Here is a 43,363-nt window from a genome sequence, read left to right on the forward strand (position 1 = left end):
CGCGCTGGTGGCGGTCAGGCCGCAATTTGCGGGCGTTGCCGATTATGATTTGCAGGCACGCAGCGTATTGTTCGAACTGATCGGCGCATTGGTGCTGATCGTCGGCAAATCGCTGTCGGAAATCGCCGCGTTCACCTCCTCACCTGCCGGGGTCGCAGCGGGAATCACGTGGGACGATCTTGTCGCGCGGATGGCCGACCGCCGCGTCACCCTGAAAGACCACGACGCGACTGTGAACGAGATGCTCCGCCTTGCCGTGAGCAGCCGCCTGACTCGAACGGTGCGCAACGACTGCCAGTGGCGCGGCGTCGATCTCAAGGCGGGGGACCGCGTTGTCGTGTTGATGGACCCCGCATCGCGTGATCCTGCGGCCTTTGCCGAACCCGGTCGCTTCAAGCCCGATCCGGCGCGGCCCTATATTACCTCCGGCCCGCTGCAGGGGCCGCATGTCTGCTATGGCCGGGGCATCGCCTGGACAATCATGCGCGAGGCGATCGCCGCCACGCAGGGCCGGATCGCTCCCGCGCAAGACACCACGATTGCCGTGTTTGCCGGCCTCCCCGACGACTTGCCGTTTGTTGCCTGCCGCCCATAGCGAACAACCCCACAGCCAAAGGACCGGAAGCGTGAGCCTTTCGCAGGACTTCATCACCATCGCCATCCCCTTCGGTGACAAGTCCGAATGGTGTGACACGCGCGATGTGGAGCGCGAAATCGCCGAGCTGGGCAACCCGGCGGGCGCGCAGATAAAAGCGGCGCTGCTGGCAACCGGGGTCGTCCACTTCGCCAGCATCCACGCGGTTGCGCCCGAACAGCCGGGCAGCCCTGCACATCTGCTGATCGAAGCAACGGTCGACGGCGATCCCGATGCCGCGATTGAACTGATCGCACACCATGCTGGCTCGGCATTGCTGCCGGTGCTGCGGCTGACCAGCGGGATCGACAAGGAAGCCGCCGTGCTGCCGCTGCTCAAGAAGCATAGCCACGGCATCAGCCAATCGCCGCTGCGCTGGCCGGGCAAGCTGCTGGGCCTGCCGTTCAACGGGCTTCCGGGGCTGGGCGTCAAGGCCATCGACCAGAACCGCCACATCGTGGAAAGGGCGCGTGAAATCATTGGCCACGCGCGCGAACGCTCATCAATGCAAGGCCCACAGACGCTGCTGAAAGCGGTGGCCGATGGCTTGCGGGCCGAGCTTGCGGCCTTGCCCGACAAGCAACCGCCCGCCCTCGCCTTTTGCGACACCAGCGACGCGCCTTGGCTTGAATTCGCGCGGACGCGCTGGACGCTTGGCTGGCTTGGCCGCGCGCTGTGGGGTGCGCGTGCGCTGTGGTTGCCGCTGCTGGTGCTGCCCTATCTGCTGTCCTTCGGCATCCTTTTGCTGGTGGGAGAAAGCGCTGTCTCGGCACTGGTCGGGGCCGTTGTCCCGATGGTGCTATTCACGTCCGCGATCTTGGCGGTGATCGCGCTGCTGCTCCGTCGTGACGAGAAAGCCAACACCCCGATAGACCGGACGCCCGCAGCCGCAGCCCTAGGCGCGATGATGGCCAAGGAAAACGCGCCGGGCGTGGTGCAGAACCACATGGTCAGCATCACTCGCCTGCGCCCTGCGATGATCCGCAAGCTGTCGCTGCCGCTGGCCTTCATTGCAGTGGCAACGATGGCGCGGATCGGCGTGATGCGGCGCGGCTTCCTCGCCACCATCGGCACGATCCACGCGGCGCGCTGGGTGGTGCTGCCGGGCACGCGGCAACTGGTGTTCCTTTCCAACTACGACGGCAGCTGGGAAAGCTACCTTGAAGATTTCATCACCAAGGCTTCGGAAGGCGTCACTGCCGCGTGGAGCAGTTCCGAGGGCTTTCCGTCCACCCGCCTGCTGTTCTTCGGCGGCGCGGCCGATGGTGACAGGATGAAGCGTTTTGCGCGCGGGTCGATGCAGCCCACGCCCTGCTGGTTCTCTGCCCACCCCGATCTTTCGACCACTGCCATGCGCAAGCACGCGCTGATCGTCAGCGGCCTTCTCCACCGTGACCGGTTGGAGAACTGCCCTTCCGAAGCCGAGGCTTGGCTCGACCTGTTCGGATCAATCCCCCGCCCCACCTATGGGCTGCAATACGAGGAAATCCAGACGCTGATGTTCGGCGGGCTGCGCCGCCATCCGCACAGCATGGTCGTAGGCCTGAACTTTGGCGCGCCTCGCCCCGCACAGGGCGCTCACCCCCACACCCACGTCCAGACATGGCTTGCCAGCCTCATCGCGCGCGATGGCGTGGCCTTTGGCGACAAGCCACCAGAGAACCTTGTCTGCAACATCGCCTTTTCCGCGTCGGGCCTGCGCCTGCTGGGGTTGGACGAGGAACTGGCGCTCGAAGGCGATGGCACCGATCAGGGCTTCCCCGCCGCCTTCGCGCTCGGCATGACGCACCTCAGCCGCAAACGCGCCTTGGCAGATCCCGCCACGCTCGACTGGGCCGATGACCAGACCCACGCCGCGCTGCTGCTTTATGCCCGCGACGAAAGCGTGGCGGCAAACTTCGCACAGATCATCGCGGAAGCCGAAAGCCACGGCCTGTCGGTCACCACCAAAATCCGCACCGGCATCAATTCCTTCGATGTCGACAAATTCCGCGAGGCCTGGAACGCCAACGACGACAGCCTGTCTGCCCCTGCCGCCACCCGCGCCTTTGCGCACGCGCAGGCCGATACCAGCGACGAGCTTTCAACCGAACCTTTCGGCTTTGTCGATGGCGTGTCGCAGCCGCTGGTCGCCGGTTTCCCGGGGCGGCACGGCGCGCCTGATCCTGTCCACGGCGTGCAACCGGGCGAATTCATCCTCGGCTATACCGACAATCGCGGCTACTTTCCGCCCTCTCCGCTGGTGGAGCGCACAAACCTTGCCCCCGGCCTCAAACGCCGCCTCCTGCCCGCCCCGCCGCAAGGCCAGCCGCTTGAATTTCCGGACTTTTCGCAAGGCGACGTCGCTGCCCGCGATTTCGGCCGCAACGGCAGTTACCTGGTCATCCGCCAGCTGGAACAAGACGTCGAGGGCTTCTGCCAACAGCTCGACACGGCAACCGCACACGTGTGCAGCCAGAACGACGTCATCAACCCGCACGACGGCAATCCGCACCGCACCAGCGAATGGATTGCCGCCAAAATGCTGGGCCGCTGGCGTGATGGCTCGGCGCTGATCGACCATCCTTTCACGCCATCGTTCCGCAGCGGATCAGATGCAGTGCGCCGCAACGTGTTCCTCTACAAGGACTCCGACGCGCAGGGCCTGCGCTGCCCGTTCGGCTCGCACATCCGGCGCAGCTTCCCGCGTGACAGCTTGGCCCAGACCGATCCGGCAGAGCTGTCCGTGACCAACCGCCACCGCCTGCTGCGGCGCGGCCGCCCGTATCTTGACGAAAAGGGCGAGTCGGCGATGGGCACGCTGTTCATGTGCTTCAACGCCGATCTTGAACGGCAGTTCGAATTTGTGCAGCAAACGTGGATCGGATCACCGACCTTCCACGGGCTTGAGCAAGAGCCTGATCCCTTTGGCATGCACAACAGTGACACGCCCGCCGCGCTCAAGGCGCGCTTCACCATCCACGGTCGCAACGCACCGCTCGAACTGGCTGACCTGCAAAGCCACATCACGCTGCGCGGCGGCGGATACTTCTTCCTGCCCGGCCGCCACGCCCTGTGGTTTCTGGCCGGCAGCGCGCTGGAAGACACGCCCGATGGGCCTGGCCTTGCCCTCAGCGCGCGCTGAGGAGGGTCAGCCCTGCATCAGCGCCTTGCCACAACTGGCAGTGAGCGCGGCAAGCGTGTCTTCCGGCGGGATACCCGTAGCGAGCGCTGCAATTTCAGCAAGCGTGCGGGTGCCGTCGGCTGCCATCAGCAGCGCGCGCAGCTCGGGCTGCTCAACCTTGAGCACGCCGTGATCAAGCGTGCAAAGCGTTGTCTCACCCAACGTGAGCATCCCGCGCACCAACGCGCCCGAACACGGTTTGTCGCCCGGTTTGGCAGGGAACGGTGCCGGGCCGGGATGCAGGTTCACGTACCATTCGGTGTAGAGCTGCAAGATCACGCGCAGCAGCGTGGGATCATCGGTCACCGTGTTGAGCGGCACGCGATGCGGGTACATCGCGGCAACGCGCGCCAGTGCATCGGCCAGCGCATCGTCAGCAATTGAAATCACGTCTTCGCCGTGCAGGAAAGTCCCGTCCGCCTGACGCCTTACCCGCGTTGACATCCACGTATCCGCAATCCGCATGGCATCAACCACGCGATCGGGTTCCTGCTTCACAAACAGGCTTTGCCGGAAATACCGCAGCGAGGCGTAATCGTCGCGCGATGCGGCCATCAGCACCGCAGCTTCGGGATCTTCGGGGAGGTCGGCACCTTCGGGCAAAAAGCCATCCATCTGGCGGTTTCGCCCGGCGTCGGTCAAAAACACCAGACCGTTGGCATGGGCCTCGGCCGCCACATCAAGCAGGCGCTGCGGATAGAAGCACGGGCCAAGTTCGTCGTGGAACAGTACGGCATCAGGGCGAAGCAGCATGTTTGCGGCTTGCAGGCGCAAAGTCCGCGCCAGCGGTTCATCCCCGTCACGCGGGAGCGCATAATCTTCAAGGAAGTCGCGCACCGCAGCAATCCGCTGTTCCGGGTCATCGATCTCGCCAATCGCATCAAGCAGCATTTCCCGCATGATCATGCGCACGTGGCCGCCGGGCATGGCATTATAACTGATGAACGCTACCCCCCGGTCCGACAGCACGTGCGCGGCCAGCCGCATGGTTGCCGCACGCACGTGTTCCGGCACCCATGCATAAACACCGTGGGCAATCACGTAGTCGAACGATCCCGCCGGATAGCGATGGTGCGCTTCGCAGATGTCCTCCACCGCCAGTGTCACGTTGCCAAGGCCCGAGGCGGCAGCAATCTCCTGCCCGCGCGCAATGGCGTTGGCCGACAGATCGAAACCGTGCGCATCGCAGCCGGGCCACATCGCTGCCATCGCAATCAGGTTGACGCAGTTGCCTCCGCCGATCTCCAGAATGCGCGATTCCTCCGGCGGCACAGGATCAAGCCCGGCGAGCCGTGCCAGCACCGCCAGCCGTTCCGGGTTGGTCTGGGCGAAAATGGTGGTCGGATAGGCGACGCGATCATAAGGGGTGGTCAAGCGCACATCCTGTTCTGGCACGAAAATGGAACCCTTGGGGCGGCGTTGATCTTGCGCGGTCCGCCGATGAGTGTTCAAGTGCGAATTTGATGCAAATGCTGTGAATTTGCGCACATGAAGCCGAACAATTGCGCGGCAAGGATGGTTCGCGGGGATCGGACCTTTCGCCGTAGGGATGGGGCAGCTGTTGAAACTGATCGAGATCAGACGCAGTAGCGGCATTCTGCTGATCGCACGCAGGGGCACGTTCCCTGCGGTCATGCTCAAGGCGAGCGACGATCAACGCCGCGATTCCACCATCCGCACGCTGGCGCAGGATAAGCCCGCGATCATGCAGTTGCGGGCGCAATGGCAGAATGTGTTCCCTGCGCGCGCTCCGGAATCCTTCACACCGATCGAACTGGTGCGCACGGTGCAGCGCGAGCTTGGCGCGAGGTCGGTCGAAGCCGTGCTGCTGCGCACGCCGAAGATGCCGCTCAGCCCGGCCGATCTTGCCAATATCACCAGCGGCGCAGTCAACGTCGGCACGAACCAGCGCCGCCTGTTGATTGCGCGCAAAGGCGGGCTGCCAGCGGAAGTCCTGCCCTATTTCAGCCCGGCTGAAGCGGTCGCAGTGCTGAATCAGTTGCGCGACAACGATGAGACGGCGCGGCAGATCGACCGGCAGGCCGGCAGGCTTTACCCCGATGGCAAGGCCAAGCTGCAGGGCGCAAACCTGCGCCGGTTCCTTTCCCAGCAGATTAGCTTGGGCGCGATGGATGCAGCCGTCGTCACGCAGGCAGCAACCGCTGCCACACTTGCTGCCCGCCCGGATGCCGAAACGCCCGTGGGCAAGATGGGATCGCTCGACCGGATCGGGGAAGCACTGAAGCGTAGCACGCCCTATGCGGTCAAGGCGGGCGGCGATGCCATAAAAAGCGCTGTCGATGCATTTCTGCAGCCCGAAAGCATCGCCATCATGATCGCCATTGCCGCCGGGGTGGCGTTGGCCAACACCAACCCGCTAACCGGCGCGGCGGTCAACACCACGCTGGTCCTGCTGGCGTGGGCCAATGGCGGGTTGAAAGCCGTGCAAGGCATTGCCGCGTTCGTGCTGGCCACAGTTCAGGCACAAGGCGCCCGGACCGAGGCAGAACTGGAAGCCGCCGCAAAAGCCTATGGCGAAGCGCTGGGCGCGATGGGACCAGACCTGATCATGGCCATCGTTGGAAGGTTCGTACCAAGGAAGGGTGGGGGAGGAAGTCGCGGCACGACTTCTGTCACCAACACCAATGCTCCACGCTCCAGCCCGACACCGACTCCTCGCCGTCAGCAGCCGTCGTCATCCAAAGCCCCTTCACCTCAACCGACACCGCCAAAGCAAAGCACCAAATCTGGTCAAAGCATTGCGCTTGGCAGTAAGGAAGCTGTGGCTTCGAAGAGGGTCTATGCGGAATCCTTCAACAGCAAGGAACCGTTGGTGATCGGTCGGCTGGAAGACACCAAGGCCGGTTCTGAACTGGGCATGCGCCGACTGAATGATCCTGATTGGACCATCAACGTCAACGATGCATGGGTTCAGGGCGGAATTGATGCCAAAAAGCCGTTTTATCTTGGCTCCAACCCGACCATAAACAATCTTCGGTCTGGCAACCCCCTCTATCCCAAGACTGTCTTCATGCGTGAATTGCAGCAACTGAAGGCGGCCGGTTACACCCGTCAGGGTGACTACATGATACCGCCACAATGACAGACGACATGGAAGCCGACAGTATGTTCTCCGAAGCCATCAAGGACGTAGAAAAGCTGAGTGTCCGGTTTCGCCCGGACCCTCAAAAGCTGGTGGAATTGTCCGCTCGGTTGGTCACAGAGTATGAACGGCTCACTTCCGAGCAACGGACAGCTCTTGAAGCGTCCCACGTCTGCAAGGGGCTTTGGAAAAAGCTCCTGCCGATGAGCGCTTATTTGGCTGAAATTGCGGTCGAAACCGACAACAAGGATTTGATACGCTTGGCAATTATGCTGCATGTCATCGAAGATTTTGACTACGATTATCGGGAAAATTTCCGATACCTAGTCTTGATAGACTATGCCGCACGGCAAATTGAGGTCAGCTTCAAAGCTGTTGTCGATACAACCAAACAAGTGGCCTCTGCGCGTGCATGGATGCAACTGACAGGATTTGCAGATCGCGATCCTGAACTAAACAAACTTTCGTCCTTTCAGATCAAGGCAACGCAATCGGCCAAAGGCTTTCGCTTCGAGCCTGCCTGATGCTCGGATTTGGGTAGAGAGATTTGCTTTTTTGACGATGCCTAAAGCACCTGCTTTCACATGACAGAAGCAGCGCGGATCTGGATTTCCCTTGATCCGCACTACTTCTTCCAGATGGATTTTCGCCAGAGCCGCGAGTTCACCCAAACCGATACCCGAACCCGTCGCCCTCAACCGTCACATCAATCGCCTTCACCTCTTCCCCGTTCATCTGCCGGTTGAGCAGTTCAATCGACAGGTCAGGCAGCATCGTGTTGGTCAGGATCGCGTCGATCAGGCGGCCACCGCTGGCCACTTCGTTACAGCGCGAGACGATCAACTCGACCACCTCCTGGCTATAGTTGAACGCGATGCCGTGGCTGTCGGCGATGCGTTTGACGATGCGGTTCAGCTGGATGCGCACGATGCCTTGCAGCATCGTCGGGCTGAGCGGGTAATAGGGCAGCACGATCAGGCGGCCCAGCAGCGCGGGCGGGAAGACCTTGAGCAGTTCGGGGCGCAGCGCGGTTGCCAGCGCTTCCGGCTCGGGCTTCATCTCCTCGTCCTCGCTCATCGTGGTGATGAGGTCGGTGCCGACGTTGCTGGTCAGCAGGATCAGCGTGTTCTTGAAATCGATGTAGCGGCCTTCGGCATCGTTCATGAAGCCCTTGTCGAACACCTGGAAAAACATCTCGTGGACATCGGGGTGGGCTTTCTCAACCTCGTCGAGCAACACCACCGAATAGGGACGACGGCGAACCGCCTCGGTAAGAACACCGCCCTGCCCGTAACCAACATAGCCTGCGGGCGCACCCTTGAGCGTCGAGACGGTGTGCGCTTCCTGAAACTCGCTCATGTTGATAACGATCAGGCTGTCGTCGCCACTGAACAGCAGTTCCGAAAGCACCATCGCCGTCTCGGTCTTGCCCACGCCCGAAGGCCCGCACAGCATGAATACGCCCACCGGCTTGTTGGGATTGTCGAGCTTGGCGCGGCTGGTCTGGATGCGCTTGGCGATGGAATCCATCGCATGGTCCTGCCCGATGACCCGCTTCTTTAGCTGGTCAGAAATGGTCAGCACGCTTTCGATTTCGTTCTTGACCATGCGTCCCATCGGGATGCCGGTCCAGTCCCCGACAACTGCCGCAATCGCGTCCTGATCGACCACACCGAACACCATCGGATTATCGCCGTGTGCCTCGGCCATCGTGGCCAGCGCCGTTTTGAGCGCGTCCTTGAGCGCGTCCTCGCCCTCAACCGGCGCGTCGCCCGCCGCCTTGCGCGCTTCAGTCAACGCATCGCGCGCGGCAACCACCCCGGTCAGAGCATCCTTCTCGCGCTCCCACTTGGCGTTGACCCCCTCAAGCGCGGTGGTGGCTTCGGCAATCGCCTCCTCCAGCTTGGGCAGACGTTCGCCGCTGGTGTACTGGCCGCCCGCTTCCCGCAGCGCGATTTCGCGTTCCACTTCAAGCAGTTCCAGCCGCCGCTTGCGGTCCTCGACTTGTGCAGGCGTGGAATGCTGTGAAACCGCCACACGCGCGCAAGCGGTATCGAGCAGGCTGACCGCCTTGTCCGGCAACTGCCGCGCCGGAACATAGCGCTGCGAAAGCTTGACCGCCGCCTCAACCGCTTCGTCCAGCACGACGACGTTGTGGTGCTTTTCCATCATCGGCGCGACCGAGCGGATCATCGCCACAGCCTTGTCCGTCTCAGGCTCGGCCACGTCCACCGTCTGAAACCGCCGGGTCAGCGCCGGATCTTTCTCGAAGTACTGGCGGTATTCGGCATAGGTAGTCGCCGCAATGGTCCGCAGGTTCCCGCGCGCCAGTGCAGGCTTGAGCAGATTGGCGGCATCGCCGGTTCCGGCCTGTCCGCCTGCACCGATCAGGGTGTGCGCTTCGTCGATGAACAGCACGATGGGGGTAGGGCTGGCCTCAACCTCGTCGATAACCTGGCGCAGGCGCTTTTCGAATTCGCCTTTCATGCTCGCGCCGGCCTGCATCAAGCCTATGTCGAGGCTACGGAGTGTAACGCCCTGAAGCGAGGGCGGCACGTCGCCATCGACAATGCGCTTGGCGAAGCCTTCGACGACGGCGGTCTTGCCCACGCCCGCCTCGCCCACAAGGATCGGGTTGTTCTGGCGGCGGCGCAGGAGGATGTCGACGCACTGGCGGATCTCGCTGTCACGCCCAACGATGCGGTCGATCTTGCCGTCGCGGGCCTGCTGGGTCAGGTCGACCGAAAACTTGATCAGCGCCTCGCCATCGGCGACCGGGCCGGGACCGGCCTCACCGCCAGCGCCGCCTGCTGCCACAGCACCTTCCGTTTGGGTCGATTCGCTACTGGCTGCACAAATTTGCTCGAACTGGTCGCCCAGTCGCTCAGCATGAACCTTGCGGAATTCCGAACTGATCGCGAACAGCACGTTCTTCAGCTTGTCGTCCGCCAACATGCCAAGCAGCAGGTGTCCCGTACGCACCCGACCGGCTCCAAATCGCAGTGAAGCGCAGACCCAGCCTTCCTGGATCGCTTCGCCGATCTGCGGCGAAATCGCCGAGATTGAGCTGGCCCCGCGCGGCAGGGCATCCAGTGCAGCCACTATGTCGCGCTGCAGCACTTCTTCCGACAGGCCAAAGGCTGCGCGGATCGCAGCAATGTCGTTTTGCGGGTTTTGCAGCAGAACGTGCATCCAGTGAACCAGTTGCAACTCTGGATTCCCGCGGAGCTTGCAGAAAGTGATGGCCGTTTCCGCTACGGCCTTGCGCGCGGTCGAATTCAAACGCCCGAACAGGGCTTCGAAGGTAATCCCGGTCATATTGAGGGCTTCCTTTTTCTCAAGCTTGTCTTGCGAAGATGTGCGTCAGCCCGGATCGGGCCGGTGGAAAACGTTTGAACAGCCGCCACTTCGGAGCCGGTGGCCGATCCGAGTTTGCGGCGGCGTCGCGCGATGGCGGCGATGGCCGAGCCACGCGGTTTCACCCAGCCCGACCAGCCAAGCCGGGTCTTGCCATCAAGCCGCGCGGGCGGCGCGTGTTCGTCGGCCAGTTCGACGCAGAGATCCCATTCAAGATGCGTGGGCTTGAATGCCTCAATGGCTTCGGCGGCCACGGCAAAGCGGGTGCCGCCGGGCATGAGCGAGAGGTAATCAGCGTGGTTTTGCGCGCGCACGATCACGCGAAACGCATCGGACGCGCTGTAGATGCGCCCACCCAGCACCGTATCCTGCCCCAGCGTGGCGTAACTGCGACCAAGCCGCGTGCAATCCTCACGTTCAAGATCCCGCCAGCGCGGCACAAATTCAACGACTTGTGCGGGCTGGCGGAGCAAATGACTGAGTGCGTCCTCAATCGCCACGGCGCTGCGCGGCCCGGCAAAGACCGCTGCGTAGTGAAGCCGCGCGCGCGCGTGGAACGAGTTGCCCCTTCCCGGTTCAGCGTCTGCCCCTTCGCACGCACCGGACAGCGCGCCGAGCCATTCCGCAAAGCGGTCATCCGCCGGACGATCTGCCTGCGCTGCGGGCTGCGATTCTGCCCAAGCGCGGTAGAAAAGTTGCAGCATCCGCCCGGAAATGGTGTTCAGCCAATCGAGAAACGGCTGCTGCTTGGCGTAACGCCGCTCATAAACCGCGAATTCGGTAAGGTGTATGGGCATCGGACCCATTGGTCCCAGCAATCCCAGCCATTCGCCATACAGGCGCGGGCGACCGTGGCGGAATTCCAGTTGCGCCAGCGTGCGCGGGGCAAAGCCGAGCGATGGCTCCTGCGCAAGATCGACGATGGATTGATCCGGACGCCGCGCCGCACCGATGCGCGGCTTGTCTGCCGCCCTCGCCTCTGCCCGACGCAGCACGGCAAACAGCCCGCTACGCTGCAGTTCGGCGATCTCCGCCGACCAGTCGATCAGATCGTGTGTTTGCGTCCGATCCGGGGGGGCCATGACATTATCGTTCCTTCGCCCGGGGTGCGGACGATTGTTTCGGTGAAGCTGTTGACGGAGGTGAAATCGGCCAAGAACCGCTCCACCACCGATGAGAAAAGAAACAGGCGTGAATTTTCGAATGAGGCGTCATCAAGCGTGAGCGTGATGCGACTGCCGCGCGCTACGGCCATCGCCCCACGCCCCGGTACGCGCCGCACGACCGGACGGGAATTGACCGACACGATCCCGTCGATCTGCCGCCGCAGCGCAGCATTATCGCGCGGGCCGTACAGCGCCAAATGATCGCGCAGCATCGCCGGATCGCTGCCATCTTCGGGGACAAGCGTGGCGTAATTGGGCGTCAGGTGGGCGATGATCCGCCAAGCCGCATCATCAAGCCCCAGCGGCGCGCGCGGACGGCTTGGGCTGCGCAGCACGCTGACCGCACGGACCGGGCCACCCGGTGGCACAAAATGTTCGCTGCCCCTGAAGGTCAGCTTCGATGGAAGTTCACGGTTGGTGACCAGCGCCCTTACCGCAAGCTCCTTGATATCGCCCAAGCGTTCAGGGTTGCCCGCCGATGTCAGCGAAATCCAGGTTTCCGTGCCGGTATAATCATCGCGGCGCAACCGGCGCTGTTCACGCGTCGACAACCGGCGAAGCTTCAGGCGGGGGACGAAGAACAGTGCATCGCGCCAATCGTACAGCAGAGCGCCCAATGCATAGAGCGGCGCAACGGGCCGCGCTTCAGTCGCCTCGCGCATGTGTGCCGACACATCGAGAATCCGCCAGACTTCGAAATCAATCGGCCGCGTGCGGTCTGGCATGAGCTGAAATTCGTGGCCTGCCGGATCAACCTGCACGCGGCCCAACTGCTTTTCGAACAAATTGATCGCAGGCGTGGCGAAGAGGCGGAAATTTGAGGGCGACAACACACCCGCCAGCGCCGGGGCATTGCGGTTGAACAGCAGGACCACGTCCACCGCACCGCCGCCTGCAGCCGCGAAAGCCTTGTCGAGGCCTTTGAGCACCGTGAAGAGAAAGCGTTCAGGGCAGGCAAAGTATTCCGTCAGCAGGCGGTAGCCTCGGAACGAGCGTTCCTCTGCGGGAAGCAGTGCCTCGTCCTTTTCAAATCCGGCCTGTTCGGGCAACGGCAGCTTGACTGGCGTGGCGGATGCCGACTTGGCTGGCTTGGCCAGCACGGCCACGCATTCGCCAATGATCTGGCGGTAGAGTTCACCGGGGATTGTTTCCGAGCCATCAAGATAGACCGGCAGGTCGGTGATGCCGAGCTTTTCCAGCGGAATCGCACCTACGCCTTCGAAGCGCAGGCGCAAACCCGCTTCGGCGTGCGTTCCGGCGCTGGCTGCAAAACTGGCGACTGCGGTCCGCGAGCCGAGATATTCGACTTCACTGATCCGCAGCGGATAAAGCGTAACCTGATGCCCGGTGCGGAAGGTTACCGGGCTGGCACCTTGCTCGTCGGTCATCGCCATAAGTTCAGTCTGGCGCGGAACCGCGTACCCTTCGGCCAGCAAAGGATCGCCCTCCTTTGGTTCAAACCCAGCCACACAGATTGACGGAACCGGCGCGAGGTAGTGCGGCTGGACGGCCGCCAGCAGATGCTGCGTAAACTCTGGATACTGGTCCGAAATCTTGAGTTGGACGCGCGCCGACAGATAAGCAACACCTTCAAGCAGGCGCTCTACATAAGGGTCTGGATCATTCGGCGTCTTGAGACCGAGGCGCGAGGCGACAGTTTCGTGCTCTTCGCCGAATTCGCGCGCTGATTCACGCAAATAGGTCAGTTCTTCGTTGTAGAAGCGGAGCAGGCGGGGGTCCATCGCGCTATTCCCGCACCGTTACCGCAGAGGAATCGGCCTCCACATCGGTGCGCAGCTTGATCGGAATGGCCCGCACGGCCGAGCGCACATCGGCCTCTATGACGAACGTCAGCGAGTTTTCGCGCTCGACCTTGTCGGACAGTTCGACGTGAAGCGATGCGGGATCGATGCGCGGTTCGAACGCCTGAACCGCATCACGAATTTCACGCGCGCGGCGCAACACAGCGCGGCTGTTCAGCGATTTTCCGGCAAGATCCGATACGCCATAGTTCAGCACGCTCGTGCGCACTTGCGGGTAGTTATCAAGATCCACGCTCGATTCGAGATTGGTCGTGTTGAGCAACCATGCGAGTTCGCGCCGAACCGTGGCTCTGAGTGCAGATTCGTTGAAGCGTTCAATTGCGGGCACCGAGAGGAAACGCAGCGATTCCCGGCGTTCCTCTGCCTGCTCTATTTCCCCGCCACGCATGCCCCCGATGTCGTTTCCCGCCACGAGCTTATCAAAAAGCGTGGGATTGAGGACCGGTTGAGAAGGACTGCGCGCCATCAATCGAAGGTTAGCTTGCGCAGATCAAGCAGCGCAGCATCGCCGCCACCAGAAAGGCTTAACAGCCGCTGGCCAAGGCCTGCTTCCAGCGTGGCGTCGCCAGCACCTTGTTCTACCCAGTCAGTCTGCCGACCAAGGCGGATCGCAGCAGATCCGCTGGCTTCGCTGCCCGGATAACGCGCAGGCAAGAACGCGGCGATCGACTGCCCGGATTTGAGCGCCAGTTGCACCGGATACCAGACGGTATCGCGCAAGTCCTGCGGCCCATCCGACGTGATCGAAACCACCGCATCGAAGGGAACGAGACCGTAGCGTCCGGCGACGATAGCTTCAAAGGAAGGGCCAAAACGCATGTCGGCATCGGCAAGCCAATCAAACGATTGGGCCGCAGCGCTGGCCGTTTCGAGCGTACCTGGCGTGTCGGGCGCTTGACCGAAAGCGGTATCGCGCACGGCATCGGCTTCGGCAAAATGGCTTTTCGCAGCAAGCGAAATTGCCTGCGCAACACCTTCAATCCATCCACCCATGCCGACGAGAACCGGCATATCAGCCTTGCCCGTGAACACTTCGGCACGCAGCAGTTCCGCATCGATGGCCTGATTGTAGGTCGCTGCCAGCATCTGTGCGTTATCGGCTACCTGGGCAAGCGCCTGCAACTGCTTGCGGGCCTTTTCCCACTCGCCGGTAACGCACAGCAACTGAAACAAGAACATGCGGGCCTTGTCATCACCTGGCTTCGTCCGAACAATGTCGACGAGCGCGGCGCGCGCGCCATCGAGATCGCCTTCACGCAGAAGTGCGTCCGGATTTGCCATGATGACCGCCCCCAGTCCGTATCAAGTGTGCCCGGCACAAGGCCGGGCGATGGATCATACTGCCTTGTTGGCCTTGAGATCCCAGCCGAACTTGGCAACGCCGCCAAGGCCGCCCTTCTCGGTCTGCTCCTTGTAGTCGAACTTGATTTCGGCAAAGTTCAGCGAAACCGATTCCATCGGATTGCCGCCATCTGCGCCAGTGTTCATGATGCTCGACACCAGAATGTTCTTCAGGGTGATCTTGTAGAATTCTTCCTGGGTGCCGCCTGCCTTGCGAACAGTCAGCACACCGTCGCCGATGTGATCGCCCTTGGCGCAGGCCTGCATCAGCGAAGGCGTGGAAAGATCGCAGCGCTTCTGGATGGTCAGGTCGTTGAACGATACCTTGCCCGCACCGCCGCCGCCACCGGTTGCCCAGTCGCCGCCATTCTGCAGACCCCACGAGAAGTTATCGATATCGATCTCTTCCTTGTGCTTGGAGTCCTTCGATTCGCCCTTGATGTTCGTCAGCTTGAGAAAGATGTCTGCTGCCACGTTCCGTCTCCTATAAACTCGATCAACTGGTTGCGATCCCGAACGACGTTCAGCCTATGAGACTGTCTGGCCCAACAGGATGTTCCCCTGTTTTGGACTGGGCGTTGTTCTTCTTCTCGCCCTTGACCAGATATACCCGAAGCCCGGCGCTTCATGTGATCAAATGCACTAGCCGCCTGAATTCGGAAGTTTTGATACCATGCTCAGCGACACGTCCATACCCTCAAGCTGGTAGTGTGGAATGAACAGGAACTTGCCTTTGTAATATCCGGGATTTGATTCATCCGGGACGACTTCGATGCGCGCATCTTTCAGTGGGAGCCGCGCCTTCGTTTCCTCGGTCGAACTGTCAGGCTGCCCATCTATGTAGTTGGAAATCCAGCGCTGCAGGTCCTGCTCGATCTGCCGGTCATTGCGGGTGCCGCCGATCCAGTCGCGCACCATGCACTTCAGATAGTGGGCAAAACGGCAGCTGGAGAAGATATAAGGCAGACGCGCCGAAAGATTGGCCGATGCTGTTGCTGCCGGATCATCGTAAACCGCCGGATTGTTCAGCGTCTGCGCACCGATGAAGGTTGCCTGATCGGTGCCCTTGCGGTGGACCAGCGCCATCAGCCCAGCCTTGGAAAGTTCAGCCTCACGACGGTCGGAAATGGCGATTTCGGTCGGGCAGGTCATATCGACGCCGCCATCGTCGGTCGGGAAGGTTGCCACCGGCAGGCCCTCGATCGTGCCGCCGCTTTCCACGCCGCGAATCCGGCTGCACCAGCCCCACGTGCTGAACGCCTCGGTAATGCGCGTACCCATTGCATACGCCGCATTGACCCACGAATACTTGTCGTGATCGCCGCCGGTATCTTCTTCGAACGCAAATTCCTCAACCGGTTCGGACTTTGCACCATAGACCGGGCGTCCGAGGAAGCGGGGCATGGCAAGGCACAGGTAACGGCTGTCCGGGCTATCGCGGAAGGTGCGCCACGCGGCATAGTCCGTTGCTTCGAATTGCTTGGCAAGATCGCGGGGGTTGGACAGCTCGGTCCAGCTTTGCATGCCCATCAGCCCGGGAGCAGCGCCGGCAATGAACGGCGCGTGGGCTGCTGCGCCGATCTTGGCGAGGCCCTTCATGACTTCGAGATCAGGCCCCGAATGATCGAACGCATAGTCGCAAACGAAAGCACCGTAGGGCTGGCCGCCAAGCTGGCCGAATTCTGCTTCGTAGACCTTCTTGAACAGCGGGCTTTGATCCCACGCAGCATCGCGATACTGCCGGAACATCTTGCGGCATTCGTCCTTGCCGACGTTGAGCACGCGGATTTTGAGATCCTTGCCCGTTGACGTGTTCATTACCTGATAGCTCAGGCCGCGCCAGGCGCTTTCGAGAGCTTGGTATTCGGGGTTGTGGATGATCAGGTTGACCTGTTCGGTCAGCTTGCGATCAAGCGCAGCGCGCAGCGCATCCATCGTGCTGAACACATCATCGCCGATGATGGCTGTATCTGCCAGCGCCTGCTGGGCCAGAGTGGAAACCGCTTGTTCAATGCGGTTCGCCCGGGCATCGTCGCTCGGCTTGAATTCCTTGCGCAGCAGTGCCGCAAAATCATCCGGAGCGAACTCGGTTTCCGTTGCCGCTGCGCCGCCCTGTACCTGTTCCGTCGCCATCTCAAGCCATCCTGTGTGCCTGCCACGACAATGCCGTGGTCGGAAAATCCATCAACCGATCGCTGCCGCTTGCGGCACGGCGATCAGGCTTCGCTCGCGTCTGCCGGGCCTTTGCCTGCCGCTGACATCGCTTTCATCAGCGTAGGGTCTTTCAGCAGCTGGTCGAGCAGATCCTGCGCGCCATCTTTGCCGTCCATGTACAGCATGAGGTCGTTCAGCTGCTCGCGCGCTTCCAGCAGTTGCGCCAGAGCCGGGACCGCCTTTGCCACTGCGCCAGGCGAGAAATCGTCCATTGTCTTGAACGTGAGATCGACGCCCAGCTTACCTTCGCCGGTGAGCGTGTTTTCAACGTTGAAAGCGGCGCGCGGCGCAATTGCCGCCATGCGCTGGTCGAAGTTGTCCATGTCGAATTCAAGGAAGTCGCGATCATTCAGCGACTTCTTTTCGACGAGACTCTTGCCCGAAAGGTCCGACATGACGCCCATGACGAAAGGCAGTTCAACCTTTTGCTTGGAGCCGAAAGTCTCGACCTCATATTCGATGTGAACACGAGGCGCCCTGTTTTCCTTGATAAACCGCTGACCGCTCTTCGCCATGTTCGCCTCCATTGCCGACAGGGTAGCCCCCCGACACATTGCCTACCGTAATCCTGCACCCTCTTGCCGCACCAAGTCGGTGCCGCAAATCACCATTCCGAAGACGCCTGGGATTCCCCCCATGAGGCTTCGGCGCTTGATGTTTCTGCCGATACGGGCACCGCCCGCCGCGACTGGAGAACGCGTGAAGCCTCTTCGAGACCGCCGGGCGCAAGGTCTTCCAGTACGGTCATGAAATCAAGGCCTGTCCATTCGCGCGCGCGTTTCAGAAGCAACGGCACGGGGCTGCCCGGCTCCATTGCGTGGAAATAGGCACAAATGGCATCAAGCGCGCGCAGCACATCATCGCGATTGCGGATGCTGCCTGAAAACGCGGCTCCGGCAGGGGTGGCCACGAATGCCGTTGCATTACCACCGTCAAGATCGCCAGTGTCCGATGAATTTTCGCCGCCGCTTTCGTCAACGATCTTTGCCTGCCCCGGCAGGACCGCCGAGAGGGCATTGCGGAAACGATCAAGCTTTTCATATGTTGGCTTGAAATTGGTCGCCGTATCGCCATCAGCGTTCGTGGTCAGAACGCCATCAATGCGGCGAAAAGCAGTGCGCAAGGCATCGAAGCGTTCAACACACGCTGTGATCTCGTCCGAGTCGGTTGCCTCAATCGTCGCACGAAACGGACCATAGCCTTCGGCAGATGTGCCTTGATCGGCAAATCGCTCGATATCGTCGCAGGAAAACCGGCCGAAACGTGCGTGCTCAATCAGGGGAACACGCCCGAGCGGACCAAGAAAATCGCTGATCCGGGTTAGTGATTCGCAAGGTGCCTTGCGACCGATGAACCCGTACTCATCAAGTTGGGGGTGGAGGTCGGCCCAACGCTCTTCCAGCATCGCAGCCAGCCACTCCGCCGCCTCGACCAGAAGATCGAATCGGCGCGCGAAAGTGGCAGCGCGCATCAGGTATACCGGGAGCCAGATATCGCGGGTTTGCGCGCCCTGCGTAACGATCTGATCGATGACCTTGCGCCAATCGATGTCCGATTCGCCGCCGTCTTCGCTGACCGGCCTTTCGAACACACCTTCGATCTCCATACGGACACCGTCGTACGAAAGGTCCGGACCCGATGGCGCCTCTTCAGAAAGAGGCGCGATCAGGGCCGCGATATCAAGAGTCATTCGGCCTGCCCCCCCGGCAACCCGCTGTGATCAATCGATCTTTACGATCTCGACACGGCGGTTTGCGGCAGCCTTGGCGCTGAGTCCGGCAACAGGCTTTTCAAAGCCATAGCCTTCAGGCTGAAGGCGTGCACGTTCAACGCCGCTTTCGACCAGAAACTGGACGAGAGCCTCGGCGCGACGCTTGGACAGTTCAAGGTTGTATTCACGGCCGCCGACCGAATCCGTGTGGCCGCCAACGATAAAGCGCTTGCCCGCTGCGGACGGCGCTTTCAACGCGTTAGCCAGGATCTGGGCCTGTCCACGGCTACCCGCAGCAATCGCAGCAGAGCCGGACGCGAAGTTGATCGACAGGGTCGATCGACCGGGCTGAGCCTGAGCCGACGACGCAGCGATTCGCGGCTTCGGCGCTGCAACGGCTGCAACACGCGCCTTGGGCGCAGAATAGCCAGGAGCAGGCGGAACCACCTTTTTCTTGGCACCCTGCGGAATGTCGAAGCGAAGCGCACGGTCCGGACCGCGATCACGCGTTGCCAGTTCTTGCGCGTTTTCTTCGCAATCTCCGGTCAGTTCGCAAACGATCTGCTGTTCAGACTTCACCGCGACAGGGCCTGCCTGTGCAGTGGCGATGGTGGGGATCGTGATAAGGATTCCCGAAGCGATCATCTTGAATACCATAGCGCACCTCTTTCCTGCGGGCCAAATGCCCACCCCGGAATTGTCCGGGCATTGTTTTCGCGACGCCTGTGGTTAATATTTTCCGCTATTCTTACAGGTCATCAACTGGCGTCGCAAACGATTCCTGCCATCTGCAAGTGTCTCGCATCCAATTCCGACCTATCAGTGCCGCTTCGGGACAATCGGTCGGTCAAAGGTTGCATTCAGCCACATGCGCGATGTTGCTACCGCATCTTGCGGAATAGGAGCTTCATAACATCACGCCATTCTGGTAGCGGTGACGTCTGTCACAGACGAAATGGCAAACAACAAGCACACGGGTTGCATCGGTTCGGCATGAATGCCGAGACGTCCTGCAAGGGGAACTGACTTGGCTGACAGCCCGATGCGGCAGACCGCCCTTGCCCTCCGGCTTGGAAACGGCGCCGAACAACTCAAACTTGTGCGCCTCGATGCTTTCGAGGCGCTGAGCCAGAACTTCGCGATAACGCTCGAGGTCTTGTCGCTTGATGAGATCGAGCTGCTACCCAATCTTGGCAAACCGGCCGCGATTGAAAGCAAGCTTGACGGGCAATTGCTGCGCCATTTTCACGGCATCGTCGTCGATGCGGAATATGTCGAGGAGATCAATGGCGCAGGGTTCGTCTATCGCCTTATTCTGGCTCCTGCGGCGCAATTGCACGATCAGGGCAGTAACTATCGAATTTTTCAGACCAAACCGGTCATCGAGATCATCAAGTCGGTCCTCGGCGAATGTGGCTTGGCTTTCGAAATCAAGGCCTCGGGCGGGACGCGGCAATTGGCGTACTGCGTCCAGTACGGCGAGAGTGATTTTGATTTCGTCTCGCGGTTGATGGAAGAAGAAGGCCTTTACTACTACTACCAGCATAGCGCCTCGGCACATACGATGGTTGTGTGTGACAAGCCCGGCTGCCACGTGCCGATGCCTGCCGGAGCGATGACATACAATCCGCTGTCCGATTCGGCTGCGATGGCCGATTCGACAAGCCGTGGCGGCGCGACGGGTCTGTTCGTCCAGACATGGCACGAACGCGCATCGACCGGTGGCGAAGCACGCGTCACCATGCGCGATTACGATTTCAAGCAGCCATCACGCCCCCGACAGGCCGAGGCAACCGACAAGGGTGCGCACCCGCTCGACGAGATCGAGGTCTACAACTGGCCCGGCCGATACTACCAGGAGCCGGCCGGCCAAACGCTCAGTACCATCGTCCTTGAAAGCCGCCGTGCTCAGCGCCTGCGCTATGAAGGGACCAGTACCTTTGCCGGTATCGAAACCGGATACCACCTGCAGTTGAAAGGCCATACGATTGACCGCTTCAACCGCAAATACCTGATCGTGCGCTGCCGAACGACGCTGGCCCCCGAACAGTACCGGTCTGGAGGCAACTCGGGCCAGACGTTTGTCGAGTTCACCACGATCCCGCATGACGTGAATTTCCGTGCCCCGATGACCACGCCGCGCCCCTCTGCACGCGGGCCTGAAACGGCAGTGGTAACCGGTCCGAAGGGTGAGGAAATTCACGTAGACGAATTTGGCCGGATCAAGGTTCAGTTCCACTGGGACCGCGAAGGCAAGCTGGACGACAAGTCAAGCTGCTGGATACGCGTTTCGCAAACCGGCGGACTTGGCAACAACATCATCCCGCGCATCGGGCACGAGGTGCTGGTCGATTTCATCAACGGCAATCCTGATCGGCCAATCGTGGTCGGCCGCGTGTTCAATGCCAGCCACATGCCGGTCTATGCGCTGCCCGAACACAAGACCAAGGCCCTGTGGCGCACCAAAACGTACAAACGCACCACCGGTGATCCCTTGTCCGAAGCCGAAGCACTGGACACCGGGGCACCGGGCGCAAACGAACTGCGGTTCGAAGATGCAACCGGCAAGGAAGAAGTTTTCCTCCATGCCGAGCGCGACATGAACACGCGCGTGCGCCACAATGAAACGCACAAGGTGGGCCGAGATGTGGAAATCAGCGTCGGCAAGAACCGCAAGGAGCGGGTGGGCAAGAACGAGGAAATCCTGATCGAGGGCGAGCGCAAGGAAGAAGTCAAGGGCACCGAAACCGTCACCGTCCACAAAGACCGCAAGGTTGAGATCAAGTCCAACGACACGCTCGACGTAACCAAGAAAATCAAGATTTCCGCTGGCGATTCCATCGAGATCACAGCCAATAGCAAGATCACACTGTCTTGCGGCGGCAGCACGATTACGCTTGACCCAACATCGATCAAGATTTCGACCACCACCCTGAAGATGGAAGGTATGGCCACGGCCAAGTTGTCCTCCGTCATGACCAACGTCGAGGCATCTGGATTGCTGACGGCGAAGGGTTCATTGGTGAAGATCAACTGAGGCCGATGTGATGGGCGACTGGAAGCTATCCACCTGGACCGACGCTGCGCAGCTTGCCGCAAGTGTAAATCCGCGCGACGTGCCCGATGATGCACGCGGCATCGCTCCATCTGTCTGGTTCACGCAACTGCGCGAAACGGGTAAGGCAGCTTATGCAGTGAATTTTCTTGCACATGCCATGCCGCGTTACGAATGCGTGGTCTGGGCGGTGCGCGCGCTGATAGAGATGGGTCTCAACCGTGCGGACCCCGCCATCGTTGCCGCGTTGCGCTGGATCGACAACCCTTCAGACAAGCTTCGCCGAGCGGCCGCCGAACTGGGCGACACGCTGGACGACGAAAGCCCGCAAGCGTTGCTGTGCAAGGCGATCTTCCTGTCCGGCGGGTCGATCTCTGAAGAAGACCTGCCCGCGATCCAGCCGCCGCCCGATGTTTGCGCCAAACTGGCCGCAGCGGCGGTGCTGACAGCAGCGTTTACCGGCAAGACGCCCACTGAGGCGATTGCTACCAGCCTGCGGCTTGGAGAAGCCGTGCTGGCAGGCGCGTGATCTTAACGCACTGGGTCGATCCGACATCATTTGTTCGCCAGTGCGGTGCATGATGACATTTCAACACCGAGAAGCTAATTCAGCCGCGTGCCATTAACTCTATCCATCCGCAATGCCGACCGGCTTGACAACGGTTCACCACTTTCGCTGGTGCTCGACCGCCGTGGTGCGTTGATTGGTCGCGCCGCAACCTCTGACTGGTGCCTGCCCGATCCTTCGCTGCATATCTCGTCGCGCCATTGCGAAGTGCGCTTCTCAGGCACTGGATATGAACTGATAGACCATAGCACCAATGGCACGTTCGTGGATGGACAGCAGGCAAGGCTGGCTGGGCCGCACCCGATTTCTCAGGGCGACGTCTACCGCATAGGTCCGTTCGAGGTCGTCGCGGCGCTCGACGATGCAGCAGCGGCGCAAGCAGCAGAGCGCAACAGCAATCCGGCCCCCGCCAATTGGAAGGGCTGGACCGGCAGCGGCGATTCATCCGCACCGCCCGCGCAACAATCGAGCTGGGACGCGCGCCCGGCAGGTTCGGCGATTTCCGGCACGGGTCCGATGTCACAAAGCTGGGCCGCGCCGCCTACAGCTGCAACTGGTGCGTCAGATACCACATCGTCGGGCGGCTGGGGCGCGCCTCCACCATCCGCTGATACTGCTGCACCAGCGGCGTCTCAGGGGTCCGGGCCGGCGCCCGGCTGGAGCAGTTCCACGCCGCCAGTGGCAGAAACCCCGTCTGCAAGATGGGGTTTGGCGGCCAATTCGCCAACACCTCCCGCTTCTTCAAGCTGGGGCGCGCCAACACCGCCCTCCGACGCGACACCCTCGCCAGCGCCGGGCTGGGGCGTGCCCACCCCCGCACCGCTTAAACCCGCGTCGGAATGGTCGAGCGCGGCCACGCCACCGCCGCCACCTGCTGCCGACGACATGTGGGGCAAATTCGCGCAGTCCAACGTGGTTGACTGGGCGCGTGGCGGCTTTGGTGCAGGCGCACCGCCGCCTCCGGTGTTCTCGCCGCCCCCGCCACCAGCACCGACATCGACACCCCCAACAGCCGCACCGGTCGCACAGCATGCTGTTGCCGCGCCGACGCCCGCCCCCATCGCGCCCACGCAAGGCGGGGGGCTTGCCGCACTCACCCAGTCGGCCGGCATCAACCCTGAGCGAATGCTGGCAGGCGAGGCGCAGACGCTTGGCATGGCCGGCAATCTGCTGCGCCGCCTTGTGGCTGGCATGGTGGTGATGCTCGAAGCGCGCGCAAGGGCCAAAAGCCAACTGGGCGCGCAAGGGACGAGCCTGGAATTTGACGGTAACAACCCGCTCAAATTCGCGCGCACACCTGAACAGGCGCTCGAACAGCTGCTGAACGCGCCGCAGCGCGGGTTCATGGACAGCGAACGTGCGGTTGAAGACGCGTTCAAGGATCTTCAGGCGCACCAGATGGCCACCTTGAAGGCCATGCAAGGTGCCTTGCGGGCCACGCTGGACCGGTTCAGCCCGCGTGCGATCCGGGCTCGCGCCGAACAGGGCGGGTTCCTCACGCGGATATTGCCGGGCGCCAAGGACGCAGCGCTATGGGCCGCCTACGAACGCGAATTCAGCGGCGTGGCGCAGGGTTCGGACGAAGCGTTCATGGAAATGTTCGCCAAGGAATTCCGCCGCGCCTACGAGGAAATCGCCAGCAAACGCTGAGCGCGGTCAGTCCGGCCGTTCGTTGACAGTCTTGTACCAGACAGTATCGGCCTGCCAGCCCTTCGACCGAGCCTCCGCAAGGAAACGCTGCGCCCAATCGCCACTCCGCGAACCGGTGGAACCGTTGAGCAAGCTTTGGTCAAACGGCCCGTTGCCATACAACAAAAATACCCCCGTCCACCCCGGATGCGTCGTAGTCAGAGGATAGCGATACGTGTCGGACGAGACTTTAACCGCCTCCAGTGCACTTCGATCCAAGCGTGGTTCAAATGTCATCTGGCCACTATCTTCCAGCCCAATGATCGCGATATCACCCGCCACGCCGTTAAGGTCGATGTTCAGAACGACCGGAGCGCCCAGCTTTCCGGCATCTTGATCATCCGCCGGAAGTGGGGCCAGTTCCCATTTTACCTGCGGGACGGAGATGTGCGATGCCCCCGTTCCGCGAATCTGCCGGAACGCCTCGATCGGGCCGCAATCGTTGGGACTGATCTGCGAAACATCGCTAAAATCGATCGACGCCGCGCGCAGGCCTTTGGCCGAGAGCAACTTGCCGATCTCGTTCTGTGCATCGACCGGTCGTCCGGCCACGCCCTTGACCGCAAGGGCCACATCGGTCCCCTGCACCTGCAAATCGCTGACGTCGAGCCACGAGCAGGACACCGAAGCCAGTCCACCATCAAGCACGGCCTGTGCGGTCTTCAGCGGATCGCCGGTGGGCACCGCCGGGGCCGCCGATGTCGCCGCGTCCGTCGGGGCATCATCGCCGCCCGAAGACAACGCATAGCCCAGACCACCCAGCAGCACGACCGCAGCGGCCGCGCCTGCGCCAATCAGCATCTTGCGCTGCTTGGCCTCGTCGCTTCCTGCAACCACGGGCGGCTTGGGCTTTGGCGCGGCCTTGGGCGCTTTGGCGACCTTGGGTGGCTTGGACGCAGGCGCAGCTGCAGCAGTGGCCCGATCACTTAGCGCCGCAATCACGTCTTCCATCGTGCGCAAACGATCAGCCGGATTGGGCTTGAGCATGCCTTCCAAAACCGGGCGCACTTCGGCCGGGACCGGCGAGAGATCAGGGCCTGCGCGGCGCTTGTCCACCGCATCAACCAGCGAACCGCCCATGTTGACGTCGCGCTTGTTGATCAGCGCAAGGATCGTCAGGCCAAGACTGTAGACGTCGGTCCACGAACCGACCTGTCGACCGAAATCCCCCAATTGTTCGGGCGCAACATAGTTGAGCTTCCCGGCAAAACCATCGCCAACGATGGTCTGGCTGCCGCCGTCAAGATCCTTGGCAATACCGAAATCGATCACCTTGGCACGTTCAAGCCGCCCGCCTTCAAGCATGATGTTGTCGGGCGATATATCGCGGTGGATGGCGCCAAGCGAGTGCGCGACTGCCAGACCTTCGGCCAGCGTGCGGATGAGCGAGACCAGCTGCGCCGGGGTTGCCTCAATTGTCGACAGCACGTCCGACAGGTTGCGCCCATCGATATATTCCGTGACGATATAAAACACGCCAAGCTGCGGTTCCATCGCCAGCGTACGGTACTGTACCAGCGCCGAATGGCTGAGCCGGGTCAGCGTGCGCGCTTCCTTGCGGAACATGGCAAGCACGTTGGGATCGCGCGCGAGGTGCGGCAGGATCACCTTGATCGCAACGCGCTCGTCCTCGTTGTTGATGTTCACGCCTTCGAACACCTGCCCCATGCCGCCGCGCGCAATGAAACGGCGGACCTGATAGAGGTGGTTCAGCACATCGCCTTCGCGCACCTCGCGCGGTTCACCCGCCGTGGCAGCAGGGAATGATGTCATCCCCGGAAATTCCGTTTCTGCCAGCGGGGCAGGTTCTTGCGCTGGCGGCGCAGGTTCCGGAGGCTGGGGCGCGGCGGACGGCTGCTCCTGAGGTGGATTGCCCCAAGGGCTGTCCCCAGCGTTGCCAACGCCACCGGCAGCAGCGCCTTCTGCTGGCGGTGGCGTTGGCTCACCCGGCACCGGATTGAAGACGGTGCGCGGTTCGTCGCCGCTACCTTGACCGTTCTTGTCGCTCACGATGACGCTCCGTTCACTACCAGCAGAGTGGGTTCGTTCACGCTGACCAGCGCAACGGTAACATTGTCCGGCGCTCCTCCGGCGAGGCTCGCCGCGATCAGCGCATCACCAGCGGCAATCCCATGTTCGCCCAGCATCCTTGCAATCTCGGCCTCCTCCACAACGCCATAGAGGCCATCGCTGCACAGCAGAAACAGGTCGCGCGTCTGCGCGTAATCGCGGATCGCATCAATCTCCAGCGTATCCTGCACACCCACCGCGCGCGATAGCACATGCTTCATCGGATGATCTTCAACATCAGCCTGATCGAGCAGGCCGCGATCCACCATTTCCTGCACTTGCGTGTGATCCCGCGTCAACTGGATCAACTGTCCATCGCGCAACAGGTAGGCACGGCTGTCACCTGCCCACAGCACCGCAAATTCCTCACCACGCACCACCAGCGCCACTACCGTCGATCCCATCTGGACCCCGGCTTCCTGCGCGTGGCCGAAAATCGCTGTGTTTGCAGAATGGATTGCGTTGGCCACAACGTCGCACGCAGCATCAAGCGTTTCCGGCACCCGAACTGCCCCTACAGCAGCCACAAGCGCCTCTGACGCGAGCTTGCCGTTCGTGTGGCCGCCCATACCGTCGGCCACCATCCACACGCCGTTGCCAAGGTCGGCGAAATGGCCATCCTCATTCTGCTTGCGCACATTCCCGACATGCGTGAGCGCATTGTCTTCGATGCGGAACGTACTGGTCATGCGGCCATCTCCAACATCCGCTCGATCACTCCTGCCGGGGTTCTACCCGCATATTCAATCACTGGTCCATCCTCACCAACCAGCGCCCACGATGGGCCTTCCGGTTGCCACGGCAGACTGTCTGGCACAAGCGGTGCTTCGACCAATCTGTCCGCATCCCACCCTTCGGCAAATGCCTGACCGACAAGGCCAAGGCAGCCCGCCGACGCCGTGACCGCACCCGCGCAATCAGGCACTGCCGACGCGAACATCAGCGGAAACCGGCGTCCCACCCGGTCGGTTGAAGCGCAGAGTATGCCGCCACTCCATCCCCCGGCACCATTTCTATCGACGAAGTGCCACACGGGAGCCGTTTCATAGCGCTGAGCGAAATCTTCGGCCCACGCCGTATGCGCGCGCTCCATTTCCGCAGTAAGCCAGCGATCCAGCTCATCACGCACAGCCGGATCAATCCCGCGCGATACAAAATCGCCATGTGCAGGCAATTTTCCGAAAAGCCAGTGAGTTAGAGCACCGTCGGGCATCGGAAGCTCCACAATCCGCCGCGCCCGAACGGGTTGCGATCATTGGGCAGGCTGATCTTGAATACCGCAGTCTGCGCACCTGATCCGAACGTGGCTAAGACTGCCAACGGGCCAGCATTTTCCTTGCGCGCGGCGTCCATCAGCCGAAACAGCGCCCACGGACCTTCGGTTTCGATCCCGCCCACCTTGGCTCCGGCTGACATCATCGCGACCGAAGCAATCGGCAGGTTGCCCTGCGGAGACCATGCCAGCGGCTTTTGCGCACCGAGCGAGGCACGCTCGAAATTGTAGCGGGTGTTGCCGACAACCAATTCAACCGCATCGACGCCCGCCCCAAAAGCCTTGGCTTCGATCTTCACATTCAGCCCGCCTGCCAGAATATCGCGCAGTTGCCGCGCCTTGACGAACTCTTCGGGCGTTGAAGGGTTCAGCGTGGCAGTCTGCGGGTTCTGCGCGTTCCAGCGCCACACCGGTCCGCTCATATCCAGCAGGGGGACGACGCGCATTTGAATGAAGCTGTCCATCGTACCGCCGAGGCCGAAGATCCGCTGCACATCAGCCAGCGAAGCGTCGGCCACGGCGGTCCCGACAAAAGGGTAGCGATCCTGCGTCGCTAGCTGGCAATCGGGAAAGACCGACTGCGCATAGGCATCGCTGAGCGCCCCCTGCGCAGCGGCCGTGGTGGCCGAAGATCCGCCGCTGGTGGCCGCTGCGACGAAGTTCTGAAGTTGGGGCGGAGCGCCGCCTGCGCTCGTAGCCACTGAGCCAAGTGCAAGCGCAAGCTGGCTCTGGACCGCTTCTGCGCCCATGCCACCGCCCACCACTTTGGCCGATGCCACCGCATCCCCCGCCTTCTTGATAGCGCCCACAAAGTCATCAATCGGCGCGGGCGCCTTGCCATCGCCAACGTAATCGTGAACCGGTTTGAAGTGCGAAGTGATCGCGGTGGCCGCATCGACTTGTGCCCCCGCAGCCGATCCCGCTGCTGCCTGCGCCAGCTTGCCAAAGCGCGATGACTGCACCTTGGCGGTGGCCATGTCGCCCAGCGCCTTTGCTCCACCGGCGAAGGTAGTGTTCTTGCGCAATTCGATCAGCAGGACTTTCAGCGGCGAAGGCGATTTGGCAAACGCTCCCAGCACCGCGGGATCGCCGAACAGGTTGCCCGGCGTTGGCAATGTCGCCACCCGCTCCCACGAATCGATGTATTCACGCGCATAGAGCGCGGCAACGCCGGGCCGGATCTGTTCGACCTGCGCCTGCACGCCTGCGGTTTCCGCACCTTCGCCCAGCACCCACAGGTCTTTCTGCAGGTCTCCGGCAACTGTCACCAGCCCCGGAAGATAAGCCTTTTCATAACCCTCGCGGGTATAGAAATATGGCACTTCCAGAAGCATGACTTCAGCCCCATTGGCGAAGGCCTGTGCATCGCCCGCAGAGATTGCGGCGCTGGCTCGCCAAGGCTGCTCCGACCCGGCAAGCGCTTTCTGGCGCAGCACGGCATAGGCGCGGTCAGCAAGGCTAAGCGTCTGCAACGCAGCGCGGGCCGACGCGATGGCCGTGCCATCGAGCGGAGCCTTGCGCCCTGCCCATTCGGACGACATGCCCTGATCTTCCAGCAGCGCGGCCAGATGCTCGCCCAGTTCCTTGCGCACCGGTGCGCGGTCAGCCCCGGGAAACTGCTCGTTCAGCCAGTCGCCCTCGACCCAAGATTTGACCGTGCCGGGATCGAGTGGTCCCTGCCCGCCGAGCATCAGATAGACCTTGAGCGGCTGATAAACCGCCATCGGATCAGCTGCATTGGCCGCCATGTACTGTTCAATGCGCAAAAGCAGGCGCGGCAGCAGAATGCGCCGAAGACCAGAGCGGTACGATTCAACCGCTGTATCGGCATGGCTCGATTGGTACAGGCCGAAGCGCTTGAACAGCCCCGGTTCACCCGCTGCCTGTTCGGCATAGCCTTGCGGCAGCGCACGCAGCGCGCGCAGTGATGTAAGCGCCTGCTCCAAATCCGGGTCGGTGTCGCGCACTTCGACCAGATCGACGCCGGTCTGCTGCATCAACGTGGCAGCCTGCGCGGTGGATTGGCCCAACGCCGACTGAAACGACCGGTTCTGCCAAAAGCTGACGCCCCACAACGCCACGACCACCGCCGCAGCCGCAGCCACACCGATAACACCCGCAGTAGTGCGTGCCTGCTGGCGGCGGCGGGCGGCAGGATCGGCTTCGACCAGCCCTGCCTCGCCGAACACGACTTCGGTCAGCACGCGGTTGAGGAAGTAGGTGCGGCCCGATCCGCCTGCCGACGGCGTTGCGCTTTGATAGCTTTCGGCCACGCCCGCCAGAATGCGGTCCAGCGGTGCGCCTTGCTGGACGCCACTAGTAAAATAGAAGCCGCGCAAGGTGCCCGCAGGCTGATCCCCCGAAAGGAACGCGCCATCGATAAAGCGCGCCATGCGGCTGCGCAGCGCGCCCAATTGCGACGGGAAGCCGAGGATCAGGCTGCGCCGCGTCTGGTCCACTTCCTCGTAGAGACGCTTGGCCTGCCGGGCCTGCTGCGCCGCGACCACGGCATCGAACGCGCCCACCACATCATCGCTGGTCGGCTTTTTCAGCTCCACCGGCAGCGTTGCACCCAGCACAGCGCGGCGGCCTTCGACATCGAGATCGTCGTAATATTCGCTGAAACCTGCGATCAGATCAGCCTTGGTCAGCAGCAGATAGACCGGAACCGAAACTTCCAGCGTGGCGCGCACTTCGGTCAACCGGCGGCGCACCAACGCGGCGTGGCGATCCAGCCCCGCGCGGTCTGCCTGCAACAGTTCGTCGACGCCAATCGCCACGATAACGCCGTTGACGGGCGAAAGCGGGCGGTGCCTTTTCATCAAACCAAGGAAGCTGGTCCAGCCCTTCGCATCGGCAGCGCTATCGGAATCCTGCGTGGTATAGCGGCCTGCGGTATCGACCATTACGGCTTCATCCGCGAACCAGAAATCAAGGTTGCGCGTGCCACCTACGCCCTTGAACGACTGGTCGGACAGCGGGAAGCGCAGGCCCGAATTGAGCAGGGCGGTGGTCTTGCCCGCACCCGGCGGTCCGATGATCACGTACCACGGGCGATTATAGAGGTAATCGCGGCGCTTGCCCGAACCGGACTTCAGCGAGGCCAGCGCCTCTGCCATGCGCGCCGAAACGGCCTGCCCTTCGGCATCACCCGGCACAGGCCCGGCCAGTTCCGCCGCAATCGCCGCCGCTGCCTTGCGGCCTTTGCGCATCCGCAGCCAGCCGAGCACACCCCACGGCACGACGACAGCCAGAAACAGCAGCACTCGCACCCACCACGGGGACAGCATGCGCACGAATATGGGCAGGCCGACGCAAAGCACCAGCACCAGGAACAGCACAGCAAGGCCGCTCAGAACCCACCAGTTGCCGAAAAACTTCTTCACGGGTCTCGCCTCGTTTGCTTAGCGCTGACGCGGAATGATGACTTCGACACGGCGGTTGAGCGCCTTGCCTTCGGCGGAACCATTGTCGGCAATGGGGCGGCTGTCGCCGTATCCCTCCACCGAAATGCGGCCCGGATTGGACAGGACGGTGCCCAGAATGCCCGCCACCGCCTGTGCCCGCGCCTGCGAAAGCGCGGTGTTGTCAGGGAACGCGAGGCCGCTGATCTGGTCGCTGTCCGAATGACCCTCGACGGTAACCTGACCCGGCTCAGCTTCTACCGCACGGCCGATGCGTTCGAACAGATCGGCGCGGCCCGGCTCAAGCTGATCGGAGCCGGACTGGAACAGCTGGCCCACCGTCGTGCGCACCCGCACCGTGCTGCCGTCTTCCTCCACCACCACAAGGTTCTGCCGCACTTCGGGTTCAAGGAAGCCGCGAATCCGGACCAGCTGGTCGCTTTCGGCCGCAGGTGGCGGTGCGGCTCCCACACGCGAAAGGCGCAGGTTTTCCTGTGGCATCAAAGCCTTCGTTGCGCTCAACGAATCCGATCCGGCCGTCATCAGCAGCAACCGCAGCACAATGTAGATCGCCAGCAGCAGCGCCAGCGCAGCAGCGGCAGCGAGCGCTATTTTGCTCCACGGGCTGATCTTGCGCAGCGGTGCATCCGCCCCGCGCCACATCGGCGCGATCTCGGTCTGCGATAGCGAGCGCGGATGTTCCAGCGCGCCGTAGAGGCTGGTCAGGATCTGCTGCAACCGCGCGCGCCCATCGGGCATCACGCGGAAGCGTCCTTCGAACCCGGCGGCAAGGCAATCGGCGTAAAGCTCGATCACTTCAGCGTTCTGGCCAGGCCGGGCGAGCATGTCATCAACCAGTTGCCAGAAGCGGTCCCCGCCAATGTTTTCACGGAAAAAGCTGACGACAAGGCTGCGCCGCGCCCATTCCGCGCCATCGCCAGCCGCGCCGGGGAGGTTCTGGGCGATATCGTCAATCGTTGCGCAGATGCCATACCGCGCGCGCATGCGCGTCTCTTCAGGGTAAAGCGGCGCAATCGCCCGATCATAAGCGGCGACAGCTTCCATCGCCTCGCGGTGGAAATCGGGCAGCGAAATGCGCGCACGGCCAGACCGCACCGAGGCAGCCAGCGCCAGCACCGTACCTGCTTCGATCACCAGCGGACTGCGCGTATCGCGCGGGCGCGACGGGACGGGAATATCGTCATCGTTCAGGCGGCGTCCGCCCCCCATCATCGGCTGCGGCGCGGCAAACGACGGTGGCGGTTCGCCAAATCCTGTGGGCGGCGCGCCAAAGCCCTGCGCACCGTACCCCGAAGGTGGTGTCGGTGGCGGCACTGGCGGGTGCGCCATCGGCGGCGGCGCGCCCCATGCGCCTGCGCCTGCTGGCGGTTGCGCAGGAACAGCGGGTTGCGCTGGCGTGCCGCCGCGCATCCCGGCAAGCGGGGAAGGCCGGAAGACCGTGCGATTGCCGTTGTCGGAAGAACCGTCTCCGCTCATGCCGAACGCCCCCTGAACCAAGCCTGCGCCGCGCTCATCGCGCCGCCCTCTTCACACACCACAGTTCCATCCGCAGTTGCGGCCAATCGCCGGCAACGTGCAGGCCAAGCGCGGTGGCAGTGGCAAAATCGCGCCAGTCGCCCACACCCCGGTCCAGCTCAAAATAGACGAATCCCGGCAACACGCGAAGCTGCGAAGGCGGCGTCGGGGTGTGCCGCAGTGGCACGCCCGGCAGCGCGGAATCGACGATCTGCCGCATCTTTTCGACCGCGCCGATCTTGGCCACCGCCGGAAACATCTGCCGCACTTCGTCCGCCGAAGCCGCCGCGCGAACGGCCAGATAGAAATAGCCGTGTTGATAGAGGTTGCGATCGGTGATCGTGGATGTCCACGCGCCAGGCCCCATCGGTTCAAGCGACAGTTGCACGGCAGAGCGATCAAACACTGCCGACAACATCGACTGCAGCAGATCGAACAGCGGCTCGAACGTGCCGCGCAAGTTCTCGTGATCGTAGGCAGGAAGCGGCGGGGCCTTGCGCTCTGGCTTTACCAGCGTGGCGATCTCTCCGGCAAGACTGGCCAATTCCTGATACATCCGCTCAGGATGCACCATCGGCAGCGATTCCAGATGGCGCAGCACCGGAATCCAGCGGTTCAGCGCCTGCAGCAGCAGGAAGCTGGCGAAGGTCTCTGCCCCGCCATCGGTCGCCTCAACCGCACGCAAAGCCAGTTCATCAGAGCGCTGTTCACACCGCCCAAGAATGTCGACCAGCCCGTGCCGCAGCGGTCGCGATGCGCGAATATCGAGGAGGGGCGGGATATAGCGGTCATCGAACATGACCTTCTTGCCCTGCATTTCACGGATCTGGCCAAGCCCGCACAGGATGCGGCCATAGGTTTGATCGCGCGTTACGCCCAACCGCAGATTGGGCCGTGCCACTTCGATCGGTTCCTGGCTGCGATCCTGTGAAAAGCAATCGGCGATCTCGCTCTCTTCCACAAGAAAGCGGATGTCCGGCCCGGCGCTGTCCACTTCATCGAACTCCTGCGCGCCGATCTGCGCGGCAGGCAGCGTGAGGTAAACCACGGCATCGCGCGTATCGAGCGGCACATCCAGCGGGGGCGGCGGGGCCATGTCATCGGGGATCGAGAACGGCGTGCCATCGGGCATCACACCCTTGGCGCGCAACAACGTGAACTTGCCGATGGCGGCAAGATCCTCGTCCACTTCAACCTCTGTCAGCCCCCAGGGATGCGGACGCAGCGAATCTGTCCGGGCACGCAACTGCGACAGCAGCGCACGATCAGCTTGCTGGAAGTGTTGTGGCCGAAGAAACTGCCCTTCACGCCAGGCGACACGACTTCCGAACGACATCTGCTCCCCCGATAATCAGCAAGATACTGTTAAGCACAGCTTCACCCTTCGCAAAAGCACGGTTATAGCTTCGTGCGAATATTTCACGGCAACTGGTCCCGCTTGAAGGCACAATTTGCGATGGACGACGATTCTTTCGATCCAAAACAATGGGTCTCGGGCCGCAGCACGCGATCGGCTCCCGAGTCCCCTAGAACACCCCCTAAAGCGGACTCCGGCGAAGACGTCGGTGCATTCTGGCGCGAAGCGGCTGGTTCTATGCCACCTGCTGCCGATGTTGCGCCTCGTACTGCGCAGCAAAAGCCCGCTTCGCACCGCCCGGCGCGGGACATACGCCTCATGCTGGCCTTGTCCGGATCGGTCGCGGTGCTTTGTGTCGGTGCGCTTGGCGCATGGCTTACCCGCAGCGATCCAGCGCTGGCCCCCATCGCAGTCCCGTCTGCGATCAGCGCTCCTGACACCAATGTGCAGGAACGCGCCCTCAACCTTGCTGGACCCGGCGCACTCGCAGGCGCCCTGATTGAGGCTGGCGTGCGCGCCGACGATGCTGCTGCCGCGGCCGCTGCCGCCGCGCCGCACCTTACCAGCGGTGGCGAAATCCATGCGATCATCGTGCTTGAACCGGGCGAAGGCGGCGCGTTGCTGCAGCAATTGCGCGCGGTTCACATCAATGGTTCGGGCGTAATGCTTGCCCGCACGGCCGATGGCACCTACGCGGTAACGCCGCTGGCCGCAGATGTCAGCCGCAAGATCGAAGTGCTGCGCGGCGAAATCGATAGCGAGAGCTTCTATACCTCGGCTGTATCGGCGGGTCTGATTGACACGCTGATTCCCGAATTCATCAACGCCTTTTCGTATGACTTCAACCTTGCCTCCGAGGTCAGCCCCGGAGACGTGTTCGAGGTTGCGTATGATCAGGAATTCAACGCCAGCGGCGAAGCCGTGGGCCAACCCAAGCTCCTTTACGCGCAATTGACCACGCCGAAAAAGAGCCTCGCGCTCTATCGTTTTCAGGCTGCCGGAGAAGAGGCTGCATGGTTTGACGGTAATGGCGCCACCACCAAGCGCGGCCTGATGCGCACGCCGGTAGATGGTGCGCGCATCTCCTCGAAGTTTGGGATGCGGTTCCACCCGGTGCTGCATTATAACAAGCTGCATGGGGGCACCGATTTCGCAGCGCCCACCGGCACCCCGATCTACGCCGCCGCCGATGGCACGATTGAATTCGCCGCGATGAAGGGCGCCAACGGCAACCTTACCGTGCTGCGCCATGATAATGATTGGCGCACGCTCTACCTGCACCAGAACGTCTTTGCGCCCGGCATAACCCAAGGCGTGCGCGTGACTCAGGGCCAGCGCATCGGCGATGTCGGCACTACCGGCCGCTCGACTGGTCCGCACTTGCATTACGAAGTCCACATCGATGGCCAGCGCGTCGATCCGCTCAGCATTCCTGCCGACGAAGCCAGCCGCAAGCGCATGGATGGCGCGGTGCTGCAGGCCTTCCTCAAGGAACGCGATCGCATCGACATGGCGCGGAGCCAGCGCACGTTTTAGGCCGGAGTTGCTGATGGTGTGGCCAAAGGATTGGCGCGCTGTCCAACCAGCAATGGCAAAATTGCAGCAATCATCACGACCACAACCCCAACGCTCGCATTCAAGCCTTCATCGTTGCCGCCCCACAGCGAATTGCCGATCAGATCAAAGTCAAAGATCGATCCAAGCATTTCGTTGCCCGGATTGGGGACCAGCCCGAACAGCGTATCCTCACTACCGTTCCACGCGGCATGGGCCGTGACCGGAGCCAGAATGCCGCCGCTGCGCAGGGCCAGCAGGCCGAACAGAACCCCCGCCAGCGTGATAAACAGCAAAGTCAGTGGCTGGCGCGCGCCGCCCACCAGATGAAAGCCTGCAAACAGGATCGCGCTGCCGCAAATTCCTGCAATCTGACCCAGCCGCTGCGACAGTACCGGTAGCAACCAGCCGCGAAACAGCACTTCCTCCATAGCAGACTGCACTACCGTCAGCCCAAATCCCATAAGCACAAGCGCGGTCAACCCGGTGGCACCGCTGCCCGCCACCACCGTGCCACTCAACCAGCTCATCGCCAGCGCGCCGCTTAATCCGCCAGCACCAACCACAAGTCCCGCAGAGGTCCAACCAAGCGGGGACCACCCCATCTGCAGCACCTTGGTGCCGCCGATCCACCCGGCGAGCAGCGCGAATACAAGCAATGGCACGTACAGCGTCAGCGTGAACGCAGCGTATATTCCCGGCGTAGCTTCTCCGCCCAGAATATCCGGAGCGAGATAGACCACCAGCAACACCCAACTCCACGAAACGAGCAGTCCCGCGCCAATTGCCAGCCATTGCCGCCATGCGGGTGCGCCTTGTTCAGCCGATCCGGTTTGCGCCATCGAAAAGCCCTCCCTCGACCAGCCGGTAATGATGCATTGCCGTGCCGCCTGCGCTTTCAACCGAAAATTGCTGCACGCCATCGAACCACGGCGCGCGCTCTTCTGGCGTTGCCGCGCGAATGTAGGTGTTGAACACGCGCGGATCGTAATAGCGGAACAGCACGATCATGCCATCGGGCAGCTTTGCCTGCAGGAACCGGCGCAAGTGTTGGTGCAGGCGGTCCATCGGCATGTCAGTCAACATCATCATGCCCCAGCTTGCACCATGACCATGCTGTTGCCACACGCCAAGCAACTGTTCGCCCGAATCGACACGCACCAGCCACGGCGATGCTGCCAGCAGTTGCGCATCCAGATCGCGCCCCTTGAACAGGCAGAGATGATCGCGGCACGACCGCACAAGGTCGACCAGTCGCGGGTCTTGCGCGCAATCGATCACAGCGTACCAGGCAGCGCTCATCCGCTCGCCTATCCGATCTGCGCTTTGCTGCACTGTTCGCAAAACGGCAGGCCTTCCTTGGCGGCGGCGATCATCACCTTGGCCATATCGGCAAAGGCAGTGCCCTGCCCTTCTAGGCCAATCGGCAGGTTGACCATTGCCTGCGACAATCCGCCGACGCTAGCGCTGCCAGCATCGCCGATCAGCACCGTGGGCATGCCAACCACAATCACGCCACCATGCGCGGTCATGTCACCCATACGGGCAGCCGGGCTTCCCTGCACAAGCACCGTAAAGGCACCCATCGCGATCATATCGGGCGGGCCGACGCATACGGCCATGTCCCCGATCCGTGCCTGCGGCAGGCATCCGGTCAGCACCTGCACCGCTGCAGGCGGCAGGATCGGGCCGCCGACATGCGGCACCACGCCCGTAACCATCGGGCAAGTGTGCATGTCGGTGATACGAGCAGCGGGTTTACCCATAGACCCTATCCTTGACCGCCACGCCTGCGTTTGCCGTGCGCAAAATCACAGATGAAGGCCGATTTTTACAGAGTACGCCTTCAGCCTACTCCTCGGCACTTTACCTGACCAGCACAGCATGGGGATGGCCCCAAGGAAAAGTTCATGCCGACATTCACTCGCGGCAGTGTGCCGGGCAACGCCCGGCACACCCGCTCAGCGTGAACCGGCACTGCCCCCGTCAGCCATTGCCACAACCGGGACTGCACCTTGATCGACTGCCACCTTCGCCGCGCCATTCAGCAGCGACTTCTGCGCATCGCCGATCAGGACGAATGCGCCCCAATAAAGAGGATGCGAACTGTCGCGATTGCCCATCAGCGATACCTGCGCCTTCTGTAGCGCCCCACCGATGGTATCATTGCGGGCATTGGCATAGAAATCGGTAATCAGCTCAACGCTCTCACCCGCGTCCGAAATCGGCCAATAGGTGGAAAGCACAGCCTGCGCGCGCGCGGCAAGGAAGGCACGTACCAGCCCGTCGAGCGAAGCGCCGACCTGCTCCTGCCCCGCTGCACGCGCCGCCGCGCTGGTTACGCCCGCAGACGTATCGCACGCGGAAAGCACCACAAGGTTCGCATCGAGCCGCAACTGCGCCACTTCCTCAAACGACAGAATGCCGTCCGAATTGGCCTCACCCACGCTGGTCACGAGTGCAGGAGGGGCTTTCGAACAGGCCCACTGACCCTCGGTCAACCCGTGAGTGGCAAAGTGCAAGACCTGAAACTGGTCAAGATCGGTGCGGCTGCGCACGTTGGTATCGGTGAATTCGGCCCCAATCACCTCGGGCGCGTTGGGCACGCCGAGTGCAGCGCTTGCCTGCCGCAGTTCAATCGCATCAATCGGCTGCACCATGCGGCTGAGTTCGGCGACTTTCGACAGTTCGACTTCACAATTGGTGCCGATGCTGACCATCATTCCGGCCACATTGGCTTCCAACGGCATAGGCTGATGCTGCGCAAAACCAATGAACGGATAAGGCGCTTTCGACGGTGCCAGATTGCGCGATACGATCAGCGAGCGCGGCGAGAGCGCGGTCGAGAGCGACATCTTGCGCGCAAGGAAGTTTACCCCGGTGTAATTGTAGGGGTCTTTCCGACGTGATTTGGCAAACGCAGCGGTCGATGCATCATCGGTGACCAACACGCCCACTGGCAGGGTATCGAGCACGCCCGAACCATCGATCACCAGCGACGAATAGCCGTTCACGCGGCTAGCTGCCGGACCGATCAGCAGTTTGTAAAGTGCGTTGGCACCCGCCACCGAGAAAATCGGAACCTTGTCCCCGCCACCCGTAATTGTTCCACGCACCGACTTGATCAGCGGCTCGATCTCCACCGCCGGACGGGCAACGCGGTAGATGCGCGTGCCTTCTGCGTCGATCAGCGCGCCGAAGACGTAACCGCCGACCTTGCTGAGCTTGAGATAGCCTTCGCCCGGCTTGAGCACAGCACGAATTTCGCCGACCGAGGCGGGCGTATCGACCACCTGACGGAACGATCCGTTGGAAGCCAGTTCATTCTGCAATGCAAACGAACGGTTTTCCAGCTCGGTACGCCGGGCTTCGAGTGCCTGCATCTTGGCGGCATCGCCGCCCGAGGCGATCTCGAAGCGCAGCTTGTTGATCTCGCGCTCAACCTCCTGACGATCCTGCACTTTGGCGGCAAGCGCGGGGTCAGACGCGATCAACGACTGCAATTGAACGAATTGCCGCGCAATCGCCGGGGTCGATGCGGCCTGCATCGCGCGGAAGAAACGCTCGGGCGAAGCGCCATCAGGACGCTGCGCCGCGTCATTGACCAGCGCATCAAGATAGCTGCGGGTCTGCGTGGGCAGGCCGCCAATATCCGCATCGGCCGAAATCAGGCTGGTCACCGCCTCGTCGAACTGGGCCAGCACTTCTTCGCTGGAAGCACCGCCGCCCGAAAGCACGGCTGCACGTTCAAGCTGCACTTGCGCAAGAGCCGGACCGTTGTCGCCCGCATCTTCGGCAAGCCGCAAATAGCCGATCGCCTTGTCGAGCGAGGCCAGTGCCGAGGTCCGATCACCCCCGCGCAATTGCATGCGGGCGCGCTGCCGCTCAATCCGCGCGGCCAGCCACAGCAACTGCTGCTGCGGGATGGGCTGCCTGCGCAGCGCTTCAAAACTGGCGTCGGCCATACCAAGTGCGGTGGCCGCTTCTGCGGGCCGGTTCTGGCCAAGCAGCGCCACGCTGCGCGCCCATCCAGCCTGCGCATCGATCACCAATTGAGTGCGGGTGCGATTGTCCCATGCCGACGCCAGCGCCGAACCGGGGCCACCGGTGTTCGCTGCTTCGTTCAGGGCCTGCACCTTGCGGGTATCGAGCAACGGCTGGCCTTCCGGTGCCTCACCCATCGTCGCCATATCCAGCGCAGAGGCGGCGACCGTGAACTCGCGCTTGTTGATCAGGTGCAGCGCTGAATAGTTGCGGCTCTTCATCTGCAAAACATCGGCCCCGGGGATGCCCGCGTTCTGTGCCAGCAGTCCGCTGGCCCGGCCAAAGTAATCGTCCGCAGAATCAAAGAAGCGCAAGTTGGAATCTGCCAGGCCCGCCAACAACAGCAGATCGATCCGGGTGGCAGGCGCAGCATCGGCGGGCAGGCGCGCCAGCGCGTCGCTCACGATGCGTGCCGCATCGAGATGCAGGCCCTGCCGCACCAGACGAAGACCCTGCTGCAGTGCATCCTCGGCATTGGCCACTGCACCGGCACTGGTGTTCTTTACCGCTGGCGATGGCGCAAGCACGCCCACTTCTACGGCCGCAGTAGTCTTGCGGTTGCGATCCTGATTGGGCGCTGCTGCGCCTGAAATAAAGCGCAACGCTTCTTCTGCCGGCCCTTGTGCCAGCGGCACAGCGCTCGACGTGTAGATCCGCCCATCGCGTGCGAAGCGCGTCTCTATCGTCTCCTGCCCCAGCAATTTGTCAAAACAACGCCGGGCCGTAGCGGCACCGATGCCCGGAATGGTCACGTCCATACCCGGTCCGCAATCGAGCAGCCCGTCAATCGGCGCGATTTCCGATGCACGCACCGAACGGACAATGCCAAGGAAGCGGTTAGCGCTCGCACCGCGGCAGGTGAAGGTATAGCTGCCGCCGAACGCGTCTTCCTTCCAGAACGGGGTTGCCACGCAGGGGTCACCCGGGCTGGTCCGGCCCAGTTCAAGCTGGTCAGGCAAATCGGCAGGCTTGGCGGCAACCGGTGCTGCGGATACCGCAAGCGCCACCATCGAGAGCGAGGCGAGGAACGCGCGCTTCATCAATTGCCATCCTTCTTCTGTACATCGCAGGTTCCATTGGGATCGCTGCATTCAATCGGGGTCATCGGAAGTTCACCCAGACCGAACGATCCAACGTCGTCGAACAGGGCGTCGTTATTGGTGCCTACGAGCGGGTCGAACGGCACCTGGAAGTCCGGCTTCACGGTGAAGATCGAAGTCCGGATATTGTCGAGTGCGGTCAGTGACGGTGTCAGGTTCTGCACAGACTGGCAGTTGCCGCCACCGATCACGCAACCGTTGATGCGCGACGCGCTGATATTGTCGTAATGCGACAGTGGAGGATTGCCGAGCAGCGCGGTGGCCGCGTTGATGATGCCGTTGATCGAACCGAAGGCAGCAAACACCGGCTGAGTCGAACCGTTGACGATATCAAGCGCGAGTGATGACGGATTGCCATTGCCAAGTTTCACGCCCGCGCCGACGAGGCTGTTGCCGGTGTTCTGGAACATGGCAAATCCGGTGAAAGTCACCTTCATCGATCCAACATCGACCATCACATCATTGCTGATCGATGACGGGTTATAGAGCTTGCTTCCGGGATTGAGGTTCATCGCAAAGGCCGCATCGCGCGAACCGGTGCTCGATGCGCTTCCGCTTACCGCCGAAAGATCGGCGGCAAAGTCATCAGCGCCCGATACGATGTTGGCCGCTGACAGTTCAAGCACGCCGCCATCGCTGGCGATTGATCCGCCCTTGGTGGTGGACAACTGGATAATCGTCGTGCCGCTGCTGCCAAGCTTCAGCGTTGTATCGCCATCGAACACGATGCGTCCGGTCACGTCGATGCGCTTGGCCGAAGCGGGCACGTTCACCGTCTTGGGAACCGTGAATTGTACGCTGCCGATTTCGACGTTGTGCGCAGCATCCGAACCCAGCGTCAGGGTATCGCTTGCCTTGAGACGCGACACTTCAGCCGCCGAGAGTGCAAAGTCCGCAGCGGCGGTGGTTACCCCATCGCCAATTGCAAGTTTGCCGGTTGCCGCGCCCGAGTTGAACACGTCAATCGTCTTGGCGATGACATCGGCAGCAATCGTGGCATTGCTGGACTTGAGGTTGACGGCGTTACCTGCTGCCACCGCTCCGTTCAGCGCGATAGCGCCGACCGAAGTGATCGCAGCATTGGTCGCGACATCAACGCTGCTACGCGTTTCGAACGCACCGCCAGCATTTGCGGTGAGCGATGCGCCCAGCACCGATCCGACGACGGTATTGCCCCCCGAGGTCAACGATACGGCCGATTGCTTGGCCGAACCGCCCTTCAGCGTGGCCCCGGCCAGCGCGATGTCTGTCTTGGCGTTCAGTGTCAGAGCTTCGGTGCCCGGACCGTCGCTGTTCGACGTGAGCGTCAGGCCGTTCGCCCCCTGCCCAATCGCACCATTGCTGCTGGTAATGGCCACGGAACCCTTTGCGGCCTGCGTCTGACCGCCTGCCTTGCCAAGCGTTACTGCGCCGGTCGTCGTCACCGCGTAGTTGCCGCCGGCAGTTACCGTGCCGAGTGTTGCTGTTGTACCCGATACTGTGGTGTCGAGACCCGACACTGCCGCACCGATGTCGGTCGCGCCGGCCTTTACGGCAATCGTACCTGCCGTGGCCGTGACACTGTTGCCGGTGAACGACGCAGCGTTGCCCGCGCTCGGTCCGCCCACAGTGACATTGCGCGCCGCCAACAGCGTTCCTGCGGCCACCGCACCTGGCGAAGTGACCACTATGTCAGAGCCAGTGCCCTGCGCGGTTACCGTATCAAGCGTAACTGCGCCGCCAGCCGTAATCGCTGCCGTGCCTGCCGCAGTGATCGCATCGTTTGCGGTAAAGGTCGTTGCAGCATTGGCATTGAACGCCGCCGAATTGACGATACCAACCGTGGTCCCGGCACCCGACGTTACCGACACGGCCGACTGCTTGCTCGGCCCACCGTTGAGCGTTGCATTGCCCAGAGCGACGGCGTTGCCAGCGGCCAGCGTGAGTGCGGAAGTGCCGCTGCCTGCATCGTTCGATGTCAACAAGACCCCCGTGGTGCCTTCGTTGATCGATCCGCCCGTACTGGTGATCGTTACAGCGCCTGCCGCCGTCTGCGTCTTGTTGCCCACGCGGCCCAGCGTGATGTTGCCGGTTGCGTTGGCTACGTAGTCCGTGCCTGCATCGACCGAGCCGACCGCAATCGTGCCGCCAGTAACCGCCGCGTCAAGCGTGGTGGTTGTGCCCGATACCGCCGACGCCACGTTGATCGCGCCAGCCTTCACGCTGATTGCGCTTCCGGCAGTGATCGCCGAACCATTGGTTCCGCCAATCGCCGCAAGCGACGCTGCATGCCCGGTGCCGACGCCCTTGACGGTGACGTTGCCGCCCGCCGTCAGCGTGTTCGCCTGCACAGCACCCGCGCTGGTAACGGTGATGTCCCCGGTTGCGTTTACTGTTGTGGCGGCAACCGAGCCTGCGGTGATCGTGGCATTGCCATTGGCGTCAACAAGGTTCGCCGTGAACGCAGCCCCGGCACTTGCGCCAGCGTTCGCCGACAAGACCTTGTCAACGGTCGTCCCGTTGGCCGAGGTAAGCGAAACGTCTGACGTTTGCCCTGCGCCCCCGCGCAACGTTGCTTTGCCAAGTGCAATGGCATTGCCCGCATCAAGCGTCAGCAGTTCGCCACCGGCGTTGTCATCGTTCGAAGTCAACATGACGCCGGCCGCGCCCTCGCTGATCGAACCAGTCGTGCTGTCGATCGTGATAGCGCCACCCGCTGTTTGCGTGGTGGCACCGCCGCGGCCGAGCGTGATGTCACCGGTTGCACTGGCCACATAGTCAGTGCCCGCATCAACCGAACCGACCGCAATCGTGCCGCCCGTGGTGACCGCGTCGAGCGTGGTGCTGGTGCCAGAAGTTGCCGAGGCCACATTGATTGCGCCTGCCTTCACGCTGATCGCGCTTCCGGCATTGATCGCAGACCCGGCGGTCCCACCAATCGCTGCAAGCGATGCGGCATATCCAGCGCCAACACCCTTGACGGTGACGCTGCCGCCAGCCGTCAGCGTGTTCGCCTGAACAGCGCCCGCGCTGGTGACCGTGATGTCACCGGTGGCGTCAACCACCTTGGCCGCAACCGAACCTGCCGTGATCGAGGCATTGACGGCCGTGTCGACCAGATCCGCCGTGAACGCGCCACCCGCCATGCTGCCGAAGTTCGCCGCAAAGGCCTCATCAATGGTCGTGCCATTGGCCGAGGTCAGCGAGATGTCCGACGATTGC

30 protein-coding genes (1 of these 30 only partly in view) are annotated in these 43,363 nt (G+C 62.2%); 8 read left to right on the plus strand and 22 right to left on the minus strand.

The features are described 5' to 3' along the window. On the plus strand, nucleotides 1-595 hold the 3' portion of the coding sequence (locus Q8R81_RS10650; RefSeq protein WP_305617614.1) for a cytochrome P450. Its footprint begins 773 nt before the window's first position; 595 of the gene's 1,368 nt are visible here — the last part of the coding sequence; its start codon lies beyond the left edge, outside the window; its stop codon occupies nucleotides 593-595. A 31-nt stretch (nucleotides 596-626) separates the two neighbouring features. After that, a complete protein-coding gene (locus Q8R81_RS10655) occupies nucleotides 627-3,758 on the plus strand; it encodes a Dyp-type peroxidase (RefSeq protein WP_305617616.1) in 3,132 nt (1,043 codons plus the stop codon). 6 nt (nucleotides 3,759-3,764) lie between these two features. Here the strand turns inward: Q8R81_RS10655 and Q8R81_RS10660 are convergent, their stop codons facing one another. Beyond that, nucleotides 3,765-5,171 (minus strand): class I SAM-dependent methyltransferase, encoded by a 1,407-nt coding sequence (locus Q8R81_RS10660; RefSeq protein ID WP_305617617.1) that lies wholly within the window; start codon nucleotides 5,169-5,171, stop codon nucleotides 3,765-3,767. Nucleotides 5,172-5,358: 187 nt separating this feature from the next. Here Q8R81_RS10660 and Q8R81_RS10665 point away from each other — a divergent pair, with 187 nt between their 5' ends. Both Q8R81_RS10665 and Q8R81_RS10670 read left to right on the plus strand, forming a co-directional pair. After that, nucleotides 5,359-6,900, plus strand: a complete 1,542-nt coding sequence (locus tag Q8R81_RS10665) for a hypothetical protein (protein WP_305617619.1) — start codon at nucleotides 5,359-5,361, stop codon at nucleotides 6,898-6,900. Nucleotides 6,901-6,908: 8 nt separating this feature from the next. Continuing rightward, nucleotides 6,909-7,424, plus strand: coding sequence for a hypothetical protein (locus Q8R81_RS10670; RefSeq protein ID WP_305617621.1), 516 nt, complete (start codon nucleotides 6,909-6,911; stop codon nucleotides 7,422-7,424). Nucleotides 7,425-7,563: 139 nt separating this feature from the next. Here Q8R81_RS10670 and tssH read toward each other — a convergent pair whose 3' ends face one another. The 10 genes from tssH to Q8R81_RS10720 form a co-directional block, all read right to left on the minus strand. Beyond that, nucleotides 7,564-10,218: a type VI secretion system ATPase TssH gene (gene tssH / locus Q8R81_RS10675; RefSeq protein ID WP_305617622.1), complete on the minus strand. Its 2,655-nt coding sequence runs from the start codon at nucleotides 10,216-10,218 to the stop codon at nucleotides 7,564-7,566. Further along, nucleotides 10,215-11,339 (minus strand): type VI secretion system baseplate subunit TssG, encoded by a 1,125-nt coding sequence (gene tssG / locus Q8R81_RS10680; protein ID WP_305617623.1) that lies wholly within the window; start codon nucleotides 11,337-11,339, stop codon nucleotides 10,215-10,217. The genes tssH and tssG overlap by 4 nt, the downstream gene beginning before the upstream one ends. Beyond that, on the minus strand, nucleotides 11,303-13,165 hold the full coding sequence (tssF, locus tag Q8R81_RS10685) for a type VI secretion system baseplate subunit TssF (RefSeq protein WP_305617625.1): 1,863 nt from the start codon (nucleotides 13,163-13,165) through the stop codon (nucleotides 11,303-11,305). Before tssF ends, tssG begins: the two co-directional genes overlap by 37 nt. 4 nt (nucleotides 13,166-13,169) lie before the next feature. Continuing rightward, a complete protein-coding gene (gene tssE / locus Q8R81_RS10690; RefSeq protein ID WP_305617626.1) occupies nucleotides 13,170-13,634 on the minus strand; it encodes a type VI secretion system baseplate subunit TssE in 465 nt (154 codons plus the stop codon). Between the two features lie 77 nt (nucleotides 13,635-13,711). Further along, on the minus strand, nucleotides 13,712-14,527 hold the full coding sequence (locus tag Q8R81_RS10695) for a type VI secretion system accessory protein TagJ (RefSeq protein ID WP_305617628.1): 816 nt from the start codon (nucleotides 14,525-14,527) through the stop codon (nucleotides 13,712-13,714). A 54-nt stretch (nucleotides 14,528-14,581) separates the two neighbouring features. Further along, complete coding sequence (locus Q8R81_RS10700) at nucleotides 14,582-15,061, minus strand: type VI secretion system tube protein Hcp (protein ID WP_305617630.1); 480 nt, start codon at nucleotides 15,059-15,061, stop codon at nucleotides 14,582-14,584. Nucleotides 15,062-15,229: 168 nt separating this feature from the next. Further along, complete coding sequence (tssC, locus tag Q8R81_RS10705) at nucleotides 15,230-16,720, minus strand: type VI secretion system contractile sheath large subunit (RefSeq protein ID WP_305617631.1); 1,491 nt, start codon at nucleotides 16,718-16,720, stop codon at nucleotides 15,230-15,232. Nucleotides 16,721-16,803: 83 nt separating this feature from the next. Further along, on the minus strand, nucleotides 16,804-17,316 hold the full coding sequence (tssB, locus tag Q8R81_RS10710; RefSeq protein WP_305617633.1) for a type VI secretion system contractile sheath small subunit: 513 nt from the start codon (nucleotides 17,314-17,316) through the stop codon (nucleotides 16,804-16,806). Between the two features lie 89 nt (nucleotides 17,317-17,405). Further along, the gene (locus Q8R81_RS10715; protein ID WP_305617635.1) at nucleotides 17,406-18,491 is read right to left on the minus strand and encodes an ImpA family type VI secretion system protein; all 1,086 of its coding nucleotides are present in this window, start codon (nucleotides 18,489-18,491) and stop codon (nucleotides 17,406-17,408) included. A gap of 30 nt (nucleotides 18,492-18,521) precedes the next feature. Next, entirely contained in the window at nucleotides 18,522-19,169 is a 648-nt protein-coding gene (locus Q8R81_RS10720; protein ID WP_305617636.1) for an OmpA family protein, read from the minus strand. 370 nt (nucleotides 19,170-19,539) lie between these two features. Here Q8R81_RS10720 and Q8R81_RS10725 point away from each other — a divergent pair, with 370 nt between their 5' ends. The 3 genes from Q8R81_RS10725 to tagH all read left to right on the plus strand — a co-directional run bounded on the left by Q8R81_RS10725 (nucleotide 19,540) and on the right by tagH (nucleotide 23,785). After that, nucleotides 19,540-21,549, plus strand: coding sequence for a type VI secretion system Vgr family protein (locus tag Q8R81_RS10725; RefSeq protein ID WP_305617638.1), 2,010 nt, complete (start codon nucleotides 19,540-19,542; stop codon nucleotides 21,547-21,549). Between the two features lie 10 nt (nucleotides 21,550-21,559). Then, on the plus strand, nucleotides 21,560-22,096 hold the full coding sequence (locus Q8R81_RS10730) for a hypothetical protein (RefSeq protein WP_305617640.1): 537 nt from the start codon (nucleotides 21,560-21,562) through the stop codon (nucleotides 22,094-22,096). Nucleotides 22,097-22,183: 87 nt separating this feature from the next. Further along, nucleotides 22,184-23,785, plus strand: coding sequence for a type VI secretion system-associated FHA domain protein TagH (gene tagH, locus Q8R81_RS10735; RefSeq protein WP_305617643.1), 1,602 nt, complete (start codon nucleotides 22,184-22,186; stop codon nucleotides 23,783-23,785). Between the two features lie 6 nt (nucleotides 23,786-23,791). Here the strand turns inward: tagH and Q8R81_RS10740 are convergent, their stop codons facing one another. The 6 genes from Q8R81_RS10740 to tssK are packed head-to-tail and all read right to left on the minus strand — an operon-like array spanning nucleotide 23,792 to nucleotide 33,443. Continuing rightward, nucleotides 23,792-25,834, minus strand: a complete 2,043-nt coding sequence (locus Q8R81_RS10740; RefSeq protein WP_305617645.1) for a serine/threonine-protein kinase — start codon at nucleotides 25,832-25,834, stop codon at nucleotides 23,792-23,794. Beyond that, entirely contained in the window at nucleotides 25,831-26,532 is a 702-nt protein-coding gene (locus tag Q8R81_RS10745) for a PP2C family serine/threonine-protein phosphatase (RefSeq protein ID WP_371135355.1), read from the minus strand. Before Q8R81_RS10745 ends, Q8R81_RS10740 begins: the two co-directional genes overlap by 4 nt. 47 nt (nucleotides 26,533-26,579) lie before the next feature. Continuing rightward, nucleotides 26,580-27,107 (minus strand): type VI secretion system-associated protein TagF, encoded by a 528-nt coding sequence (tagF, locus tag Q8R81_RS10750; protein WP_305617649.1) that lies wholly within the window; start codon nucleotides 27,105-27,107, stop codon nucleotides 26,580-26,582. Further along, nucleotides 27,089-30,553, minus strand: a complete 3,465-nt coding sequence (gene tssM / locus Q8R81_RS10755; RefSeq protein WP_305617651.1) for a type VI secretion system membrane subunit TssM — start codon at nucleotides 30,551-30,553, stop codon at nucleotides 27,089-27,091. Before tssM ends, tagF begins: the two co-directional genes overlap by 19 nt. 18 nt (nucleotides 30,554-30,571) lie before the next feature. Further along, nucleotides 30,572-32,068: a type IVB secretion system protein IcmH/DotU gene (gene icmH, locus Q8R81_RS10760; RefSeq protein WP_305617653.1), complete on the minus strand. Its 1,497-nt coding sequence runs from the start codon at nucleotides 32,066-32,068 to the stop codon at nucleotides 30,572-30,574. Nucleotides 32,069-32,102: 34 nt separating this feature from the next. After that, nucleotides 32,103-33,443, minus strand: a complete 1,341-nt coding sequence (tssK, locus tag Q8R81_RS10765) for a type VI secretion system baseplate subunit TssK (RefSeq protein ID WP_305617655.1) — start codon at nucleotides 33,441-33,443, stop codon at nucleotides 32,103-32,105. Between the two features lie 339 nt (nucleotides 33,444-33,782). Between tssK and Q8R81_RS10770 the strand changes: the two genes are divergently transcribed. Further along, on the plus strand, nucleotides 33,783-35,000 hold the full coding sequence (locus Q8R81_RS10770; RefSeq protein WP_305617657.1) for a M23 family metallopeptidase: 1,218 nt from the start codon (nucleotides 33,783-33,785) through the stop codon (nucleotides 34,998-35,000). Here Q8R81_RS10770 and Q8R81_RS10775 read toward each other — a convergent pair. The 5 genes from Q8R81_RS10775 to Q8R81_RS10795 form a co-directional block, all read right to left on the minus strand. Continuing rightward, on the minus strand, nucleotides 34,997-35,860 hold the full coding sequence (locus tag Q8R81_RS10775; RefSeq protein WP_305617658.1) for a CPBP family intramembrane glutamic endopeptidase: 864 nt from the start codon (nucleotides 35,858-35,860) through the stop codon (nucleotides 34,997-34,999). The two genes, Q8R81_RS10770 and Q8R81_RS10775, sit on opposite strands and share 4 nt — an antisense overlap. Beyond that, nucleotides 35,838-36,320 carry a DUF4123 domain-containing protein gene (locus Q8R81_RS10780; protein WP_305617660.1) on the minus strand — a complete coding sequence of 161 codons (483 nt, stop codon included), beginning with the start codon at nucleotides 36,318-36,320 and terminating at the stop codon, nucleotides 35,838-35,840. Before Q8R81_RS10780 ends, Q8R81_RS10775 begins: the two co-directional genes overlap by 23 nt. Nucleotides 36,321-36,328: 8 nt before the next feature. Then, nucleotides 36,329-36,784, minus strand: coding sequence for a PAAR domain-containing protein (locus Q8R81_RS10785; RefSeq protein ID WP_305617662.1), 456 nt, complete (start codon nucleotides 36,782-36,784; stop codon nucleotides 36,329-36,331). A 195-nt stretch (nucleotides 36,785-36,979) separates the two neighbouring features. Continuing rightward, nucleotides 36,980-40,102: a CHAT domain-containing protein gene (locus tag Q8R81_RS10790; protein WP_305617664.1), complete on the minus strand. Its 3,123-nt coding sequence runs from the start codon at nucleotides 40,100-40,102 to the stop codon at nucleotides 36,980-36,982. Next, on the minus strand, nucleotides 40,102-43,363 hold a 3,262-nt coding region (locus Q8R81_RS10795), incomplete at its 5' end, for a hypothetical protein (RefSeq protein WP_305617666.1). The genes Q8R81_RS10795 and Q8R81_RS10790, both read right to left, overlap by 1 nt.

It is taken from the genome of Novosphingobium sp. (genome assembly GCF_030696665.1).
Lineage (GTDB): Bacteria > Pseudomonadota > Alphaproteobacteria > Sphingomonadales > Sphingomonadaceae > Novosphingobium.

What these genes read in the sequence shown, in the direction of transcription:
- Q8R81_RS10670 (WP_305617621.1), top strand. Translation starts at nt 6,909, where the DNA reads ATGGAAGCCGACAGTATGTTCTCCGAAGCCATCAAGGACGTAGAAAAG.
- tssH (WP_305617622.1), bottom strand. Translation starts at nt 10,218, where the DNA reads ATGACCGGGATTACCTTCGAAGCCCTGTTCGGGCGTTTGAATTCGACC.
- tssG (WP_305617623.1), bottom strand. Translation starts at nt 11,339, where the DNA reads ATGGCCCCCCCGGATCGGACGCAAACACACGATCTGATCGACTGGTCG.
- tssF (WP_305617625.1), bottom strand. Translation starts at nt 13,165, where the DNA reads ATGGACCCCCGCCTGCTCCGCTTCTACAACGAAGAACTGACCTATTTG.
- tssE (WP_305617626.1), bottom strand. Translation starts at nt 13,634, where the DNA reads ATGCGTGGCGGGGAAATAGAGCAGGCAGAGGAACGCCGGGAATCGCTG.
- Q8R81_RS10695 (WP_305617628.1), bottom strand. Translation starts at nt 14,527, where the DNA reads ATGGCAAATCCGGACGCACTTCTGCGTGAAGGCGATCTCGATGGCGCG.
- tssC (WP_305617631.1), bottom strand. Translation starts at nt 16,720, where the DNA reads ATGGCGACGGAACAGGTACAGGGCGGCGCAGCGGCAACGGAAACCGAG.
- tssB (WP_305617633.1), bottom strand. Translation starts at nt 17,316, where the DNA reads ATGGCGAAGAGCGGTCAGCGGTTTATCAAGGAAAACAGGGCGCCTCGT.
- Q8R81_RS10715 (WP_305617635.1), bottom strand. Translation starts at nt 18,491, where the DNA reads ATGACTCTTGATATCGCGGCCCTGATCGCGCCTCTTTCTGAAGAGGCG.
- Q8R81_RS10720 (WP_305617636.1), bottom strand. Translation starts at nt 19,169, where the DNA reads ATGGTATTCAAGATGATCGCTTCGGGAATCCTTATCACGATCCCCACC.
- Q8R81_RS10730 (WP_305617640.1), top strand. Translation starts at nt 21,560, where the DNA reads ATGGGCGACTGGAAGCTATCCACCTGGACCGACGCTGCGCAGCTTGCC.
- tagF (WP_305617649.1), bottom strand. Translation starts at nt 27,107, where the DNA reads ATGCCCGACGGTGCTCTAACTCACTGGCTTTTCGGAAAATTGCCTGCA.
- icmH (WP_305617653.1), bottom strand. Translation starts at nt 32,068, where the DNA reads ATGAGCGGAGACGGTTCTTCCGACAACGGCAATCGCACGGTCTTCCGG.
- tssK (WP_305617655.1), bottom strand. Translation starts at nt 33,443, where the DNA reads ATGTCGTTCGGAAGTCGTGTCGCCTGGCGTGAAGGGCAGTTTCTTCGG.
- Q8R81_RS10770 (WP_305617657.1), top strand. Translation starts at nt 33,783, where the DNA reads ATGCTGGCCTTGTCCGGATCGGTCGCGGTGCTTTGTGTCGGTGCGCTT.
- Q8R81_RS10775 (WP_305617658.1), bottom strand. Translation starts at nt 35,860, where the DNA reads ATGGCGCAAACCGGATCGGCTGAACAAGGCGCACCCGCATGGCGGCAA.
- Q8R81_RS10780 (WP_305617660.1), bottom strand. Translation starts at nt 36,320, where the DNA reads ATGAGCGCTGCCTGGTACGCTGTGATCGATTGCGCGCAAGACCCGCGA.
- Q8R81_RS10785 (WP_305617662.1), bottom strand. Translation starts at nt 36,784, where the DNA reads ATGGGTAAACCCGCTGCTCGTATCACCGACATGCACACTTGCCCGATG.
- Q8R81_RS10790 (WP_305617664.1), bottom strand. Translation starts at nt 40,102, where the DNA reads ATGAAGCGCGCGTTCCTCGCCTCGCTCTCGATGGTGGCGCTTGCGGTA.